Source organism: Paracoccus cavernae (assembly GCF_042430175.1).
Classification (GTDB): domain Bacteria; phylum Pseudomonadota; class Alphaproteobacteria; order Rhodobacterales; family Rhodobacteraceae; genus Paracoccus; species Paracoccus cavernae.
Window position 1 is genome coordinate 55,947 of sequence record NZ_JBHMDZ010000011.1, and the last position, 47,724, is coordinate 103,670.

Sequence of the window (47,724 nt, forward strand, 5' to 3'; positions counted from 1 at the left end):
CCACAATACTCAACCAAAACAGTCGGTCACTTTTATGGGTCAAGGGAAATGACCCATAATCGGCGATAATCTTCAAATTCCCCTATATTGTGCCGGGCTATGTCTGTGCTAAGGGTTGCGCATAATGCATGGCTGATAACTCAAGAAAGCAATTCGATGGATTGGGACAAGCTCCGAATTTTTCACGCCGTGGCGGATGCCGGCAGCTTGACCCATGCCGGCGAGACCCTGCATCTGTCGCAATCGGCAGTCAGCCGCCAGATCCGCGCCCTCGAGGAATCCTTGGGGACGACGCTGTTTCACCGCCATGCCCGCGGGCTGATCCTGACCGAACAGGGCGAGCTGCTGTTCGACGCGACCTCGGCCATGGTGCGCAAGCTCGACACGACCTCGGCGCGGATCCGCGACAGCGAGGAACATGTCTATGGCGAGCTGAAGCTGACCACGACCACAGGTTTCGGCACGCTTTGGCTGGTGCCGCGTCTGGCCAAGCTTTACGAGCGCTACCCCGATCTCAAGATCGACCTGATCCTCGAAGAGCGCGTGCTTGACCTGCCCATGCGCGAGGCCGATGTCGCCATCCGCATGAAAGAGCCGAACCAGCAAGACCTTATCCGGCGCCGGCTTCTCAATATCCGCATGCGGCTTTACGCGACGCAGGAATATCTGACCAAGAACGGCACACCCAAGCGGCTCGAGGATCTCGCGCGCCATCGCATCATCTGCCAGAATCCCTCGACCCCGCAGGTCAGCTCGGGCGCGATGCTGGCGAAAATGCTGCTCAGCCAGAACTCGCCTTCGACGCTGCTCGTCAACAGCTATTTCGGCGTGCTGCAGGCGGTGCAGAGCAATGTCGGTATCGGCGTGCTGCCCGATTACGTCTCGATCGACGTGCCCGACCTCGTTCGCGTGCTGCCCGACATCGAATCCAGCGAAGTGCCCGTTTTTCTGGCATTCCCCGAAGAGCTGCGCACCTCGCGCCGCGTTTCGGCCTTCCGCGACTTCGTTCTCGAAGAGATCCAGGCGATGAAACGGGGTCTGACAGAGGGCGAAACCGCCTGATATTCCCGAGATATTCGCTGGCTGCATATCGGACATGCCGCTTTGCGCGGACTTCGCCCTTGAACCGTGCACGCCCTGCCCATATCTCAGTCAGCGAAGACGATGATTTGAGGCAACTCTCGTCGGCTTCACCTCCCTGTTGGACTTAGGCCGGGCCTTGTGCCCGGCTTTTTTTTACCCCATCTCCAAGGCCTGAGGGAAATTCGCTTCATTCCGCCACCCGAGCACGTCTCGGGCCTTTCCTATTGGCCGACTGCCGCTTAAAAGGCCGTCAAACTCCGGGCTAGAGGGCATCACGATGACCGAACCACTGATCACCGAGGAACTGATCGCCGCGCACGGCCTCAAGCCCGATGAATATCAGCGTATCCTAGACATCATCGGCCGCGAGCCGAGCTTTACCGAACTGGGTATCTTCTCGGCGATGTGGAACGAGCATTGCTCGTACAAATCCTCGAAGAAATGGCTGCGCACCCTGCCGACCAAGGGCCCGCAAGTGATCTGCGGCCCGGGCGAGAATGCGGGCGTCGTCGATATCGGCGACGGTCAGGCCGTGGTCTTCAAGATGGAAAGCCACAACCACCCGAGCTATATCGAGCCCCATCAGGGTGCCGCGACCGGCGTCGGCGGTATTCTGCGCGACGTCTTCACGATGGGCGCGCGCCCGATTGCCGCGATGGACGCATTGTCCTTCGGCCGCCCCGACCATCCCAAGACCGCCCATCTCGTGAAGGGTGTCGTCGAGGGGATCGGCGCTTACGGCAATGCTTTCGGCGTTCCGAACGTCGGCGGCGAGGTGCGCTTTCACCAGAGCTATGACGGCAACTGCCTTGTGAACGCTTTCGCGGCCGGCCTCGCCGACAGCGACAAGATCTTCTATTCGGCGGCCTCGGGCGTCGGCATGCCGGTGGTCTACCTCGGTGCGAAAACCGGCCGTGACGGTGTCGGCGGCGCGACCATGGCTTCGGCCGAATTCGACGACACGATCGAGGAAAAGCGCCCGACCGTTCAAGTCGGCGACCCCTTCACCGAAAAGCGCCTGCTCGAAGCCTGCCTCGAGCTGATGAAAACCGACAGCGTCATCTCGATCCAGGACATGGGCGCCGCGGGCCTGACCTGTTCGGCGGTCGAAATGGGCGACAAGGGCGGTCTCGGCATCAAGCTGGTGCTCGACAACGTGCCCCAGCGCGAGACCAAGATGACGGCCTACGAGATGATGCTCTCGGAGAGCCAAGAGCGGATGCTCATGGTCCTCAAGCCCGAAAAAGAGGCCGAGGCACGCGCGATCTTCGAGAAATGGGACCTTGATTTCGCCATCGTCGGCGAAACCATTGCCGAGGACCGCTTCCTGATCCAGCACGGCAACCAGATCATGGCGGATCTTCCGCTGTCGAAGCTGTCGTCAAACGCGCCGGAATACGACCGCCCTTGGGTCGAGACGCCTGTCGCGGCGGCCATGCCCGCTTTGCCCGCAATCACGCCAATCGAGGCGCTGAAGGCGCTGATCGGCGCGCCCTCCTATGCGCATAAGGCATGGGTCTGGGAGCAATACGACACGCAGGTCGGTGCCGACACCGTGCGCCGTCCCGGCATCGGTGCGGGCGTCGTGCGCGTCCACGGTACCGAAAAAGCGCTGGCCTTCACCAGCGACGTGACGCCGCGCTACGTCAAAGCCAACCCGTTCGAGGGCGGCAAGCAAGCCGTGGCCGAAGCATGGCGCAATCTGGTGGCTGCAGGCGCAACGCCCTTGGCCGCGACCGACAACCTCAACTTCGGCAATCCCGAAAAGCCCGAGATCATGGGTCAGCTCGTCGGCGCGATCAAAGGCATCGGCGAGGCCTGCCTCGCGCTCGACTTCCCGATCGTCTCGGGCAACGTCTCTCTTTACAACGAGACCGACGGCAAGGGCATCATGCCGACCCCGACCATCGGCGGCGTCGGGCTGATCGCAACACTGGACCAGCTGATCGCGGGCCTGCCCTCGGATGGCGATGTCGCGATTGTTCTGGGCGAAACCAAGGGCCATCTCGGCCAATCCGCACTTGCGGCGGAAGCTTTCGGCATCGAAGCCGGTGACGCGCCCCATGTCGATCTCGCGGCCGAGCGCCGCAACGGCCAGTTCGTTCTGGACAACCGCAAACGCTTCAGCTCGGTGTCGGACCTCTCCGATGGCGGGATCGCGCTCGCGGCATTCGAGATGGGCGAAGGTGCGGGCCTGGGCGTCACGCTGAATGACGACACGATCGCCACGCTCTTTGGCGAGGATCAGGCACGCTATCTGGTCGCCTGCTCCGCCGGCGAGGCCGAGGGGATTCTGGCGGCTGCACAGGCAGCCGGCGTGCCCGCCGCGCGCATCGGTCAATTCGGTGGCGCGGATGTGGTCTTCGGCGCCGACCGCGCCCCGCTCAAGGCCTTGTCCGAGCTGTACCGCTGCGCCTTTGCCGATCGCATCGGCCTGAACCTGAACTGATCCGGCCTTTCGGAAACGACAAACGGCGCCGCAGATTTGCGGCGCCGTTTTTCTTTGCTCACGCGCGCGGGACCCGCCCGTTCACGCGAAGGAGACGACGGCGGGCTGACCGGCCAGCGTGAGGAAGGCCTCGCCCACCGGCATGATCCGCGCACCAAGGCTGCGCGCCCGCTCAAGAAGCTGGGCCAGCACCTGCGGCGTGACGCCATAGGGGCTGGGCTCATGCGCGACATCATGGGTGAACAGAACGACCCAGCCGCCATGACGCGCCGCCTGCGCCATCGCCGCTTCGGCACGGCTGCAGGTTGCCGGATCGGGGCTCAGCTCATAGGCGCCAAGCTGAAGCCGGTCCTGCCCTTCGCCATTGCTTTGCGCACGAATGCCGCGCGCCGAGGCGACCTCTCCGCGCAAAGCGCGTTTCAGCGCGACCGAGGTTTCGCCATAGGGATAGGCGAAATGCTTGCTCGGGGACCGTCCAAGAATATCGGATAGCTCATTGATATTGCGCCGAATATCGAAAACGGCATCGGTGGTGCTTTGCAAGGCGAGATTGGCGTGGCTATGTCCGTGCAGGGCGATCTCGTGTCCACCTGCCGCCAATTCTCGGATGCGCGCCGCATCGAGAATACGCCCGCTCGGGCTGTCCTTGCGCAAAAGCCCGCTCGCGACATACCAGCTGGCGCTGACCCCTTGGGCGGCCAGAACTGCCGCCCCCAAGGTCGCAGCCGAATCCGGCACATCGTCGAAGCTCACCGAGAGCAGGAATTCGTTTGTGCCGCGCCGCAAAGGCGCAACCGTGCGCGCCGCCGTCCAGCGCCGTCTGAGCCGCGCGCCGAAATCCAGCGCCGGAACATAAACCGATTCAGTGTTTTTGAGCATGGAGAGCCTGGGCATAAATGGCGGCGCGGAAGACCTTCAGCGCAAAAAGACGCAGCGAGACCGGCAGGATCGAACGTCCCGAAACCACGGTCTGGCGGCACGACCAGATCAGCGCACGCCGCAGCGGCAAGTGCGAAAGTTGGCGCGCAATGCGGTAGACCGGCATGCGCGCGACACTATCGGGATGGGCCTGCAGCATCAGAAGGAAATTCAGCTCCGAGTGCTCGTATTTGACCAGAAGCGCCTTGTCCTCGTCCAAACCCAGATGGGTCGCGGCATTGTCGATATGGATCACCGGAAAGCGGCTGACGATATTGAGCCCCCATTCGACATCCTCCCACCCCCAGCCGCGAAACTGGTCGTTGAAGGGCATTTCCTTGCAGATCTGACGGTGAAGGAAGATGTTCGAGGTGAACACATAGCGCCCGGGATCGGCATTGCGGCGCGCCGCACCCAGACATTCCGATTTATGCGACTGCATCGCATGCAGTTTGGTCGCCGACGTCACCATCCGCAAATCGACGCCGAAGCCTCCGACAATGCAGCACGGCCCGTTCTGGCGCGCTGCGGCCTCGAGATAAGCATTGAGGAAGTTCCGCCCCTCGACCCGCATATCGGCATCGAGAAACAGGAGCCATTCCCCGTCCGACGCAGTGATCAGCCCGTTGCGCGCGGCCGCACGCCCGCGGTTTTCGGCGACGCACATCAAGGTGGTCGGTCCCGGGAAAGAGGCCAGCGCCTCGCGGATGCGCTGCGTCAGCACCGGATCGCCCGAGCCGTCGTCGTAGATGCGCAAAGCCACATCCCGCGCCCCGATCTGGCGCGACAAATCCGCGATCAGGTTGGACGGATCCTGTCGGAAAACGGGAATGCAAATCTCGAGCCGGCGACGGCTCTGCGCAGGCGCCGCGGCGCGCGCGAAATCGATATCGTTGTCCATAGGAACGACACTCCCCCCCTTTAACAACCTACAAACCTGGCTGAAAAAACCGCGCAGCCCTCGCTTGTTCATTTTGCCTAAGCAAAACTCCGCTCGGAAGCATTTTTTTTCTTGTAACGTGCGGTGGTTGCAGGAGAGAAAAAATTTAATTTGTACGTTTACAGCAATTTAACTAAATTATGCCGCGTTTCTGCGCCTGTTTCGTCCGATAAATTTTCGACATTTTTCCCGTCACGATTGATCTTCCCGCAAGTTTCATCGGAAATCCCTGCCGATTTTATAACCAGCGCGCATGATCACGCCCTTCCCGCCCATGATTGAAGATCCCGAGAGAATCACACGACAATCGCGGATTGAAAAAAATCCCCCGCTTCCTCCGGAAGGGGGGAGTTCCGCTGATCAGGCTCTTTCGTTGACTGCCCGGAGTTGTTTTTGCCTGGGCCATCTCAGCGCTGAGGGCAGGCTCGCCTGCCCCGCAACCTCGTTCATGCGGTGGGGCTTTCAGCTGCAGCCGCTGGTGCCGCCGCAGGTATTACATTTCATGCAGGTCCCGTTGCGCACCAAAGTATAATTGCCGCATTCGCCGCAAGGATCGCCCTCGTAGCCCTGCATCCTGGCCTTGGCGCGCGCATCGAGGCCCGCGCCGCTTTCGGGCGCGACCGCAAGCGGCCCCTCCTGCCTCGCCCCTGCGGGCATCGCACCCGCCATGCCCTGCGCCAGAAGGTCCTCGGGCAGGCGTTTGCGCAGATAGCCGGTCGAGCTGATCTGGCGCAGCATGTCGAGCGAGCGCGAGGACCCCTCGCTGACCGGCGCGACATTGGGGCGCGCCTCGGCCACCCCGCCGCCCATTTCGTCGAACCGCGTCCCCGCCGGCTGGACATGGGCCAGATCGGTGCGGTCGAGATAGCTCACCGCCAGTTCGCGGAAAACATAGTCGAGGATCGAGGTTGCATTCTTGATCGAGTCATTGCCCTGCACCATCCCCGCCGGATCAAAACGGGTGAAGGTGAAAGCATCGACGAATTCGTCCAGCGGCACGCCGTATTGCAGCCCGACCGAGACCGCGATGGCGAAATTGTTCATCATGGCACGGAAGCCCGCGCCCTCCTTGTGCATGTCGATGAAGATCTCGCCAAGCGTGCCGTCGTTATATTCGCCGGTGCGCAAATAGACCTTGTGGCCGCCGACAATCGCCTTTTGCGTATAGCCCTTGCGCCGCGTCGGCAGCTTCTCGCGGTTGCTGCGCACGATTTCCTTGACGATGATCCTCTCGACCACTTTCTCGGCAATAACCGCAGTCTTCTCGTGAAGGCTGCCGCTGGCGAGAACCTCCTCGGCCGCCTCGTCATCCTCGACCAAAGCCGAAGCCAGAGGCTGCGACAGTTTCGAGCCGTCGCGATACAGCGCATTGGCTTTGACGCCAAGCGACCAGCTCAACTCGTAGGCGGCCAAAGCCTCTGCGATGGTCGCGTCGTTGGGCATGTTGATCGTTTTGGATATCGCACCCGAAATGAAGCTCTGGGCTGCCGCCATCATCAGAATATGGCTCTCGACCGACAGATAGCGCGTTCCCGATTTGCCGCAGATATTGGCGCAGTCAAAGACGGCGTAATGTTCGGGCTTGAGGAAAGGCGCGCCCTCCAGTGTCATCGTGCCGCAAATATGGTCGTTGGCCGCATCGACCTGCGCCTTGGTAAAGCCCAGATGGCTCAACAGGTCGAATGCGGGATCGGTGAGCTTTTCGACCGGAATGCCGAGGGTCTTCTGGCAGAAGTCCTCTCCCAGCGTCCATTGGTTGAAGACGAAGCGGATATCGAAAGCCGAAGCCAAAGCCGCATCGATCTTTTCGAGCTCGGCCGGCCCGAAGCCGTGGCCGATCAGGCTTGCGCGGTTGATCGCGGGGCAATTGCCCAAGCTGGCATGGCCGACCGCATGGGCGGTGATCTCGGCGATCTCGGCCTCAGCATAGCCCAAAGCCGCCAAGGCCGCGGGAACCGAGCGGTTGATGATCTTGAAATAGCCGCCACCCGCGAGCTTCTTGAATTTGACCAGGGCGAAATCGGGCTCGATGCCGGTGGTGTCGCAATCCATCACCAGCCCGATGGTGCCTGTCGGCGCGATCACCGTTGCTTGCGCATTGCGGAACCCATGCGCCTCGCCAAGCGCGAGCGCCCGATCCCATACCGAGCGCGCCAAAGCCACAAGGCCCTGATCGGGGCAATTGCGCGCATCCAGCAGCACCGGCGCGACATTGACCCCCTCGAAACCAGCCTCGCCATAGGCGGCGCGGCGATGGTTGCGGATCACGCGCAACATCTCCCCCGCATTGGCACCGTAGCGCGGAAACGGCCCCAGCTCGCCCGCCATCTCGGCAGAAGCGGCATAGCTCGCCCCCGTCATCAGCGCGCTCAAGGCCCCGCAAAGCGCACGCCCCTCGACGGAATCATAGCCGAGCCCCATGGTCATCAAGAGCCCGCCGATATTGGCATAGCCAAGCCCCAAGGTCCGGTAATCATAGGATCTTTGCGCGATTTCCTTTGATGGGAACTGCGCCATCAGCACCGAAATCTCGAGCGTCAGGGTCCAGAGCCGCACCGCATGGCTATAGGCCTCGGCGTCGAAACGCCCCTCGCGCCAGAAGGTCAGCAGATTGAGCGAGGCGAGATTGCAGGCGGTATCGTCGAGGAACATGTATTCCGAACACGGGTTCGAGGCACGGATCGCCCCGTCGGCCGGACAGGTGTGCCAGGCATTGATCGTGTCGTGAAACTGGATACCGGGATCGGCACAGGCCCAGGCGGCATGGCCGATCTGGTCCCAGAGGTCGCGCGCGCTCACGGTCCTGGCGACCGAGCCGTCTGTGCGCCGCAGCAATTCCCACGGACGATCCTCGCGCACGGCCGCCAGAAACGCGTCGGTCACCCTCACCGAATTGTTGGAGTTCTGCCCCGAAACCGAGACATAGGCCTCGGAATCCCAATCGGTGTCATAGGTCGGGAATTCGATCGCATCAAAGCCCTGACGCGCATATTGCAGCACGCGGTTGATATAAGTCTCGGGGATCGCCGCTTTCTTGGCCGAGCGGATCGCGACCCGCAAGCCGGCATTCACCGCCGGATCGGTGGCCTCGAGCCCCTCGCCCGCGAAATCGCGGATCGCCGCAAAAATGCCGTTCAGCTTCTGCTCGTGCATCTTCGAGCCGGCAACGAGGCTCGCGACCTTCTGCTCCTCGATCACCTTCCAATTGATGAAAGCCTCGATATCGGGGTGATCCATGTCGCAGATCACCATCTTGGCCGCACGCCGCGTCGTCCCGCCCGATTTGATCGCCCCCGCCGCACGATCGCCGATCCGCAGGAATCCCATCAACCCCGAGGAACTGCCGCCGCCCGAAAGCTTCTCGCCCTCGCCGCGCAAGGACGAGAAATTCGTCCCCGTTCCCGAGCCGTATTTGAACAGCCGCGCCTCGCGGACCCAAAGATCCATGATCCCGCCCTCGGTCACCAGATCATCCGAAACCGACTGGATGAAACAGGCATGCGGCTGGGGATGCTCATAGGCGCTTTGCGACTGGACCAGCGCGCCGCTTTGATAATCCACATAAAAATGCCCCTGCGAGGGCCCGTCGATCCCGTAGGCCCAATGCAGGCCGGTGTTGAACCATTGCGGGGAATTCGGCGCCGCCATCTGGCGGGCGAGCATCAGGCGCATCTCGTCGAAATAGCTGCGCGCGCTTTCTTCATCAGAAAAATACCCGCCCTTCCAGCCCCAATAGGCCCAGGTCCCGGCCAGCCGGTCGAAGACCTGTTTCGCCGAGGTCTCGCCGCCGAAACGCTCGCTTTCGGGCAATTTCGTCAAAGCGGCCGTATCGGGAACCGAGCGCCAGAGAAACTCGGGCACGCCCGCTTCCTTGACGCGTTTGAGGCGCGCGGGCACGCCGGCCTTGCGGAAGTATTTCTGTGCGATCACATCCGAGGCGACCTGGCTCCAGCTGTCGGGAACTTCGACCTGCGCATTGCGGAAGACGATCCTTCCGTCGGGATTGCGGATCTCGCTGACGGTGGTTTCAAAGACAATTCCGCCATAGGCCCCGCCCTCGGAGCTCGTGAAATGTCGCGCGATCCGCATCCTCATCCCTCGTCGTGATGTCGCGCAATGACCCGCCCGCAAGCGCATCGGCCTGCGGTTGCCCGGAAGGGTTTTCGGGGCGATCTGCCCTTGCGGGGGATCATCTTGCGAACTGATTACTGTCCAAAGCCGTCGCGGCCTTACCCGTTTGCGCTGGACCCCGAGCCGGTTTGAAAGCCGGTTTGGACAGGGCGCGACCGCAAGATGTGGTAGCCGTCTTCACTCGATCCACAAGGTGACGGGGGCGACCCAGTCTTGCAACAAGATTTATCATTTGACATTCACGCGGATGTTACCCCCTAGAAAGGCCGGAAGGCCCGCGTAAACCTAGGTTAACATAATGTTAACGTGGAGCCTTTGCGCCATTTCCCCAGTGTTCCATGCGGCTTCGGTGCCTTGCCTCACCCTTTTTCAACCGGCACGGACGGTCGCACGGAGATTCGCGCGTATCCCCTTCGTTCCGTTTTTCAGCGGTGAAAAAAATCAGCTTCGGGGCTGAAAAATTCCCGAATCCGTCACAATCAGATCCAGAGGCTGATCGGTCGGCTCGGTCGGGATGAAGGGCAGCTCCTGAGCAGCAAAGGCACAGGCAATCGCCGTCACCGGCCCGGAAGATCGAAGGATTTCAAGGGTTCGATCGTAGAACCCGCCACCATAGCCCAGCCGGTTGCCGTAACGGTCAAAGCCCGCAAGCGGTACGATGACAACGCGGGGTGTCAGCTCGGGTTGCGAATCATCGGGATGGCGCGTCGCGAAATCGCCGCGCTCGAGATGGGCCTCGGTCCCGTCCCAAGCGCGAAAAACCAGCGGCAGTGCGGGGCCGAGAACGACCGGCAGACACAAAGGCCCCTGATGGGCCAAAAGCGCGGGCCGCGGATCGGCCTCGGTCTTGATCGGCCAATAGCCGGCAAGGGTCGCGCCGGCAAAGGGTGCAAGCGCCGCGCCGAGATTACGCGTCAGCGCTGCGCCATCCCCTCCCCGCGCCCGCGCCGAAAGGGCCTCTTTGCGCAAGGCCTGCTTGCGCTCCGCCTGCCCTTGAGGCGTCAAATCAGGATCCATGAGGCAAGGCCGAGGAAAGCGAAGAAGCCCATGACATCGGTCATTGTGGTCACGAAAGTCCCCGAGGCCAAAGCCGGATCAAGGCCGAATTTGCTGAGCGTGAGCGGAACCAACACCCCGCCCATGGCGGCGACGATCTGGTTTGCGATCATTGCCGTGCCCAAAACGATCCCGATCGCAGGACTGCCGAGAATGACGCTCGCCGCGACACACAAAATGACAGCCAGTCCAAGCCCGTTCAAAAGCCCCGCCATCAACTCGCGCAGCACGACGCGGCGCGCGTTCGAACTCGTGAGTTCGCGCGTGGCCAAGGCCCTGACCGCGACGGCCAGCGATTGCGTCCCCGCGATCCCGCCGGTCGAGGCCACGATCGGCATCAATGCGGCAAGGATCACGAATGTGCTCAGCGTGGCCTCGAACTGCGAGATCACCAGAGCCGAGATCGAGGCGGTAAAGAGGTTGATGATCAACCACGGCAAACGCTGTCTGGCGGTCTGGAACGGCCCGTCCGAGACGTGGCTGTCATCTGCAACGCGCGCCATGCGCAGGAAGTCTTCCTCGTGTTCCTCGTCGAGAACCGACATGGCGTCGTCGATGGTGATCATGCCGACAAGCCGGTCGGCCTCGTCGACGACCGGCGCGGAGATCAGGTGGTATTTGTTGAAGGCATAGGCGACATCGCCTTCGTCCTGCAGCGCCGAAATCGTGCGGAAACTGTCTTCGGTGATGTCGCGCAGCATGATTTGCGGGCGCGAGGACAGGATCTTGCCAAGCGTGACATAGCCGGTCGGACGACGGCGCGGATCGACCAGAACGACGTGATAGAATTGGTCGGGCAGCCAGTCTTCGGTCCGCAGAAAGGCGATCGCATCGCCCACGGTCCAATGTTCGGGCGCGGTCACCACCTCGGATTGCATCAGACGACCGGCCGAATGCTCGGGGTAATTCAGCGACTGCTCGACTGCCGCACGGTCGGATTCGTCGAGCTCGGCCAGAAGCGCTTGCTGTTCGGGCACTTCGAGGTCTTCGAGCAGGTCGACGACGTCGTCGCTGTCCATTTCCCGCACGGCTTCGGCAAGCACGGCATGCGGCAGGGCCTCGACCACCTCGTCGCGGATGGATTCGTCGATTTCCGAGAGGATCTCGCCGTCGATCTCGCCGGAATAGAGGTCGAGAAAGACCTTCCGTCGCGCGGGCGTCAGCTGTTCGATGAGATCCGCGATATCGGCGGCATGCATCGGCTCGAGCAGGTCGTCGAGCCGCAGGGCATCGCCGTCGTCGATCGCCTGGATCACGCTGTCGATAACCTCCTGCCGCGGCCGGAAGTCATCGTCCTGACTTGTGATCTCGGCCTCGCGGTTTTGGCTCATCTTGGCATTCCTGTCGCTTGGAAGTGGTCCTTGCAGCCGCAACATACCCCTAGAGGAGCATGGCGACAATCAAGGCAGAGCGGGCTTTTGCTGTCAGTTTTGCAAAAGCGCAAGAGCCTGGGCGTGAAGTTCCGGCGAGCCGGCCGCAATAATTCGGCCCCCCTCATGCGCGGGGCCGCCCTGCCAGTCGGTGACCACACCACCGGCAGCCTCGATCACGGCAATCGGCGCGCAGACATCGTAGGATTGCAGCCCCGCCTCGATCACCAGATCGATCTGGCCCGCGGCCAGCAGCGCATAGGCATAGCAATCGAGCCCGTAGCGCGTAAGCTGCACCTTGTCTGCCACTTTGCGGAAACGGGCATATTCCTCGGCCGTGCCGACTTCGGGATAGGTCGACATCAAGGTCGCGCCATCCAGCGTGACGCCGCGCCTCGTCGCAAGCCCCGCCTCGCCGCGCGGACCGCTCATCCGGCTTTGGCCGAAGCCGCCCTCGAAGCGCTCCCCGATATAGGGTTGATCGATCAGCCCGTATATCGGGCCGTTCTCGTCGGTGACTGAAATGAGCACACCCCAGCTGGTCGCGCCGGAGATGAAGGCCCGCGTGCCGTCGATCGGATCGAGGACCCAGGTCAGGCCCGAACGGCCTGCGCTGCTGCCGTATTCCTCGCCGAGAATGGCATCATCGGGTCGATGCTGCGCCAAGAGCGCGCGCATGGCCCGCTCCGAGGCGCGGTCCGCCTCGGTCACGGGGTCGAAGCCGCTTGCGGCCTTGTTGTCTGGATGCAGCGAAGGCGTCCGAAACAGCCGAAGCGTCTCGTGCCTCGCCGCATCCGCCAAAAGATGGGCTGTCGCGATGATCTGTGCGGCGTCGGTCATGTCTGCCCCCGTGTTGATCCGGGACCAGACATAGCCTTTTGTCGCCGCGGGTAAAAGTCAGGCCGCGTCGGAAAGAACGCGGGCAAGCTCGAAAATCTGGCGGCGTTGTGCCTCGGGCATGGCGTAATAAGAACGCACCAGCTGCAGCGCTTCTTTATCGGCCAGAATATCGCCCTCGATCTCGGCACGCGCTCGATCGTCACCCAGTCCTTCGAAGAAGAAGCTCACGGGGACATCGACCGATTGGGCAATATCCCAAAGACGCGATGCAGAGACACGGTTCATGCCGGTCTCGTATTTCTGGATTTGCTGAAACTTGATTCCAACTTTCTCGGCCAATTGCTGCTGGGTCATCCCGATCATCCAGCGGCGATGGCGAATACGTTTCCCCACATGCAGGTCCACGTTATGCTTCATCTCAACATCCTCACTCACACAAAACAGACCACGACCGTCGCGAACCGATGCCGACATCAAAAAAATGTGGCCTCTTTGCACCGCTGACCGTTTTCTTCCTAAGCAGATACAATATCATTTTGTACAAGTGTTTTTGGGGATGCCAAGCCATTAACGCATTTTGTCTGCTAAATTTCGGAGCAAGAATGACGCAAACAGCGACCGCCATGATGGTTCAGGTCAGGGGCGAGCGCCCCTCGCCCATTGAAATCACGACGAGAATACCCGCTGAAGGCGAGATTTTGGTCCGCATGAGGGCAGCCGCATTAAATTTCGCGGATCTGCTGATGGTCAAGGGAACATATCAGGAAACCCCGCCCTTGCCCTTCGTCCCCGGCCTTGAAGGCGCGGGAGAAGTCGTTGCCGTCGGGCCGAACACCCCCTTTTCGGCGGGGGACAGAGTCGCGGTCTGGGCGCAGGGAACGATGGCCGAATTCGGCACCTTTCCTGCCGGTCGCTGCATCCGCATCCCCGACAGCATGTCCTATGCCGATGCCGCGGGATTCCAGATCGCCTACGGCACGAGCCATCTCGCCCTGACCGCCCGCGCGGATCTGCGCGCCGGAGAGGTTCTGGTGGTTCTGGGCGCGGCAGGCGGCGTCGGGCTGACCGCGGTCGAGATCGGCGCGGCACTCGGGGCGCGCGTCATCGCGGTTGCTCGCGGCGCCGACAAGCTTGCAGCGGCAAAGGCCGCAGGGGCGAGCGATTTGATCGACAGCGACACCACACCCGATCTCAAGGCCGCTTTGCGCGCATTGGGCGGGGCCGATGTCGTCTATGATCCGGTGGGCGATGCGCCGGGCCTTGCGGCCTTCGGCGCGCTGCGTACCGGCGGGCGCTATCTTGTGATCGGATTTGCCGGTGGCAAGCCGCCCGAACTGCCCCTCAACCATGCTTTGGTCAAGAACATCGCGATCCACGGATTCTATTGGGGCGGCTATGGCAAACTGGCGCCGGAACTGCTCCGCGACAGTATGACGCAGCTTTTCGCGATGGTCGCCGAGGGCCGTCTGACGCCCCGCCAAGGCCCGCTCACGCCGCTTTCCGATCTGGCTCAAGCCTATGAATTGCTGGAAAGCAGGCGCTCGATCGGAAAAGTCGTCGTCTCGATCTGAAGGGCTGCACCCCTTGCCACCGCGCCGCCGATTTATCGCGCATTTATCGCAGCTTTCGCGCATCCAGCATTGAAATGAAGCCATAGTTTCCCGATATTTGTCGGGAACGGTGAGCCGATCGGGCGCACCGCGAATTCTGACCGGGGAGACATTTATGTCCGACTACAATTCGATCCGTACGGCCGGGACCGCGACGCGCTCGGCCGCTCTGGACGCGGGCCTTCGCGCCTATATGAACAAAGTTTACGGTCTGATGTCCGTGGGCCTGCTGGTGACTGCCGGTGCGGCCTGGGCGATCTCGGGTCTTGCCGTCAATGCCGACGGCACGCTGACCGGCCTTGGCGCCGCGATCTACACCTCGCCGCTGCGTTGGGTGATCATGTTCGCGCCGCTCCTGATGGTCTTCGGCTTCGGCGCCGCGCTGAACCGCCTGTCGGTTCAGGCAGCAACCTTCGTCTTCTATCTCTTCGCGGCCGTCATGGGCCTGTCGATCAGCTCGATCTTCCTGTTCTACACGAGCTATTCGATCGTCCAGACCTTCCTTGTGACCGCGATCGCCTTTGCCGGCCTCTCGCTCTACGGCTATACCACCAAGCGCAACCTCGCGCCGATGGGCACCTTCCTGATGATGGGCCTGATCGGCCTGATCGTCGCCTCGCTGGTGAACATCTTCCTGCAATCGAGCGCGGTGCAATTCGCCATCTCGGCAATCGGCGTGCTGATCTTCGCGGGCCTGACCGCCTTTGACACGCAGAACATCAAGAACACCTATCTGCAGATGGCAGGTTCGGATGACGACTTCCTTGGCAAGTCGGCAATCATGGGTGCGCTGTCGCTCTACCTGAACTTCCTGAACATGTTCATGTTCCTCCTGCAGTTTATGGGCAACCGCGAGTAATCGCGCAAAAAGCGAAACCATTGGGCAGGCCGGGAGCGATCCCGGCCTGTCTTTTTGTATAGTTTACAAATCCTGTGTTGCTTTTCAGCAATCGGCACTTGTGGTTAACCACGGATAAGTGTCTGTATTGATTGATGTTATCCCCCGCGTCCGGAATGCGCCGCCTGCAGCGCCGTTCTGACAACAAACAATAATCTTGAACGATTTACCTCAATAAGTAAGACTAACGAAGCGGCGCCACGTTGGGCCGTCGCCGAGTGATGTTAACGAGTAAATCGCCGTCTGTGTTTTTGACGGCAGCGCCCCCTTTTTTGGGCGTTCCCAACGATTTCTCGTTCCCATTCCCCGGCATCGTAATCGCTCCCTGTCGGAGCTGTGTATGAATGTGGGTAACGAGATGAACGACATCCCGACGGTACCGTCAGATGATTGCGGCTGCGGCACGACCGAACGCATGATCTATCTGGGCAAATTGCCCAATATGGACCTCGACAAGACCACCCAAGGCCCTGACGGCGCTTATGCCACGACCGCGGGGATGACCTTCGGCTCCGCGACGGATCCGCTTTACCGCCAGATGACGCAGGTGACGCTCAACGACACCAATGGCGACGGCATCATCCCGATCGACGGTGCCACACCCTCCTCCGAGACAATTACGCATTCTCTGGGCGGCAGCGAGGCGGATTATACCGTCAACACCGCGTTCAACGTTCATGTCAGCACCATCCGCGTCCAGCTGCCCGACGGTTCGGTGCAGGAATACACGTCGACGCTGCGGGTCATGCAGGATTCGGACGGCAACACCTTCCTGATGCCGCCGCCGAACAATGCGCCCGATTACGAACTGGCCGAGATGCTCACCCATCCGATCCTTTCGGTGACCTTCTCGAGCGATCCCGCCCATTACGGCCGCAACGAGCCGGGCGTCACCCCGCACGAGCATTGCTTCCCCTGCTTCGTGCGCGGCACGCTGATTGAAACCGAATTCGGCGCGATCCAGGTCGAAGAGCTCACCGAAGGCATGCGCGTCTGGACCCGCGATAACGGCCTCCAGCCCATCCGCTGGATCGGCTCGCGCGTGCTGGGGCCCGAGATCCTCGGCCAGAACGACAAGCTCAAGCCGATCCGCATCCGCGCCGGTGCGCTGGGGGTGAACATGCCGAGCGAGGACCTTCTGGTCTCGCCGCAGCACCGCATCCTCGTGCGCTCGAATATTGCGCAGAAGATGTTCGGCACCGACGAGGTTCTCGTTGCAGCCAAGCAGCTTCTGCAGATCCAGGGCATCGATACCGTCGAGGGCGATGTGGCGGTGGAGTATTTCCACTTCCTCTTCGACCAGCACGAGATCGTCCTGTCGAACGGCGCCGAGACGGAATCGCTCTATACCGGCCCCGAGGCTTTGCGCGCGCTTGGCCCCGAGGCCAGCGAAGAGATCTTCACCCTCTTCCCGGAACTGCGCAACGGCACCGCGACCGAGCTTCCGGTGGCGGCACGCCACCTCGCGACCGGCCGCATGGGCCGCAAACTGGCGGTGCGCCATGTCCAGAACGGGCGCGCTCTGGTCCAGTAAGACCTTCAAGTCCGCATGCGAAAGGGCCGGCATAAGCCGGCCCTTTCCTTTTGTCGCCGCCGGTTTCGACGCTCGGCCTGAGCCGATAAAGATCAGGTCGCCAGCACCCAAAGGATCAGCCCGAGGCTGATCACGCCGAAAACCGCCAGCCCGTACCAGAATGCCGGATGGTTATAGATCGGCGCGGTTTCCTTGCAGGCCGCGCAGGCCTTCGCCCGCCAAACCAGCGCCTCGCCGCAGGCGGGGCATTTGAAACGGCTGTTGTTGTCGAGATTGTCGCTCATTCATCTTCTCTGAACATGCGCGCGGTCGCATGCACAGCGGACCGCGCATGGTAAATCCGCCGGTCCTGAGGACCGGATCCGCAAAGGTTTCAGAGTTGGAGCGGAGGCGCACGGGCGTGGTGGCTGGCCTCGCGCCAAAGCATGACCCCAAGCCGCGGCACCGGCACGAGCGCCATGCGGCGGGCGGTTGTCGTGTCGGGAGCAATGCGCAAGCCCTCGACCGGCAAGGGCGGCGTGATCAGAACCGGATCGGGCCGCTGGAGATCCGAAAGCGTGCCATGCAGGACCTTGAGATCCGCTCCAGCAGAAATCCCTTCGACAGAACGGTCCTGCGACAGCGGAATGACCAGCAAAAGCATAATCGCCAACAGGCGCAGCAAAGCGGCGCCGATCGGAGGGAGGGATGCTTTCTCTTCGGTCATCTCGTTTTCGCGGCCATCGCGGCCAGCCTTGGGGATCGGTTCACGCAGCGCACCGCATCGGGGCGATTGTCTAGCACCACCCTGCCCGATGCCGCAACCCGTCCCCGACTTGCTCGCCGCGCTCCCTCGGGCGTCTGCCGTCGCGCGGTGAAAACGCTTCATTTGGTGGCCAACCGCGCTATCCTCGCTTGATCCGGCACAGCCATGAAAGTTCGCCATGCCCACGAGAAACGTCCCTCTTCTTGCCGCGCTCGCGCTCGCGCTCTTTCCGGTTGCCGCCAAGGCCGAAAGCCTCGCGCTGATGCCGGTCAAGTTCTTCGACACCTCGCACGAGGCCAAGGACCAGCGCGAGGACCATCAGCGCCGCGTCGATCTGATGAGCGCAGAGCTGGCCCGCGTGCTCGCGCCCGAGGTCTCGCGCGTGAGCAGCCTGACGCCGCGGGATGTCGCCACCGCCTGCACGCCCGAGACGGTGCCCTGCCTGATCACCCTCGCGAAAGGAACGGGGTCGGATCTGGCGCTTTTCGTGGTCGTCCACAAATCCAGCACGCTCATCATGCAGATTTTCGTGCAGCTGGTCGATCTCGACGCCGAAACCACGCGCTTCGACCGCAATCTCAGCTTTCGCGGCGATACCGATGAAAGCTGGATCAAGGCCGCGGGCTTTCTCGGCCGCTCGCTCGAGGACGAGCTCGAACCCTGAGCGCGCCTCCAAAGAAAAAGGGCGCCGCGCGGCGCCCTTTTCCGTTTCGCGATTGCGGCCCCTCGGGCCGCCGCGATCAGTCGTTCTCGCCGACGGCTTTCCAGATCACCGCACCGATGACCGCACCGACGATCGGCGCAACCCAGAAGAGCCAGAGCTGCGACATCGCCTCGCCGCCTGCGAACAGCGCCTGGCTGGTCGAGCGGGCCGGGTTGACCGAGGTATTGGTCACCGGAATAGAGATCAGGTGGATCAGCGTCAGCGCCAAACCGATTGCCAGCGGCGCGAAACCTGCAGACGCGCGGCCGTGGGTCGTGCCGAGGATGACGATCAGGAAGAAAGCGGTCAGGATGACCTCGATCACCAGCGCCGACATCATCGAATATTTGCCCGGCGACAGATCGCCGTAACCGTTCGAGGCGAAGCCGCCCATGACATAGCCGGTCTGGCCGGTTGCGATGACGTACAGCGCCGCTGCCGCCAAAGTCGCGCCGATCAGCTGCGCGATGATATAGGGCAGCAGCTTCGAGGCGGGAAAACGTCCCGCTACCGTCAAACCGACCGAAACGGCAGGGTTGAAATGTCCGCCCGAAATGCCGCCGACCGCATAGGCCATGGTCAGAACCGTCAGACCGAAAGCGATCGAGACGCCGACAAAGCCAATCCCCAGACCCGGAAACCCTGCCGCGAGGATCGCGCTGCCGCAGCCCCCGAATACCAGCCAGAATGTCCCGAGAAGTTCTGCACCCAATTGTTTCTGCATGGTCCCTACCCACAATGTTATCATTGTTGCAGCGCCACCCGAAGGCGAAGCTCGCGAAAATGATATGCTTTTTAGGCACAAGAGGCCACGCGGTAACGTTTGGTTCAGCAATTATATCCCGTCAATTATGGCAGCGGGAACACAGGCTTAGCGCCAAGCGGCACCGCCCTGCCTCTGCGCCGTTGCGTCACTCCCGCGGGGCGGTTTCGGCGGGGCCGGAAAGACCCGACAGGTCGGCGACATCCCCCGCCGCGCCGTCATGGTCCAGACCGATGCGCTTTTGCGCCCGCGCGCCGAGTTCGCGCAAAAGCTCGGCTTGACGGATCACGTTGCCCGAGCCGCGGCTGAGCCGGTCCATCGCGGTCGAATGGCTCTTTTGCGCGCGGTCGAGCTGAAGGCCGACATCCTCCATCGACGAAACAAAGCCGTGCAACTTGTCGTAAAGCTGGCCCGCGCGCGCCGCGATCTGGGCGGCATTGCTCTCGCGGCGCTCGACGGTCCAGATGTGGTCGACGGTGCGCAGGGTCAGCATCAGGGTCGTCGGAGTGGTCAGGCCGACGCGCCGCTCCATCGCGAAATGTGCGAGATCGGGATCGGCGCGCAGGGCCTCGGAAAAAGCGCCCTCGATCGGGATGAACATCAGGACGTAATCCACCGAACCCTGATCGAGCACCTGATAGCCCTTGCCGGAAAGGCCGGTGATATGGGCACGCAAAGCCGCGACATGGCGCTTGATCGCCGCATCATAGGTCAACGGATCGTCGCTGTTCACCGCCTCCTCATAGGCCGAAAGCGAGACCTTGCTGTCGATCACCAGCACTTTCTTTTGCGGTAATTTCACCACGACATCGGGCCGCCACCGCCGCCCTTCCTCATCGGTCGTGCTCGCCTGTGTTTCGTAGTGTATTCCTTTATTTAGACCGGATTCCTCAAGCAATCTCTCAAGAATCATCTCGCCCCATGCCCCCTGCTTCTGGCGGTCGCCCTTGAGCGCGCGCGTCAGCGCCACCGCCTCGCGCGAGATATCCTCTGAGCGCTTGTGCAGGCCTTCGATCTGCTCGCGCAGCCGCGCGCGCTCCTCGTCGGTCTGTTTGGAGCGGTTCTGCAATTCGGTCTGGAAACGGTGGACCTGATCGCGGAAGGGCGTCAAAAGCGCCGTCATGCTTTCGCTCTGGCGCTTGTGCATATCCTCGCCCTGAACGCGCAAAGTCTCGTCGGCCATGACCTTGAAATGACGCGTCATCTCTTCGCGCAGCTCGCGCAATGTGGCTATGTCGCGCGCCGCCGTCTCGCGGTCCTTGTCGGCGGCAAGAACGGTTTCGGCCAATTGGCGTTGAAGCACCCCCTCGGACTGGCGTGCGGCATGGAGCGCATCGCGCAGATCGTCGCGCTCTTCGATCACCTCGCGCAGACGCCCCGCCTGACCGTCATAAGCGCTCTCGATCCGGCCCAGACGCAGAGAGACCTCGCGCTCATGGGCACCGACTTCCGCAAGGCGCTGCTCCAGTGCCTTGGCCCCTTCCGCGGCGCTGATTGCAGCGGTCTCGTGCTGCCGGATCTGCGCGCCCAAGGCCTCGAGTCTGTGCCCCGCAGCACGTCGATCCGCCGCGGCGCGACGCCACATGACGGCGAAAGCCAGCATCAGAACAAGTGCCGTCGCCAGCAAAAAGCGCAGCTGTCCGGCATCCGAAAAGAGAAAGGACAAAGCCGCCGAGAGCTTCTCGGAAAACGGCATGGAAGAGGTCGGGGTCATGTGTTATCGCCTGTCAGGTCGGCTGCACTGTTCACTTTTTGTGCCAGCCATTCAACCCTGCGCCCCCGCAAAATCCGGAGAAGACACCGGATCGGCCGGGTGCCGCTTCGCCAAGTCCGAAGAAAGGACCTCCCATGACCAATTCCGTCGCGGTAATCGTCGGCTCCTTGCGCAAGGATTCGCTGAACCTCAAGCTTGCACAGGCGCTCGAAAAGCTTGCCGCCGGCAAGCTGGTCTTCGACTATGTCGATATCGGCGACCTGCCTGCCTACAACGACGATCTCTGGGTCAATCCGCCCGCCTCTGTGCTGCGCATGAAAGAGCAGGTCGCGAAAGCCGACGGCCTTCTGATGCTGACGCCGGAGTACAACCGCAGCTATGCCGGCATCCTGAAAAACGCTATGGATTGGGGCTCGCGTCCCTATGGTCAAGGCGTCTGGCAGGGCAAAGCGACCGCCGTCGCCGGCACCTCGCCGGGCTCGATCGGTGCGGCTGTGGGCCAGGCACGCTTGCGCGCGGATCTCGCCAGCCTCTCGACCGTTCTGGCCCCCCTCCCCGAGGTGAACCTGCAGTGGAAGCCCGCCGCCTATGACGAGAGCGGCGATGTGATCGACGCGGGCACCCGCGCTTTCCTGCAAGGCTATATCGACCAGTTCGCGGCTTTCATCGCGAAAAACGCCTGATCAGGACCTTTCGGCGCGCGGCGGGACGACCCGCAGCGCACCGTCGGACAAAAGAAAAACGCCGGTGATTTTCATCACCGGCGTTTTTTGATGGCTTGCGGACGCTTACTGGTCGAGGAAGCTGCGCAGCTTGCGCGACCGGCTTGGGTGCTTGAGCTTGCGCAGAGCCTTCGCCTCGATCTGGCGGATGCGCTCGCGGGTGACCGAAAACTGCTGGCCGACCTCTTCGAGCGTATGGTCGGTGTTCATGCCGATGCCGAAACGCATCCGCAAAACCCGTTCCTCGCGCGGGGTGAGGCTGGCCAGAACGCGGGTCGTGGTTTCCTTCAGGTTTTCCTGAATGGCGGATTCCAGCGGCAGGACCGCGTTCTTGTCCTCGATGAAATCACCGAGCTGGCTGTCTTCCTCGTCCCCGATCGGGGTTTCGAGAGAGATCGGCTCCTTGGCGATTTTCATCACCTTGCGGACCTTTTCCAGCGGCATCTGCAGCTTTTCGGCCAATTCTTCCGGGGTCGGCTCGCGGCCGATTTCGTGAAGCATCTGGCGGCCGGTCCGCACGAGCTTGTTGATCGTCTCGATCATATGGACCGGAATACGGATCGTACGGGCCTGATCCGCGATCGAGCGCGTGATCGCCTGACGGATCCACCAGGTCGCATAGGTCGAGAACTTGTAGCCGCGACGGTATTCGAATTTATCGACGGCCTTCATGAGGCCGATATTGCCTTCCTGAATGAGATCAAGGAATTGCAAGCCGCGGTTGGTGTATTTCTTGGCGATCGAGATCACCAGACGCAGGTTGGCCTCGACCATTTCCTTCTTGGCCTGACGCGCTTCTTTTTCGCCGCGCTGAACCTGGTTCACGATGCGGCGGAATTCCTCGATATCGACGCCGACGTGTTGGCCGACCATCGCCATCTCGCCGCGCAGATTCTCGACCTGAGTGCGGGATTTGTCGAACAGCGCCTGCCAGCCGCGCGCCGGATTGGCCGCCATGCGGTCAACCCACGTCGGGTCCAGCTCCGAACCGCGATAGGCCTTGATGAATTCCTGACGGTTGATGCGGGCGGCATCGGCCAGCTTCACGACGCCCGAGTCGATGGTCAGAATGCGGCGGTTGATGCCGTAGATCTGGTCGACCAGCGCTTCGATACGGTTGTTGTGCAGATGCAGTTCGGTCACGAGACCGACGATTTCGCTGCGTTTGCGCTGATAGGCGAGCTCGTCCGCCGCCGAGAACGAGCCGTCCTCGTTCAGGGTGGCCGACATCCGGCTGTCCTGCATATGGGCAAGCTCTTCATAGCCCATGGCGATCATCTCGAGGGTCTCGAGAACCTTGGGCTTGAGGCTGGCTTCCATCGCGGCGAGCGAGAGGTTCTGGCCGTCGTCCTCGTCCTCGTCGTCGTCGCGGCGCATGGGGTTGCCGTCGGCGTCGAATTCCTCGCCGTCGTTGCGGCCGGTCGCGGCAGGGGCCACGGTCTCGCCGCCGACAGCAAGCTCCTGCTCGTCGGCTTCTTCGTCCATCGTGCGCCCGAAGGTCGCCTCGAGGTCAATGACGTCACGCAGCAGAATGTCTTCGTCGAGCAGTTCCTCGCGCCACATCGTGATCGCGCGGAAGGTCAGCGGGCTTTCGCAAAGGCCCGCGATCATGGTGTTGCGACCGGCCTCGATGCGCTTGGCAATGGCGATCTCGCCCTCGCGCGAAAGCAGTTCGACCGAGCCCATCTCGCGCAGATACATGCGCACCGGATCATCGGTCCGGTCGAGTTTTTCGGTTTCCGAGGACGCCAGCGCCACTTCGCGCGTGCCGGTGTTGGTCGTGACCAATTCGCCGCCGGTGGCCTCGGTTTCCTCGCTGTCCTCGTCATTCTCGACGACGCGGATATCCATCTCCGAGAGCATCGACATGACGTCCTCGATCTGGTCCGAAGAGACCTGATCGGGCGGCAGAACCGTGTTCAGCTGGTCGTAGGTGATGTAACCCCGCTCACGGCCTTCCGCGATCATGCGCTTGACGGCCGCCTGGCTCATATCAAGCGAATGATCATCATCCTTGGTATCGGGCTTTTGGTCTTCGTCGTCTTTGGCGGCCATGCTCGCTCCTTGAAGGCGGTGATTCGCGGCGTTGGCGAATCGGGTCGGCAACTGCTCGGTTTTACCGAATAGCGGCGAAGAATCAAAGGCCCGCACGGGATTTCCGGCACGATGATTCGGAAGGTGATTCGCCAAGTGATTCGGTAGCGGTCGCGTGATTCGTTTCTTCTGCGGGTTTCGGGTTAACGCTTTGGCTTTCGCCAGATTTCATTTTCGAGGGCGGATTTCAGAAAGGCGCGCTGCGCATCGCTGTTTTCGCCGAGATCGCCAAGATCGGCCAAAGCGGGGTGGTCGGCTTTCTGGCGCAGACGCGCCGATTGGGTCACGCGCCATGTCAGCCCCTCATCCGCCAGACCTTCGATTTCGGCCTCTGCCCGCGCGATTTCCAGACGCGCGGCCCGTCGGGCTTCGATCCGGTCGAGAGCATTGGCGAGAATATCCGAAGCCGCATCGCTGTCCTGTGGTTTGGAAATCACGGGTGCCGCTTTGACATGGGCCTCGCTCAGGATGCTTTCAAGGGCCATGCGCCCCTGCACCGACCGCGTTCCGGCCAGAAGATCATGGATCAGCGCAGCCCGGCCCTGATCCTCGGGCATGAGGCGTTCGAGCCGCGACTCGACCGCCGCGACCAAAGCCGGATGGGTGGCGCAGATCGCCAGAACCATCGCCTCGATCATCTGCTCGGTCGCTTTTTCGGACAGCTGAGGCGCCGAGAGCATCGAAGCGCGGGTCGGCGCGGCGGCAGGCGCCTCGAAAACGGGCTTGCCGCGCTGCCGTCCGCCGCCTGCATTGCCCGCTCCGCGCCGCGGCTCGCGCGCCCCGCCGCCCGCGCCACCCCCTGCGCCCCCGTCGCGACGGCCCGAAAAGAGCTGCCACTTCATCTGTTTGAAGATCGAGGTGTAATAGTCGCGCGTCGTGGGATCGGCGATCCGCGCCACCGCATCGGACAGGGACTTGTCCAAGGCCGCGCGGCGCTCGGGGCTGTCGAAGACTTTGCCCTCGGTCTCGCGCTGCCACAAAAGATCGACCAGAGGCCGCGCCCCGTCCAGCGCCGAGGCCATTGCGGGCGCGCCCTGTTTGCGGATGAGATCGTCGGGGTCCTGACCCTCGGGCAGGATGACGAAACGCAACGCCTGCCCCGGTCCGGTCATGGGCAGAGACAGATCGATCAGCCGCAAAGCCGCGCGCATCCCCGCGGTATCGCCGTCGAGCGCGATCACCGGTTCGGGCGAGACACGCCACATCAATTGCAGCTGGCTTTCGGTGATCGCGGTGCCGAGCGGCGCGACCGCGCCCTCGAAACCGGCCTTCACCAGCGCGATCACATCCATATAGCCCTCGGCCACGATCAGCGGCTGGCCTTTGCTGACCGCGGTGCGCGCAGGCCCGAGATTGTAGAGATTGCGCCCCTTGTCGAACAGGGCCGTCTCGGGGCTGTTGAGGTATTTCGCCCGTGCATTCGGGTCCATCGCGCGCCCGCCAAAGGCGATGCAGCGGCCCCGCGCGTCGCGGATCGGAAAGATGATGCGGCCGCGGAACCGGTCGAAGGGCGCGCCGCCGTCATCGGGTTTCGCGGCCAATCCGGCCTCGACGATCAGAGCCTCGTCGATCCCCTTGCCGCGCAGGGCGTGATAAAGCGCCTGCCGCTGGTCGGGCGCGAAGCCGATGCCGAAACGCTCGCGGTCGGCTTCGGTCAGGCCGCGCCGGTCGAGATAGGCGCGTGCCTCATGGGCCATGCCGGTCTGGAGCTGGAGACGGAACCAGCGCACGGCCTCTTCCATGACCTCGACCAGCTTGGTGCGCCGGTCTGTGCGCTGCGCCTGAACCGGATCGCGCGCGGGCATCTGGAGCCCTGCCTCGGCGGCCAGAACCTCGACCGCCTCGATAAAGCCCATGCCGTCGGCCTCCTGCATGAAGCGCAGGATGTCGCCCTTCGCATGGCAGCCGAAGCAGTAATAAAACCCCTTCTGGTCATCGACGTGGAAGGAGGCAGATTTTTCCTGATGGAAAGGGCAAGGTGCCCACCAGTCGCCTTTGGCCTGGTTGGAGCGCCGCAAATCCCATTGCACCTTGCGCCCGATGATACGGGACAAAGGCACACGGGCGCGGATCTCGTCGAGAAATTGCGGGGACAGGCTCATGATGGCAATATTGGTGCGAAACGATCGGTTTGGAAGGGCCGCGTCAGAGGCCGCTCGAGAGGGCGGAAACGGTCAGGATCACGCCCCGACCGCACCCCGTGCCAGATCACAGTAGATCTGCACCAGATGCCCGCGGTCAAGCCGTCCACCATCGCGATACCAGTTGGTTATACCCGTCAGCATAGCGATCAGCGCCAAAGTTGCCAGACGTGTGTCGGAAATCCGCATGACCCCCGCCGCCTGACCGTCGCGCAGGATCGCTTCGAGCGCATCCTCGTACTGCCGCCGCAGACGCGCGATCATCGCGAAATTCTCGGGCGAGAGGTTGCGCAGCTCCATATAGGCAAGGAAAACCCCTTCGACATTGGCGAGGCTCGAGCCGATATGGACGGCCACGAAGCGGTCGAGACGCGCGAGCGGATCCTCGGCGCCGTTGCCGGAGCCGTCGCCAAGGCTGTCGCGCCAGGCGGCGATGACGCCCTCCATATGCTCGCGCATCAGATCGGCCAGCAGTGCCTGTTTGTCGGGCGTATAGCCGTAAAGCGTGCCGACCTGCACGCCGACCGCCGCCGCGATCTGGCGCATCGAGACCGCCGCATAGCCGTCGCGCGCGAAAAGCCGCAGCGCCGCCTGCCGCACGAGCGGGCCGGTGATATCAGCGCGGGATCCTTGGGTTCTGGCCATGATCTCTCTTAGGCTTTCCACGGCAGCGGAGAAAGGGCCAAGAGCCGCGCATCGGCCGCGGGCAGGCCCTGCGCGGCCTTGCCGAGCAACCCCGTGCCGCTTTATGCTCGCGCCAAGCCTAAAGAGAGACAGAATGGCGCGACACATCCCCTTGCGGCCGGAGCAGATGCGCGGCCTTTCCCCGTCCCGCCCTTCGACATGGCGAATCGGCGCGGCCCTGCTGATGGTGGCCGGTTTGCAGGCCTGCGGCGATTACACCACCGATTATCCCGAACTCGCCCCGACCGAGCAATTGCTGCGCGATCCCGTCCTTCCCGGCCATGCCTCGGGCGCAGCGCGGAGCGGTGATACCGTCAAAGGCGAGCTCGAGGCGCGTCGCGGCAGTCTGCAGTCGGCCGGCGCAGGCCGTGCCCCCGCTCCCGATACCGGCGATCTGGCGCAGCGCGCCAAGGATCTGCGCGCCCGCGCCGATGCGCTACGCAACAGCGATCCCGCAGCCGATCCTGTTGCAGATCCCGTAGCCGCCCCCGCAAGCGGAGCCGCCGCCGCGCCCGAAAGCGCCACGCAATCCGCGACCAGTTCGGAAAGTCAGACTTCCGAATGCCCTGATAACAAAGGCGATTGCACCCCGGCTTCAAACCAGTGACAAAGCCGCGTCGCATTTCGGAAAGGAACCAGAATGCCGGTCATTACCTGCATTGACGACCTCAAAGCGCTCCATCGTCGCCGCGCCCCGCGCATGTTCTATGATTACGCCGAAAGCGGCAGCTATACCGAGCAGACTTTCCGCGAGAACACCACGGATTTCGCCAAGATCCGCCTGCGCCAGAAAGTGGCCGTCGACTTGTCCGGCCGCAATACCGCCAGCACCATGTTGGGTGAAAAGGTCACGATGCCGGTGGGTCTGGCTCCGGTCGGCTCGACGGGCATGCAATGCGCCGACGGCGAGATCAAAGCCGCCCGCGCCGCCCAGAAGTTCGGCGTGCCCTTCACGCTCTCGACCATGTCGATCTGCTCGATCGAGGATGTCGCGGCCAATACCGACAAGCCCTTCTGGTTCCAGCTTTACGTGATGAGGGACGAGGATTTCGTCGACGGCATGATCGAGCGCGCCAAAAAGGCCAATTGCTCGGCTTTGGTGCTGACGCTCGACCTCCAGATCCTCGGCCAGCGCCACAAGGATCTGAAAAACGGCCTGTCCGCGCCGCCGAAATTCACCCTGCCGGTGATCATGGATCTGGCACGGCGCTGGCAGTGGTGCATGGGCATGGCCGGCACCAAACGCCGCACCTTCGGCAATATCGTCGGCCACGCCAAAGGCGTCGGCGATCTCTCGAGCCTCTCGAGCTGGACCGCCGAACAGTTCGACCCCAAACTCGACTGGTCGAAAATCGCCCGCATCCGCGAGCAATGGGGCGGCAAACTGATCCTCAAGGGCATTCTGGACGAAGAGGACGCCCGTATCGCCGCCGATTTCGGCGCGGATGCGATTGTCGTCTCGAACCACGGCGGGCGTCAGCTTGACGGCGCGCTCAGCTCGATCCGCATGTTGCCCCATATCGCGAAAGCGGTGGGCGACAAGATCGAGATCCATATGGACAGCGGTATCCGCTCGGGTCAGGACGTGCTCAAGGCTTTGGCGCTGGGTGCGCATTCGACCTATATCGGCCGCGCCTTCATCTACGGGCTGGGCGCGATGGGCGAAGAGGGCGTGACCAAGGCGCTCGAGATCATCCACAAGGAGCTCGACACCACGATGGCGCTCTGCGGCGAACGCGACGTGCGCGAGTTCGGACCGCACAACCTTCTGTTGCCCAAGGATTTTCTGGACGAATTTACCAGAGTTTAACCTGCAAGTCCTGCGGGGCCGTCCTTGATGGCCCCGCAGGTCGGCCCCCGCCCCGGACCTGTCCGCAAGGGGCCGCCCTTCCCTCCCCCCGCTCCCCGCCGATACCCGCACCGATCGCGGAAAACTTGGCAAAAACGGGGAAAATCGCGGCAAAAGCCCCTTTTATTTTCCCGATCCTTCGGCTATAGGCCAGCATCCGTCATGCACCCTTGGAGGATGACGGTTCATCTTAACTCGAAGGAATATGACTATGGCCAAAGAGATCCCGAATCTGGTGGCCGAGGCACGCACGGGGACAGGCAAGGGGGCCGCCCGTCAAGCTCGCCGCGAAGGCAAGGTGCCCGGTATCGTTTATGGCGACGGCAAAGATCCGCAGCCGATCGCGCTCGACTTCAACCCGCTGCTGACCAAACTGCGCGCAGGTCGCTTCATGTCGACCCTGTGGAACCTGCAGGTTGAAGGTCAGGACGACGTTCGCGTCATCTGCCGCGGCGTCCAGCGCGATGTGGTCAAAGACCTGCCGACCCACATCGACTTCATGCGCCTGCACCGCAACACGCGCGTCAACCTGTTCATCCACGTGAACTTCGAAAACCACGACGCAGCTCCGGGCATCAAGCGCGGCGGCACGCTGACCGTGGTCCGTTCGGAAGTCGAACTGGTTGTGACCGCCTCGGACATTCCCGACCACATCACGGTCGACCTGACCGGCAAGCAAATCGGTGATGTCATCCACATCAACGACATCGAGCTGCCCAAAGGCGTCAAACCGACGATCGACCGCAACTTCGTCATCGCGAACATCACCGCGCCGTCGGGCCTCGCAGCCTCGACCGACGAAGAAGAAGCAGCTGCCGAATAATCTTCGGTAGATTGTTGCAAGACCGGGGCGGCACCTGCAAAGGTTGCCGCCCTTTTCAATGGGTTTATTGCCTAAGGTAGCCACGGACCGCGCCCGCCTTCAGGCCCCGCGCCCGAAAGCATAGACCTCCTCGGTGCGCCGCGCGCCGAGATTGCGGAAGCCCTGCCCCTCGAGATTGGCGATCAGCGCATCGCGCACCGGCTCGCCGTAAAGGCCCGGATGCATCTCGATCAGCACCAGCCGTATCTGCGACGGAAGCGGTTTTGCCAGCAAATCGGCCTCGGTGCCCTCGATATCCATGCTGAGTACCGTGGCATCACGCGCCGCGATCAGCCGCGAGAGCTTCTTGGCCGGCACCTCGACCAGACGCGGGTTCTTGCCCGGCGGCCCTCCGACCGAGGCCGACCAAAAGGCCGAGCGCAGGTTGAGCGTCACGGTCTTTTCCGCATAGCCGTCGCCCACAACCGCACCTTTGATCAGACGCAGTTCCGTTCCTGCATTCTGGCGAAGATTGCGGCGCAATGCCTGATGCATTTCGGGATTGGGCTCGACCGTGGTCACATTTTCCGGCCCGACGATCCGCGCCGCGACAATCGCGACCAACCCCGCCCCCGAGCCGAGATCGAGCACGCGGTCGCCCGGTCGCAAATAGGCGCGGATATGGTCGCACTCGTAGTGCTCGTAGCCGCCATCACGCAGACGCCCGCGCAGCCGGTCGTTGAGCGAGGCGGCAGGGATGCGCAATTCGGCATCGTCGATGTGAAAGGTCTCGAATTCCTGATCCGGCATCTGCGCCCCGCCCCTTGCTGCATAGCTTCAAGGTTGCTACCTACTCGGCCCACCCCCGCCAAGGGAAGAAAGCAAAAGGAACGGTCGATGCAACCCATTCATATCATCGGCGCCGGCCTTGCCGGTTCGGAAGCCGCCTGGCAGATCGCCGAGGCGGGCGTCCCCGTCATCCTTCACGAGATGCGCCCCACCGTCGAAACCTTCGCCCACCGCACCGGCGATTGCGCCGAGATGGTGTGCTCGAACTCCTTCCGCTCGGATGACGACCAGATGAATGCCGTGGGCCAGCTCCATTGGGAAATGCGCGCGGCCGGCGGCCTGATCATGGAGATGGCCGACCGCCACCGCCTGCCCGCAGGCGGTGCGCTGGCTGTGGACCGCGACGCCTTTTCGGCTGCCGTCACCGAGGCCCTGCGCAACCACCCGCTGATTTCCTTCGAGCCGGGCGAGATCACCGAAGTTCCCGCCGAAGGAAGCTGGATCATCGCGACCGGCCCGCTGACCTCGACCGCGCTCGGCCAGTCGATCCAGTCGCTGACCGGCGCGGATTCGCTGGCCTTCTTTGACGCGATCGCGCCAATCGTCCATGCCGACAGCATCGACATGTCGATTTGCTGGCTGCAAAGTCGCTACGACAAGGGCGAGACCGAGGAAGAGCGCACCGCCTATATCAACTGCCCGATGACCCGCGCCGATTACGAAGCCTTCATCGACGCGCTGGTCGAGGCCGAGAAGACCGAGTTCCACGAGGGCGAGACCGCCGGCTATTTCGACGGCTGCCTGCCGATCGAGGTCATGGCGGACCGCGGCCGCGAGACGCTGCGCCACGGGCCGATGAAGCCGGTCGGGCTCACCAATGCCCACAAGCCCGAAGAAAAGCCCTATGCCGTGGTCCAGCTGCGCCGCGACAATGCCTTGGGCACGCTCTATAATATTGTGGGCTTCCAAACCAAGATGAAATATGGCGCGCAAACCGAGGTTTTCAAACGGATTCCCGGTTTGCAAAACGCCAGCTTCGCGCGCCTTGGCGGCATTCACCGCAACACGTTCCTGAACTCTCCGACGCTGATCGACGACCGTTTGCGGCTGCGGCTGCGCCCCAATCTGCGCTTTGCGGGCCAGATCACCGGTGTCGAAGGTTATGTCGAAAGCGCCGCCATGGGGCTTCTGGCGGGCCGCATCGCTGCCGCCGAAGCCTTGGGCCGCGATCTCGCGCCGCCGGCGCTGACGACCTCGATGGGGGCTTTGGTCAACCACATCACCGGCGGGGCCGAGGCCAAGACCTTCCAGCCGATGAACATCAACTTCGGGCTTTACCCGCCGCTCGACGACGTGAAATCGGGCCGTCGCGGCCGCAAGGACCGCTATCCGGCCTATACCGACCGCGCCAAGGCCGATTTCAACGCTTGGCTTGTGTCCCAGAGCGCATGAACCGGACCCGCTTCGCCCCCTCGCCGACCGGCCCGCTGCATCTCGGCCATGCTTTCGCGGCGCTGACGGCGGCGGGGCTGGCGGATCGGGGCGAGTTTCTGCTTCGGATCGAAGACATCGACCAAAGCCGCAGCCGTCCCGCCTATGAGGCCGCGATTTTCGAGGATCTCGCCTGGCTCGGCCTCGATTGGGCGAAACCCGTCATGCGCCAATCCGAGCGGATGGCGGCCTATCAGGCCGCGCTCGACCGGCTCGCGGGACTGGGGCTGGTCTATCCCTGCTCGTGCACCCGCGCAGATATCAAGGCCGCGCTCGATGCGCCGCAGGAAGGCCATGCAGCGATCATTGGCCCCGATGGTCCGGTCTATCCCGGCACCTGCCGACACCGCAGCATGGCCGAGGCCGGTCCCGAGGATGCGATCCGCCTGAACGCGGCGCGCGCCTTTGCGCATCTCGCCCTCGATGCCGTGGCTTTCCGCGATGAAAACATTGCCCCCGACGTGCCGCATGTGCTCGGCGCTGCCGATTTCGTCTCGGGCGTGGGCGATGTTGTTCTGGCGCGGCGGGGAATGGGGACGTCCTATCACCTTGCCGTTGTGGTCGACGATGCGGCGCAAGGGGTGACTTTGATCACGCGCGGCAAGGATCTTCTGGATTCGACATGGATCCAGATCCTGCTGCAACACCTGCTCGATCTGCCGACGCCGCGCTATCACCACCACCGGCTGATCCGCGACGAGGCGGGCAAGCGGCTGGCCAAACGCGACGACGCCCGCGCGATCAGCCTCTACCGTGCCGAAGGCTCAACCCCCGCCGATATCCGCCGCATGATCGGGCTTTGAGCTGCGATCACGCAAGGCGCGCCAGTTAGCGGCCTTACCCCGCCATCGGGGCCATCAGCTCGACCGGCTCGCCGTCGCGGACAGCCGTGTAAAAGCACGAACGGCGGTTGGTATGGCAGGCGGGGCCGGTCTGTTCGACCAGAACCAAAAGCGTGTCGGCATCGCAATCGACGCGGAAATCCACCAGCTTCTGGACATGGCCCGAGCTTTCGCCCTTGACCCAGAAAGATTGGCGCGAGCGTGACCAATAGGTGACCTTGCCGGTCGCGAGCGTGCGCGCCACGGCCTCGGCATTCATCCATGCCATCATCAGAACCTCGCCGCTCTGGTGGTCCTGCGCGATCGCGGGGATCAGCCCCTGCGCGTCGTATTTCAGGCTGGCGGGGTCGAACATGGTCTTTCCTTTCCTTGGGCTGCCTCCTATCTACGCATCGTAGCCTTGCGGGAAAAGCCATGTCCGACACCGAATTGATGCAGCTTTACTCGCGCCGCATTCTCGCGCTTGCCGGCGACATCCCGCATCTCGGCCGTCTGGACGCGCCGGCGGGATCGGCGCACAAACGCTCGCCACAATGCGGATCCTCGGTGACGGTGGATGTGCGGCTTGCCGACGGGCTGATTGCCGATTTCGCGCAAGAGGTCCGCGCCTGCGCGCTCGGACAAGCCTCGGCTGCTGTTCTGGGCCGCGCCGTCATCGGACGCAGCCCTTCGGAAATCGCCGAGGCCCGCGCCGCTCTCGCCGCGATGCTGCAAGCCCAGGGTCCGGTCCCCCAAGGCGTTTTCGCCGAGCTCGAAACCCTGCTGCCGGCCCGCGATTTTCTCAATCGCCACGCATCGATCCTGCTGGCCTGGGACGCGCTTCTTGCCGCTATCGACGCGGCCTGACCTCTTCGTCCTTCTGCTGATCCGCCAATAAAAAATGCCGGCCCCCCGCATCGCGTGGGCCGGCAAGTTGCGCGCAAACGAAGCCTGGGGCAGGCCGCAATACCAGGCGAAAGGTATCGCAATTACGCGGGGCAGAGAAATCAACCAGCCAGCAATGCCGGCAGCCAGAGCATGGTAATCGTCGTGGCCGACAGCGCCACGACACCGATCACGTCAGAGATGAATTCACGAGTCATTCCAGCCTCCGTTAAAAATCCAGTCACTCGATCCGCTTTGTTGCTCATTTGTTCTCACGAACAACGGAACAAGGCAAGAACTTTTTAAGAACAATTAACAGAACATGTCTTAATTGGGGTTAAACAGAGACTTAACCGGCGCCGATCAGACGGATCGCCTTGTCCTGTTCCATCAGCCAGAGCAGGAAACGCACCGCAACGCCGCGCGGTGATTCCATCGCCGGATCGCGTTCGAGATAGGCCTGCGCATCCTGCCGCGCGAGCGCCATTAGCGGCGCCTGCCGTTCGAGATCGGCAATGCGGAAACGCGGCAGCCCCGACTGCGCGGTACCGATGACATCGCCCGCCCCGCGCATGACCAGATCCTCTTCTGCGATGCGGAAACCGTCCTCGGTCTCGCGCAGGATCTGCAGACGCCGCCGGCCGCTTTCCGAGAGCGGCTCGTGATAGACCAACAGGCAGCTCGAGGCCCCCGTACCGCGCCCGACCCTGCCCCGCAGCTGGTGGAGTTGCGCCAGACCGAACGTCTCGGCCCGCTCGATCACCATGATCGTGGCTTCGGGCACATCGACCCCCACTTCGATCACCGTCGTCGCAACCAGAAGCTTTGCGCGCCCCGAAGAGAAATCGGCCATTGCGGCATCGCGCTCGTCCGCCGGCATCTGGCCGTGGATCAGCCGCACGTCCTCGCCGAAACGCGCACGCAGATATTGAAAGCGCGCCTCGGCTGCGGTCAGGTCCGACAGCTCGCTTTCCTCGACCAGCGGGCAGACCCAATAGGCGCGCGCGCCCTGCTTCATCGCGACATCGAGCCGCCCGACGATCTGGTCGAGCCGCTGGTCCGAGATCACGATCGTCGTGATCGGCTGCCGTCCGGCGGGCTTCTCGTCGAGAACCGACAACTCCATATCGCCATATTGCGCCAAAGCCAGCGAGCGCGGGATCGGCGTCGCGGTCATCACCAGCATGTCGACAGGCAGCCCGTCGCCCTTGCCCGCAAGCTCGAGCCTCTGGGTCACGCCGAAACGGTGCTGCTCGTCGATAATGGCGAGGCGGAGGTCGTGGAAGTTCACGGTTTTCTGGATCACGGCATGGGTACCGACCAGAATGTCGATCCGCCCTTCGGCCAGATCGGTCAGGATGTTTTCGCGCGCATCGCCCTTGTCGCGCCCCGTCAGAACCTCGAGCCTGACGCCTGCAAGCTTGGCCAGAGGTTCGAGCGCACGGAAGTGCTGGCGGGCAAGGATTTCGGTCGGCGCCATCATCACGCCCTGCCCGCCCGCCTCGACCGCGACCAGCAGAGACAGGAAGGCCACAAGCGTCTTGCCCGCACCGACATCGCCCTGAAGCAGGCGGTTCATCCGGTGGGGCTCGGCCATATCCGCGGCAATCTCGGCCACCGCGCGGCTCTGCGCGCCGGTCGGCGGCCAGGGCAGTCCCTCGAGAACGCGGGCGCGCAAACGGCCGTCGCCGCGATTGCTTTGCCCCGCGCGCTTGCGCCGGTCGCGCCGCACCAAAGCGAGAGTCAACTGATGCGCGAAAAGCTCGTCATAGGCCAGTCGCGCACGGGCGGGATCCGAGGGAGAGAGCCCCTCGGGCCCGCGCGGCGCATGGGCATGTGTCAGGGACGTGCCCCAATCGGGCCAGCCTTCGCGCTGCACAAGCGCGGCATCGCCCCATTCGGCAACCTCGGGCACGCGGGTCAGCGCGGCATGGACGGCCTTTTGCATGACCTTTTGCGTCAGCGTGCCGGACAGCGGGTAAACCGGCTCGAAATCCTCGGGCAACGGGTCTTCGGCCCGCCCGATATGGTCGGGATGGACCATCTGCGCCTGCCCGTCGAAAAGCTCGAGCTTGCCCGAGACGATGCGTTCGGCCCCCAAAGGCAGCTGCGCCTCGAGCCAGTCGCGGCGCGGGTGAAAGAAGACCAGAACCAGATCGGCCTTGCCGTCCGAGCAAACCACCCGCCACGGGCGGCCTTTGCTTGCGGCGGGAACATGGCGCTCGACAGTGACGGCAATGGTGACGATTTCGGGCGGCAAAGCCTCGGTAATCGCCGCGATCCGGCGCCGCCTGATCCCCGAATGCGGCAGGGTCATGACCAGATCGCGCGGCCGCGTCACCCCCATTTGCGCAAGGTTTTCGGCCGCTTTCGGGCCGATCCCCGGCAGGGTCTCGATACCGGCAAACAGCGGAAACAGCGCCGGAGGGCGACCCTTGGTCTGGCTCATTGCGTCGCCATCGCGATCCACTGGTCCTCGTCGATCACCTTGACACCCAGATCGGCCGCCTTCTTGGCCTTCGAGCCCGCCCCCGGCCCCGCGACCAGAATATCGGTCTTGGCCGAGACCGAGCCCGCAACCTTCGCCCCCAAAGCCTCGGCCCGCGCCTTGGCTTCGGCCCGCGTCATCCGCTCGAGCGTGCCGGTGAAAACGATGGTCAGTCCGGCAATCGCACCATCCGTCGCGCGGGCCTCTGGCGCAAGGATGGTCAGGAATGCGGCCACCCGATCGATCGCCGCCCGTTCGCGCGGATTAGCGAAAGCATCCGAGAGCGACATGGCGACAACCGGACCGATGCCGTCGGCGGCAATCAGATCCTCCCATGCGGCCTGCGCCTGGGCCGGAACCTCGTGCTCCGCCCGCGCCGTGGCCCGCGCCTCGGTCAGTCTGGCGCGCCGCCCCGCGGCAAGGGCAAACCGGCGTTCCTCTTCGGCGGCAGCATCGGCGCTGCGATGGGCGAGAACGGCGGGACGCGCGGCATCAAGCGCCTGCTCCATCGCATCCCAGCTTTGATAGTGGCGCGCCAGATCCTGCGCCGCGACTTCGCCGAGATGGCGGATGCCGAGGCCGAACAGCAGGCGTGAAAAGGCGATCTCGCGCCGCCGCTCGATTGCCGCAAAGAGGTTCTCGGCGCTTTTTTCGCCCCAACCCTCGCGGTTTTTGAGCTGCTGGAGCTGGCCCGGGCCGAAGCGTTCGGCGAGGGTGAAAATATCGGCAGGCTCTTTGATCCAACCGTCGGCAAAGAGCTCTTCGACGACTTTCGCGCCGAGCCCCTCGATGTCGAAGGCGGCACGCGAGACAAAGTGCTTCAGTTTTTCGACAGCTTGTGCGGGACAAATGAGACCGCCGGTGCAGCGGCGAACCGAATCGCCCTCCTCGCGCTCGGCGGGCGAGCCGCAGGCGGGGCAGCTGTCGGGGAAGACATAGGGCGCGGCATCGGGGCTGCGCTTGGCCAGATCGACATCGGCAATCTTGGGAATGACATCGCCCGCGCGATAGATCTGGACCCAATCGCCCTCGCGGATATCGCGCCCCCCGCGGATCGCCTCGCCCGAGGAATCGCGGCCGGCAATATAATCTTCGTTATGAAGCGTCGCATTCGAGACCACGACTCCGCCGACCGTCACCGGCTCGAGGCGGGCAACCGGCGACAAAGCGCCAGTGCGGCCGACCTGAATCTCGATCCGCTCGAGCCGTGTCCAGGCGAGTTCGGCGGGAAATTTATGCGCAAGCGCCCAACGCGGCGTGGTTGCCCTCATCCCGAGGCGGCTTTGCAGCGCGAGGTCGTTAACCTTGTAGACCACGCCGTCGATATCGTAGCCGAGCGAGGCGCGTTGCTGTTCGATTTCGCGCCAGGTCGCGATCATCTCGTCGGTCGTGCGGCAAAGGCGCATGAGCGGATTGGTCTGGAATCCAAGCGCCCCCATGCGGGCAACCGCCTCGAACTGGGTTTCGGCCAAGGGCGAGGAGGTCTCGCCCCAAGCATAGGCAAAGAAGCGCAAAGGCCGCGCCGCCGTGATCACGGCATCAAGCTGGCGCAAGGACCCTGCGGCGGCATTCCTCGGATTGGCAAAACTGCGCGATCCTTCGTCGGCATTGAGCGCCGCAAAGTCGGCATGGCTCATATAGACCTCCCCGCGGATCTCGAGGATGTCGGGGATATCCGGACCCTGAAGGCGCGCGGGAATATCGCGGATGGTGCGGGCATTGGCGGTGACATTCTCGCCAACCTCGCCATCGCCTCGCGTCGCGGCCTGAACCAGCTCACCCTTTTCGTAGCGCAGGGACAGAGACAGGCCGTCGATCTTGGGCTCCGCCGTGAAGGCCAAAGGGGCATTGGCGGAAAGATTCAGGAAAGAGCGGATGCGCTGGACAAAATCGCCCACATCCTCGCCCGAGAAGGCGTTTTCGAGCGACAGCATGCGCTGGCTGTGACGGATTTTGCCGAAACGGCCATCCGGCGTCGCACCGACCTGAAGGCTCGGGCTATCGGGGCGGGCAAGGTCTGGAAAACGGGCCTCTATCGCGGCGAGGCGCTGCTTGAGCCGGTCATAATCGGCGTCGCTGATTTTGGGCGCATCATCGCGGTGATAGTCGAGATTGGCCTCGGCGAGGGCCGCGCTCAGGGCGGCGACTTCCTGCGACGCGCCGGCCGCATCCAGATCCTCGACGGCAAGCTCGCGCAATGCGTTATTGTTCTCGCTCATGGAAATGCCCTGCCCTTGCCGTTGTCATCCCTTGTGCCGCGGAGCACGAGGCCCCGTCAGGCACGTTAGGGTGATAACCGGCAGCAAACGGCCTTGTCCAGCGAGGCGCGCGCCTCTTTAGGCGCCGACCACCATGCGCGACTGGTCCACGACCGGTTCGCGCAGGACATAGCCGCGTCCCCAGACCGTCTCGATGTAATTCTCGCCCTCGAGAGCGGCCGAAAGCTTCTTACGCAACTTGCAGATGAACACATCGATGATCTTCAGCTCGGGCTCGTCCATGCCGCCATAGAGATGGTTCAGGAACAGCTGAAACTCTTTACCAAACAATAGCTTGAACTGTTCCCACAGAAGAGACAAAGCACGAACGTAGAAAGAACGTTGTTCCAGATCCAGCCGACGAAACCATCAACGCCATCACCGCTCGATCAGTTCTGGAACGATTCAGGGCACCCTCCGTGCCCAGGCGCGCAACCAATAAGAGCAACCACTGCGACCAGATTTCGTCTTGAATCGTGTAACTTCCTTGAGCGCGCCTATCCAAGCGGCCAGTTGTGCAGCCGCCTCGGGAAAATGACTTATGCCGAGATCGATGAAACTCGTCTCGCCATGCCGAGCAGGACGCACTATCAAGCGCAAGGTCAACTCTGCTCGCAGCGAAAACTAGTTTGAGCTCAATCCTTAGCGCTCATCAGCGTGCATGATGTAGTACGCACAACACAATCTATGGTAGCAGATCCTAGCCAACCATTTCCACCTAAGGTAGAATGTGGGCGCGAGACCAACAAGTTAACGGTAGATAAATGGCCCACCCAACAGACATCCTCATCGCCAACGCAATACGTTGCAGGCGTCGCGAGCTAGGACTGACGCTCAAGGAAGTTGCTGACCGACTGGATGTGTCATACCAGCAAATTCAAAAGTACGAAAGTTGTCAAAATCGGATTGCAGCATCGACACTCGCCGATATCGCCATAATCTTAGACATAAACATTGAATACTTTTATAAAATGCAGTATCCAGTCTAACTTTGGGAAAGATGGCCAATTAATGCCAAACCTCAGCGAAAGCGAGCCGCGTTACTGGAGTGTTTTCGTTCGACCTTATGCCCTTCGCCACGTCATCGCGTCCGAGGGTTCTAACGACACTCGACATTCTTAAAGCTGCGCGGAGCGAAGTGCCTTTATGCAGGCACAGCATCCTATTAGAAAAATGAATAGATCTAGACATGAAACATGGTCGGATAATGTATCGCAGGCCAAGTTAAGTGCAGATTGCGTGAGGATCGGGCCCTTTTGGATGACCCGATCCCCAGTAAAGCTTATTTACATCACAAGGTCGCGATTGTTCTGAACGTGCCGAACAGCTAGGCGACGAGCTTGGCGGCCTGAAAGCAACATTCGAGCTCCCTGAGCTACATCCTCAGCCCCCATCAGCTCTGGGAAGATTGCAAAAATTTCTTCGCGTGCGGCCGCTCCCAGTGACTTCAACGCCTGCTTACCCGTGTAAAGGGATTCCGTCTCCGCTCCGTTAGAAAGAACAATCTCATGCTGATCGAAGAGCATGTGAAAGTATTCGACCTCGGATAGACCCTCGACTATGTCGATCCCCTCGATCTGCAAAAGCTGCTTTGCAGCAACCAGAACTTCGTCAGTGCCGAACATTCTTTGAGCAAGCTTGGAGCGCACAAGAATACGGTGCTGGGGTGAAACCATAAGGTCAGCACTAGGCACCTTGGGTGCCAAAGCGCCGGCCTTGATCCGGATAGGTCGAAGATTTGCCTTTGCAGCCAATGCTGCACCGGTGAGCTTGCTTGCACCGATCCAGCTTATCGGCTTAAGGCCGTTGTCGCGCGTGTATACGCGATCTCCTGCTTTGAGATCCTCAATTGCGCGTAGACCATACTCGGTTTCAATCAGCGTCCCACGGGTGAAGCAGACAATCATCGTTCCCGCGGGGTCATAATCCATCGAGACGACAACCGTATCCAAAACCAGCTGAGTCAGGTTGGTTACTCCGGCCAACAGATCCCCAGCGACAGGGAAAGTACGCAACCAAGCGTCAAGATCCCCCAATGGCAGAGAAATTGTTGTCGGAACGCCAAGAACGGTGAGAGTTGCGGTAACCGAGATCCGGGCATCATTCACCGGCTCTTCGGAGATCATATAAAGCTCTCCCGTGTCGCTCTGATATAGCTCACCCTCGATCGGATTAATTTTAACAGCAAGGCTAGCCACGAGCGGAACGTTCAAAATTGTAGTATTAAGAGTGCTTAAGGTCACATCCCCAAGGTAAGTCCCAGATAGAGATGTACCTTCTACGGTGCTTACGCCAAGTTCTTCGCCACTCTGCAAACTTTTATCACCGGCGCCGGTGTCATAGGAAGAAACTGTCTCGGCGGAGCCGAACGCATTTAGAAGGTCAAGGTTACCGGTGTTTACCAACTCGAGGTTGACATCGAGGGAAATGCCGGGATCAAGCGCGGTGATCAGTGCCATAGCTCAAAAGCTCCACTATTTCTGCCGATGTAGAGGTTTAAAAACCTACGAAGCAGGCAGACGTTAAATTTGAGATGAAATCAGGGGCACGATGAAACGCTATGCCACACTCTACTTTACGCCAGTGGTAACTAGCATCATCAAGTATTCAGGTGACAGAGAAAGCTACTTTTACCAACTGGCGTCACACAAAAGACGTATCACAAGTCACGGATAACCCGCATAATGTCACAAACCAAATGCACACAATAAATAGCTTAACCGGCGCATTCCTATTACGCCGACACGGAAGAAAGCAGGGCCGAACGACATCGCACTGCAAGCCATCGATTTAACCGACGAGTAAGAAACCACTAACCCGTATAGGCACGTATTGCGGTGCTTACGGCCCCGCGACCGCACAACGGACAGTCAGAAGCAAGAAAAAACCCTGAGTGGTAGCAAAATGCACGAATCAACCTTAGCGGTATCACGCTCACTTGTTCAACCAGATTTTTCTAACGCACTTGCCATCCTTGGCTTGTTCCTGCGACACTGCGTAATCCGATGAAGCGACGCCGCATTTGGGGAACTGAAGTGAACTCCGTTGCCAGCAAGATCGCAGAGCACCTCCATTAATGCCGCTCTGCGCCCGCCGCGGTCGAGGGGCTAGTTTCGCGAGCAGGAATCCGGTACGCCGATCATGTCCGGCTCACTCCCCCCCCCTTCGGCAGGGATCCGAACGTCCATAATCCCATCCGACACGATCGATAGCCAATTCGGACTGCAGCGCGACACGTTTGCACTGCCATTATGGCTCTGTAATCTGAACCGATAGGGCAGAAAATGCATGGGCCAGCGAGGGTGCACTTGCAGTTGATAATCTGCGCGGAGGTGGCGAGCAACCTGCCGCGGCCGCATGGGTAAGCGGCATGAAGACGGCGCCGTGGTATAGCAAATCAGTCCTCGCTAGGGCGGCGGGCTAGGCGTGACCTTGAACCAGGACGAAATCGCCTAACCGCTGTCAGCGCATCTCGCGACAGCGCCTAAACCATGATCGCGATGGACCAAAGATTGATCATGTTCTAGCTTTGAGCGCGAACCACTCAAGTGGGGAGGATTATGCAATAGCGAGCAAACCTGTGCTGCAGGAAATTTTCAACGCCGACTACTATCGCCAACAAATAGAACGCGACATGATCGCGCAGGATCCGGGGAATCATGGTGCTTGGCGCCATTTTCGAGACCAAGGCGACGCATTAGGACTGGATCCCTCGCCCTATTTCTCAACCCTTTTCTACAAATGCCGCTACCCTAACTGGAACAGGCTTGCCTCAACGGCGTTCGAGGACTTTGTGCTGCGTCTTGGAAAGGGTCAGGACCGGCAACCCCATCCACTAATTGACCCAGAGCACTATCGCAGATCCTCGCCAGACTTGGCCTCTCTCGGGGCGCAAGCACCATTGCATTTCATGCGCCACGGCGATGGCGAGGGGCGCACACCATCGGCCGGGTTCGATGCCGGGTATTATCGGCGCTGCTATTTGCCGCTAGGGCAGAGCTTTTCGTTCCGGCACTATGTTACCTGTGGCTCGTGGAAAGGGTTTCTGCCACGGCCAGAGCCTCGCAGTCGGGAGCATTCAGCAGCAGCTATGTCGGCTGCGACGGCAGGCGTGAGTCACCCGTTTTTACTGGTCTCACACGATGCTCAGCTTGCCGGCGTCCCGATCTTAACAATCGACCTTGCGCGTAGCTTGCGCGCACGAGGATGGCATCCAATCTTTCTACTCGGGAATGGCGGGCCATTGTTGGACGACTTCAAAGAACTCGGCCCTGTATTTATCCTATCAGAGGGTTGGGATGTAGCTGGGCTGGCCTCTGGCCTGCCATTTCTTAGCCCGGCGCTGATTAATACCAGTGCCGCCGCAGCCTACGCAGTGCCGCTGGCACAATCTGGGATGAACTGCCTTCTCCTGATCCATGAAATGCCGAAATATATCCGCGATCATGGGCTTATGAAGCATTTAAGGGGAGCAAGGGCGTCAGGGGTAAAATTGATTGCCTCAATGCCGCGTATGGCTGCAGAGCTAGCTCAGGATCCGGGGGGGATCGCACAGGTACTGCCCGGAATCTGCCTTGCACAAACCTCATTTTCCGCATTCCGCCATAGGCGCAGATGGCGTGGGTCCGCGACCTCGCGGCAGAAGATGCCAGTCTTTATTGGGGCGGGACATGGTGATATGCGCAAAGGATTCGATTTGTTCATTGCGGCCGCCCAGTCCATCTCCGCCGCGCTGCCTGGGGCGCGGTTCGTTTGGCTTGGAGCGTTAGACAGCTGGGCACGGTCCCTCGCGGATCGGGCGTTAGAAGAGGGGTTGGATCTGACGCTGCCCGGCTTTGTCACAGACAGCCTTGCTTGGTATCGCGCGGCGGATGTCTATCTGCTGACCTCGCGGCAGGATCCCGGGCCTGCCACAGCCATTCATGCGGCCGCGGTTGGCACGCCCTTTATCGGCTATGCCGCGGATATCGGGCTATTCGGCCTTACAGATGGTATCGGACACTTTGTGCTCCCCGATGACGAGGCTGGTTTTACCGCCGCCGCTATGGCGACGGCCGCTGCGATCAGCCCTACTTCACGTCGAATTTTGCGAAAGCTTGTCCGCCAGGAGTCTGGATTTGAGACCTACGTGAGCGCGCTTCTCGCCAAACTTAATGTGCATCAAGCAAGCGACTAAATTTCTTCCAACGCTCCACAGTCATTGCCGGATTTCCAACCATTTTTGCTCCGCTCTCGACATCGCGAACAACAACCGCGCCGACCCCAATCACCGCGCCGTCACCGATCATCAACGGCCGTTCGCGCGTACCATTGCCGATCACCGCATTGGGAGCAATATTGACCCCCTCTCCGATGATGACATGACCCAGCACCGAGACTGTAGCGTTCAAAGTGCTATAAGCACCAATGACCACGTCGTGTGCCACCAGGTCACAAAGAACCTGTGCACCGGCACCGACGACAATATTGGCGCCAAGCCGAGCCGTTGGCGCGACGACACAACCCGGCCCATAGGTCACGGCAGGATCGACATGAGGCATCCCGTAGCAGTGGGCGGTTGCCAGTATCGCGCCCTCTTCAGCAAGGCGCAGCGCAGTATCACGGCGCAGCGCAGCGCTTGCCGGGGTTAGCATGACCGGAATATCTGCGTAGTCGTGCAACCTCGCGCATGAAGAGATGACAGGAATGTCCAAACTGGGATGGATAAAGCCGTTCTCGACATCATCAACCAGCGCACGAATACTGACGCGGCCCTGCCAATGCTCCTGCATCGCTCGCAAGATGAGAAGGCTGTGGCCGCGTGCTCCGAAAACGGTGATTTCGTCAAATTCGGAAGTCGATCTCATTCCCATGTATCCTTTGATGCGGCCACGCAAAAGGCAGCGATTGTCGTGGTAATCCTGTTGGCAGCCTCAGCCGTAACCCGGCCATGCAGCGGCAGGCAAAGAACCTCAGGCGCAAGACTGGGCGCAATGGGGGGCCTGCCCTCGACAGTGACGATCGCGGAGTCCTCCCAAGCAGTGCCAGGACCACATAAAAGGGGGAACTGGTCGCGGGCAAAAATGCCCTCTTCGGCAAGGGCAAGGTGCAAACGGGCCCGTAGGGATGGGGCAAGGCGCAGACTGTAATAGCTAGTGCCTCCTCCAACGCTCTCCCCGCCCGTGTGAAGCCGTAGCCCAGGCAATTTCGCCAGAGAGCGATCGTAGACCTGTCTGAGGGCCTTCCGCGCGACGACCTCGGAAAAAAGCGATGGCAGCAGCGCAAGACCCATTGCTGCATGAAGCTCGGACATCTTTCCGTTCAGGCCGACCCCTGTAACGCGGCCCTGCTCCAGTCCGAAATTACGCATCCGCCTTAAGCTATCTGCCTTCCCCGCGCGGGTAACGACGAAGCCGCCCTCAGCGGTATGTAAGAGCTTGGTGGCATGCAATGAGAAGGCAGAAGCGTCGCCGAAATTGCCGATAGGAACGCCACCTATACTCGAGCCAAATGCATGGGCAGAGTCGTAGACCAGCCAGAGGTTGTGTCGACTCGCCAGTACCTCTAGGGCCGCGACGTCGCAAGGTACTCCCAAGAAGTGCACCGGCAGAATCGCTGCCGTGCGCGGTGTGATCGCGGCCTCAACTGCACCGGGGCATAGTGTCAGCGTCTCGGGGTCGACATCGGCAAAGACCGGCACCAGCCCTAGCCCCGCAATAGCCTGCGTCGTCGCAGCAAAGCTGATAGGAGAGGTGATCACTTCTGCGCCCCGCGGCAGATCGCCAAGCATCAGTGCAAGCGTCAGCGCCATTGTTCCCGAGGAGGTCAGCGACGCGACATCACCGAGCGCTTGATTTTCTGTAATTGCCCGCTCGAAGCGCATATGCAGTGTGCCGCCATTCGTCAGCCAGCCTGCGGCCAGTGCCTCAGCCATCAGCGCTGCCAAATGGTCGGGGTCGGGCAACATCGGGGCGCCGAAGAAAACGGGGCTTATGTCAGGCATCCAAGTCTCCTTTATCAAGCGCCTCACGTAGTTCCCGAGTCGAATGAAACACGACCTGATGCTTCCGATGCAGGTTCGACTGAGCACCCGAAACCGGCAGAATATGATAACCGAGCGATTGGCAAGTGACGCCCAGCATCCGCTCAATGGCATGAGCCAGAGTGCCATCGACTTGTCCAGCCTCAGGAGGAAAGGCGGCTTGCGGCAGGTTCAGATCAAGAAGCGGTTGCAGCGCCGCAGTCCTTGCCCAGAACATTGAGCCGACCGGAAAGCGCAGCGAGTTATTGTCGGGCAGAGCACCGGGCAAGGCCATGCGCCTTGCCAGTTCCCGGGCAATATCGCGATTGGAACCCCAATGCGCTGCTCCGAGGACAGCTTTGAAGGTGACCGGAGCTACCATACCCAGGCGCGGGATCAATTGGAAGAAAGACAGGATCCGCCTTATTTCACCAGGCGAGCCGAGCAGGCAATCAAGGATATGCGCCAGCCATTCGTCCAACTGGTCGGAATGCACAGAACGCTTACCATGCAGGTGCAAAACGAGGTCATGCCGCAACTTCGCATCGGCGAAGCCATACAGTTTGGGCCAAATATCGCGACCGCGATTTGGTATCACTCTGATTTCTGCATCGGGCAAACTTTCCCTTATACGCTCCGCTTTTTCGTCGGCATCGGTGGAGACGTAGAGCTGAAATGGCACCGGGATATTGCCCAGCCTTTCGGCGAAAACCGGGGCAAGTCCATCATAATAAAGGTGAAGGAATACACCAATTGGACGCTTGAGTTCAGGGACAACTTTGCGGGGTCGCAAAGGCAGGCTGACCTTTCCGCGTTCCCGTCCGAAGCCAGCGGGGCTGTGGTCCCAAAGCGGCTCGTTTTCAATGATACGAGGAAGAAGTCGATCATGATCAGCTTTCCTGGCTCGAAAACGCAGCGGCGAGGTATTGTCTTCCAGTGCTTCTACAAGTCTGCGCGACCTTCTGGCGAGAACCTCTATGCTCGTGAGATGGTCCTCAATTCTCGCCCCTGCTTTAATGATCCGAACAAGTTCTGTTGCCTCGTGCAGATCCGCAGAAAGTGCGTGAATAATCCCATGTTGCGGCGTGGGCAGTGTGTCTGTCGCGGGGTCCTTTTTGAGGCAGCTCAGCATCGCGAGAATCTCGCGCCCGGCGCTCAGGAGTGATGAATTCACTGTCTCGTCCCTATCGATCAGGGAGAGCGCAGGCGGAGCTGTGTTCACCTCCGCGCGACCGTGGCACCAGAGGCTAGGCGCCACCTGCGAGGAGGCCAGAAGTGCCCGCGCCTGGGCAAGAACGACCGCCGCGCGCACGCCGAAACCGTGTTGTCTCGCAAGTCGTTCGTGCAGTGCTGTTCTTGTAGTTATATCCACCGCCGGACCATCTAGCATCCGCTTCAGCTCACGCGTCTGAACTTCTCGATCGAAGAGCTGATGGAGTTCTGGAAAATCTACGTCGTTGAAGCCCACCACTCGATCCGAAGCGACTAACGCTCCACATGCGAGTGCATCATAGCTACGATTGCTCATGAAACCCAACATCGACATGAACGGCATATGGCTGTTGAGAACGATACGCGCGCTTGCATAGGTTTCAGCCAGCTCGTCATGGTCAAGTCTCTCGCCTCGCCATAGCCTTGCAGGGACTACGCCCTTCCAACCAGGTCCCCAGATTTGCGGCTCGAACCCCGCCTGCACCGCGTGGAAAACATTTCGGCGGGTAGCGCGAGGAGCGTAAGCTCCAACAAAAACTAACGGTATTTCTTCGGTGCATCGCTGTCGCCGCAAGGGGTGAAAATGGGTCGTATCGGTAGCCTGAGGCAGGTAACTGGCGGAAAGCCCCGAGTTCCTTAGCAGCACGGCAAGCCTCTCCGACGCGACGAAGATCGCCTGATAGCGGGCCAGCATGGCAATCGGGGCTACATTTGGTGGACTGATTATCCAAAGTAAATTGGGCAGACCAGCTACCGGCTCCTCTAGATGTGGACCGACAATCTGAAGCACGACAGCTGGTACATCGGTCGGGTCCGGACGCTCCCCGCGAAAGAGCAGCCTGCACTCGCAGCCCGGATTCGACTGCATTGCTTTGGCAAGCCCCATTGCATAGGCTGTATCGCCCCAAGCAGCTTGCTTTTCGCGCGTTGCATTGATTCTTATATGAATGACTATATCTGGTGCTGCCAAGAAATATCTGCCTCAGCGTCTGTGCTTCACAGAGCGCCCGCTAATGGTTTTTTTGAACCTGAACATTTCCCTGAAGGACGTCAATCGTTCACACTACAACAGCCCGACCTTGAGAGCTTCAGCATCACTGCCAAATTGAATTCTGCGCCAGTGTCGGCGACGACTTGCCACGAGCTTACGGAATTGCTGTTCACTATCACCAGAGGACTTACTCCCCGTGCTAGCTGCGAGCAAGCGGAGTGTGTCGGAGGTCGCATGAAAAGGGAGCTGCATCTGCAAATGCCTCTGTCGACGGCAAAGCGTGTGTAATTAACCACTGGCCACTCGATCCCTGAAAAACGAAGCAAGTTTTCCACAAGGCCTCCCGCCGAGCGGCAAACCAAACAGCGCTTTCATAGACAGGTATAGTTGAACCACCGTCACCTAAAGGCAATTGCGGATGAGCAACCTTACCGATCAGGGCTGCGAACTAATCCGCTGTAAGAGAAAGAAAATATTTCGGGTGCAGACATAGCGCAACAAAGCCATAATGCTGCGTATCATACAGAGGAACATGCGCTCACTCAGATTCAACTTTAAGTTGCAATACTCCAGTACTTACGCTTATAACTCACAGCCATGAGTTTAAGTCCAGCTACTGAGGTTCGCATGTCCAACGATCCATTCTCCGCAATTAAGGCACAGGTAAAGCTCGTGGTCTGGGACCTGGACGAAACCTTCTGGGGCGGCACCCTGTCGGAAGAAGGCATCCAGCCGATCGCGGA

37 protein-coding genes and 1 pseudogene are annotated in these 47,724 nt (G+C 61.5%); 15 read left to right on the forward strand and 23 right to left on the reverse strand.

Features of this window, described 5'->3' with window-relative positions; translation table 11 throughout:
- Positions 1 to 156: 156 nt before the first annotated feature.
- Together ACFFUC_RS09480 and purL are read left to right on the forward strand one after the other, a co-directional pair.
- On the forward strand, positions 157 to 1,062 hold the full coding sequence (locus ACFFUC_RS09480) for a LysR family transcriptional regulator (RefSeq protein ID WP_377685677.1): 906 nt from the start codon (positions 157 to 159) through the stop codon (positions 1,060 to 1,062).
- 298 nt (positions 1,063 to 1,360) lie between these two features.
- Positions 1,361 to 3,532, forward strand: coding sequence for a phosphoribosylformylglycinamidine synthase subunit PurL (gene purL, locus ACFFUC_RS09485; RefSeq protein ID WP_377685679.1), 2,172 nt, complete (start codon positions 1,361 to 1,363; stop codon positions 3,530 to 3,532).
- A gap of 81 nt (positions 3,533 to 3,613) precedes the next feature.
- On the opposite strand, the gene ACFFUC_RS09490 is transcribed toward purL, so the two are convergent.
- From ACFFUC_RS09490 to ACFFUC_RS09520, 7 genes are all read right to left on the reverse strand, one after another.
- Complete coding sequence (locus ACFFUC_RS09490) at positions 3,614 to 4,411, reverse strand: polysaccharide deacetylase family protein (protein ID WP_377685681.1); 798 nt, start codon at positions 4,409 to 4,411, stop codon at positions 3,614 to 3,616.
- Positions 4,395 to 5,351 (reverse strand): glycosyltransferase family 2 protein, encoded by a 957-nt coding sequence (locus tag ACFFUC_RS09495; protein WP_377685682.1) that lies wholly within the window; start codon positions 5,349 to 5,351, stop codon positions 4,395 to 4,397. Before ACFFUC_RS09495 ends, ACFFUC_RS09490 begins: the two co-directional genes overlap by 17 nt.
- Positions 5,352 to 5,852: 501 nt before the next feature.
- Entirely contained in the window at positions 5,853 to 9,479 is a 3,627-nt protein-coding gene (locus ACFFUC_RS09500) for a vitamin B12-dependent ribonucleotide reductase (protein WP_377685684.1), read from the reverse strand.
- Positions 9,480 to 9,962: 483 nt separating this feature from the next.
- Positions 9,963 to 10,526, reverse strand: a complete 564-nt coding sequence (locus tag ACFFUC_RS09505) for a 5-formyltetrahydrofolate cyclo-ligase (protein ID WP_377685686.1) — start codon at positions 10,524 to 10,526, stop codon at positions 9,963 to 9,965.
- A complete protein-coding gene (gene mgtE / locus ACFFUC_RS09510) occupies positions 10,523 to 11,908 on the reverse strand; it encodes a magnesium transporter (protein WP_377685688.1) in 1,386 nt (461 codons plus the stop codon). The genes ACFFUC_RS09505 and mgtE overlap by 4 nt, the downstream gene beginning before the upstream one ends.
- Before the next feature lie 93 nt (positions 11,909 to 12,001).
- Positions 12,002 to 12,787 carry an inositol monophosphatase family protein gene (locus tag ACFFUC_RS09515; RefSeq protein WP_377685690.1) on the reverse strand — a complete coding sequence of 262 codons (786 nt, stop codon included), beginning with the start codon at positions 12,785 to 12,787 and terminating at the stop codon, positions 12,002 to 12,004.
- Between the two features lie 57 nt (positions 12,788 to 12,844).
- Positions 12,845 to 13,204, reverse strand: coding sequence for a helix-turn-helix domain-containing protein (locus ACFFUC_RS09520; RefSeq protein WP_377685745.1), 360 nt, complete (start codon positions 13,202 to 13,204; stop codon positions 12,845 to 12,847).
- A 185-nt stretch (positions 13,205 to 13,389) separates the two neighbouring features.
- Between ACFFUC_RS09520 and ACFFUC_RS09525 the strand changes: the two genes are divergently transcribed.
- From ACFFUC_RS09525 to ACFFUC_RS09535, 3 genes are all read left to right on the forward strand, one after another.
- Positions 13,390 to 14,358, forward strand: coding sequence for an NADPH:quinone oxidoreductase family protein (locus ACFFUC_RS09525; protein WP_377685692.1), 969 nt, complete (start codon positions 13,390 to 13,392; stop codon positions 14,356 to 14,358).
- 154 nt (positions 14,359 to 14,512) lie between these two features.
- On the forward strand, positions 14,513 to 15,256 hold the full coding sequence (locus ACFFUC_RS09530) for a Bax inhibitor-1/YccA family protein (protein WP_377685694.1): 744 nt from the start codon (positions 14,513 to 14,515) through the stop codon (positions 15,254 to 15,256).
- 379 nt (positions 15,257 to 15,635) lie between these two features.
- Positions 15,636 to 16,829, forward strand: a complete 1,194-nt coding sequence (locus ACFFUC_RS09535; protein WP_377685696.1) for a Hint domain-containing protein — start codon at positions 15,636 to 15,638, stop codon at positions 16,827 to 16,829.
- Positions 16,830 to 16,921: 92 nt separating this feature from the next.
- On the opposite strand, the gene ACFFUC_RS09540 is transcribed toward ACFFUC_RS09535, so the two are convergent.
- Complete coding sequence (locus tag ACFFUC_RS09540) at positions 16,922 to 17,113, reverse strand: hypothetical protein (RefSeq protein WP_377685698.1); 192 nt, start codon at positions 17,111 to 17,113, stop codon at positions 16,922 to 16,924.
- An 89-nt stretch (positions 17,114 to 17,202) separates the two neighbouring features.
- Complete coding sequence (locus tag ACFFUC_RS09545) at positions 17,203 to 17,535, reverse strand: hypothetical protein (RefSeq protein WP_377685700.1); 333 nt, start codon at positions 17,533 to 17,535, stop codon at positions 17,203 to 17,205.
- 217 nt (positions 17,536 to 17,752) lie between these two features.
- Between ACFFUC_RS09545 and ACFFUC_RS09550 the strand changes: the two genes are divergently transcribed.
- On the forward strand, positions 17,753 to 18,238 hold the full coding sequence (locus ACFFUC_RS09550; RefSeq protein ID WP_377685702.1) for a DUF2380 domain-containing protein: 486 nt from the start codon (positions 17,753 to 17,755) through the stop codon (positions 18,236 to 18,238).
- A 76-nt stretch (positions 18,239 to 18,314) separates the two neighbouring features.
- Here the strand turns inward: ACFFUC_RS09550 and aqpZ are convergent, their stop codons facing one another.
- Positions 18,315 to 19,001 carry an aquaporin Z gene (gene aqpZ, locus ACFFUC_RS09555; RefSeq protein ID WP_377685703.1) on the reverse strand — a complete coding sequence of 229 codons (687 nt, stop codon included), beginning with the start codon at positions 18,999 to 19,001 and terminating at the stop codon, positions 18,315 to 18,317.
- A gap of 187 nt (positions 19,002 to 19,188) precedes the next feature.
- Positions 19,189 to 20,754, reverse strand: a complete 1,566-nt coding sequence (locus tag ACFFUC_RS09560; RefSeq protein ID WP_377685705.1) for a DNA recombination protein RmuC — start codon at positions 20,752 to 20,754, stop codon at positions 19,189 to 19,191.
- Positions 20,755 to 20,888: 134 nt separating this feature from the next.
- On the opposite strand from ACFFUC_RS09560, the gene ACFFUC_RS09565 reads away from it, so the two are divergent.
- Entirely contained in the window at positions 20,889 to 21,437 is a 549-nt protein-coding gene (locus ACFFUC_RS09565; RefSeq protein ID WP_377685707.1) for an NADPH-dependent FMN reductase, read from the forward strand.
- Between the two features lie 105 nt (positions 21,438 to 21,542).
- On the opposite strand, the gene rpoD is transcribed toward ACFFUC_RS09565, so the two are convergent.
- The 3 genes from rpoD to ACFFUC_RS09580 form a co-directional block, all read right to left on the reverse strand.
- Positions 21,543 to 23,531, reverse strand: coding sequence for an RNA polymerase sigma factor RpoD (rpoD, locus tag ACFFUC_RS09570; protein WP_377685709.1), 1,989 nt, complete (start codon positions 23,529 to 23,531; stop codon positions 21,543 to 21,545).
- Between the two features lie 182 nt (positions 23,532 to 23,713).
- The gene (dnaG, locus tag ACFFUC_RS09575; protein WP_377685711.1) at positions 23,714 to 25,672 is read right to left on the reverse strand and encodes a DNA primase; all 1,959 of its coding nucleotides are present in this window, start codon (positions 25,670 to 25,672) and stop codon (positions 23,714 to 23,716) included.
- A gap of 78 nt (positions 25,673 to 25,750) precedes the next feature.
- Positions 25,751 to 26,356 carry a TetR/AcrR family transcriptional regulator gene (locus ACFFUC_RS09580; protein WP_377685713.1) on the reverse strand — a complete coding sequence of 202 codons (606 nt, stop codon included), beginning with the start codon at positions 26,354 to 26,356 and terminating at the stop codon, positions 25,751 to 25,753.
- A 133-nt stretch (positions 26,357 to 26,489) separates the two neighbouring features.
- On the opposite strand from ACFFUC_RS09580, the gene ACFFUC_RS09585 reads away from it, so the two are divergent.
- The 3 genes from ACFFUC_RS09585 to ACFFUC_RS09595 all read left to right on the forward strand — a co-directional run bounded on the left by ACFFUC_RS09585 (position 26,490) and on the right by ACFFUC_RS09595 (position 29,067).
- Complete coding sequence (locus ACFFUC_RS09585) at positions 26,490 to 27,002, forward strand: hypothetical protein (protein WP_377685715.1); 513 nt, start codon at positions 26,490 to 26,492, stop codon at positions 27,000 to 27,002.
- Between the two features lie 33 nt (positions 27,003 to 27,035).
- Complete coding sequence (locus tag ACFFUC_RS09590; protein WP_377685717.1) at positions 27,036 to 28,205, forward strand: alpha-hydroxy acid oxidase; 1,170 nt, start codon at positions 27,036 to 27,038, stop codon at positions 28,203 to 28,205.
- A 250-nt stretch (positions 28,206 to 28,455) separates the two neighbouring features.
- Positions 28,456 to 29,067, forward strand: coding sequence for a 50S ribosomal protein L25/general stress protein Ctc (locus ACFFUC_RS09595; RefSeq protein WP_377685719.1), 612 nt, complete (start codon positions 28,456 to 28,458; stop codon positions 29,065 to 29,067).
- Between the two features lie 99 nt (positions 29,068 to 29,166).
- Here the strand turns inward: ACFFUC_RS09595 and ACFFUC_RS09600 are convergent, their stop codons facing one another.
- The gene (locus ACFFUC_RS09600) at positions 29,167 to 29,856 is read right to left on the reverse strand and encodes an FkbM family methyltransferase (protein ID WP_377685721.1); all 690 of its coding nucleotides are present in this window, start codon (positions 29,854 to 29,856) and stop codon (positions 29,167 to 29,169) included.
- An 87-nt stretch (positions 29,857 to 29,943) separates the two neighbouring features.
- On the opposite strand from ACFFUC_RS09600, the gene trmFO reads away from it, so the two are divergent.
- Together trmFO and gluQRS are read left to right on the forward strand one after the other, a co-directional pair.
- Complete coding sequence (gene trmFO / locus ACFFUC_RS09605; RefSeq protein WP_377685722.1) at positions 29,944 to 31,287, forward strand: methylenetetrahydrofolate--tRNA-(uracil(54)-C(5))-methyltransferase (FADH(2)-oxidizing) TrmFO; 1,344 nt, start codon at positions 29,944 to 29,946, stop codon at positions 31,285 to 31,287.
- Positions 31,284 to 32,129 (forward strand): tRNA glutamyl-Q(34) synthetase GluQRS, encoded by an 846-nt coding sequence (gene gluQRS, locus ACFFUC_RS09610; RefSeq protein ID WP_377685724.1) that lies wholly within the window; start codon positions 31,284 to 31,286, stop codon positions 32,127 to 32,129. Before trmFO ends, gluQRS begins: the two co-directional genes overlap by 4 nt.
- 34 nt (positions 32,130 to 32,163) lie before the next feature.
- Here gluQRS and hisI read toward each other — a convergent pair whose 3' ends face one another.
- A complete protein-coding gene (gene hisI / locus ACFFUC_RS09615) occupies positions 32,164 to 32,523 on the reverse strand; it encodes a phosphoribosyl-AMP cyclohydrolase (protein ID WP_377685726.1) in 360 nt (119 codons plus the stop codon).
- Between the two features lie 59 nt (positions 32,524 to 32,582).
- On the opposite strand from hisI, the gene ACFFUC_RS09620 reads away from it, so the two are divergent.
- On the forward strand, positions 32,583 to 33,014 hold the full coding sequence (locus tag ACFFUC_RS09620) for an iron-sulfur cluster assembly scaffold protein (RefSeq protein ID WP_377685728.1): 432 nt from the start codon (positions 32,583 to 32,585) through the stop codon (positions 33,012 to 33,014).
- 367 nt (positions 33,015 to 33,381) lie between these two features.
- Here ACFFUC_RS09620 and recG read toward each other — a convergent pair whose 3' ends face one another.
- From recG to ACFFUC_RS09635, 3 genes and pseudogenes are all read right to left on the reverse strand, one after another.
- On the reverse strand, positions 33,382 to 35,481 hold the full coding sequence (recG, locus tag ACFFUC_RS09625; RefSeq protein WP_377685730.1) for an ATP-dependent DNA helicase RecG: 2,100 nt from the start codon (positions 35,479 to 35,481) through the stop codon (positions 33,382 to 33,384).
- Positions 35,478 to 37,739 carry an NAD-dependent DNA ligase LigA gene (gene ligA / locus ACFFUC_RS09630; protein WP_377685732.1) on the reverse strand — a complete coding sequence of 754 codons (2,262 nt, stop codon included), beginning with the start codon at positions 37,737 to 37,739 and terminating at the stop codon, positions 35,478 to 35,480. The genes recG and ligA overlap by 4 nt, the downstream gene beginning before the upstream one ends.
- 117 nt (positions 37,740 to 37,856) lie before the next feature.
- Positions 37,857 to 38,051 (reverse strand): annotated as a pseudogene (locus ACFFUC_RS09635) (winged helix-turn-helix domain-containing protein); the annotation flags it as partial.
- 491 nt (positions 38,052 to 38,542) lie between these two features.
- On the opposite strand from ACFFUC_RS09635, the gene ACFFUC_RS09640 reads away from it, so the two are divergent.
- Positions 38,543 to 38,767 carry a helix-turn-helix domain-containing protein gene (locus tag ACFFUC_RS09640; RefSeq protein ID WP_377685733.1) on the forward strand — a complete coding sequence of 75 codons (225 nt, stop codon included), beginning with the start codon at positions 38,543 to 38,545 and terminating at the stop codon, positions 38,765 to 38,767.
- Between the two features lie 297 nt (positions 38,768 to 39,064).
- Here ACFFUC_RS09640 and ACFFUC_RS09645 read toward each other — a convergent pair whose 3' ends face one another.
- Positions 39,065 to 40,237, reverse strand: coding sequence for a Hint domain-containing protein (locus tag ACFFUC_RS09645; RefSeq protein ID WP_377685735.1), 1,173 nt, complete (start codon positions 40,235 to 40,237; stop codon positions 39,065 to 39,067).
- A gap of 1,121 nt (positions 40,238 to 41,358) precedes the next feature.
- Between ACFFUC_RS09645 and ACFFUC_RS09650 the strand changes: the two genes are divergently transcribed.
- The gene (locus ACFFUC_RS09650; RefSeq protein ID WP_377685737.1) at positions 41,359 to 42,954 is read left to right on the forward strand and encodes a glycosyltransferase; all 1,596 of its coding nucleotides are present in this window, start codon (positions 41,359 to 41,361) and stop codon (positions 42,952 to 42,954) included.
- Here the strand turns inward: ACFFUC_RS09650 and ACFFUC_RS09655 are convergent.
- The 3 genes from ACFFUC_RS09655 to ACFFUC_RS09665 are packed head-to-tail and all read right to left on the reverse strand — an operon-like array spanning position 42,929 to position 46,960.
- Entirely contained in the window at positions 42,929 to 43,624 is a 696-nt protein-coding gene (locus ACFFUC_RS09655; protein WP_377685739.1) for an LbetaH domain-containing protein, read from the reverse strand. The genes ACFFUC_RS09650 and ACFFUC_RS09655 overlap by 26 nt on opposite strands.
- Positions 43,621 to 44,760: a DegT/DnrJ/EryC1/StrS family aminotransferase gene (locus tag ACFFUC_RS09660; RefSeq protein WP_377685740.1), complete on the reverse strand. Its 1,140-nt coding sequence runs from the start codon at positions 44,758 to 44,760 to the stop codon at positions 43,621 to 43,623. The genes ACFFUC_RS09655 and ACFFUC_RS09660 overlap by 4 nt, the downstream gene beginning before the upstream one ends.
- Entirely contained in the window at positions 44,753 to 46,960 is a 2,208-nt protein-coding gene (locus ACFFUC_RS09665) for a rhamnan synthesis F family protein (protein WP_377685742.1), read from the reverse strand. The genes ACFFUC_RS09660 and ACFFUC_RS09665 overlap by 8 nt, the downstream gene beginning before the upstream one ends.
- Positions 46,961 to 47,724 lie beyond the last annotated feature (764 nt).

What these genes read in the sequence shown, in the direction of transcription:
- ACFFUC_RS09480 (WP_377685677.1), top strand. Translation starts at nt 157, where the DNA reads ATGGATTGGGACAAGCTCCGAATTTTTCACGCCGTGGCGGATGCCGGC.
- purL (WP_377685679.1), top strand. Translation starts at nt 1,361, where the DNA reads ATGACCGAACCACTGATCACCGAGGAACTGATCGCCGCGCACGGCCTC.
- ACFFUC_RS09490 (WP_377685681.1), bottom strand. Translation starts at nt 4,411, where the DNA reads ATGCTCAAAAACACTGAATCGGTTTATGTTCCGGCGCTGGATTTCGGC.
- ACFFUC_RS09495 (WP_377685682.1), bottom strand. Translation starts at nt 5,351, where the DNA reads ATGGACAACGATATCGATTTCGCGCGCGCCGCGGCGCCTGCGCAGAGC.
- ACFFUC_RS09500 (WP_377685684.1), bottom strand. Translation starts at nt 9,479, where the DNA reads ATGCGGATCGCGCGACATTTCACGAGCTCCGAGGGCGGGGCCTATGGC.
- mgtE (WP_377685688.1), bottom strand. Translation starts at nt 11,908, where the DNA reads ATGAGCCAAAACCGCGAGGCCGAGATCACAAGTCAGGACGATGACTTC.
- ACFFUC_RS09515 (WP_377685690.1), bottom strand. Translation starts at nt 12,787, where the DNA reads ATGACCGACGCCGCACAGATCATCGCGACAGCCCATCTTTTGGCGGAT.
- ACFFUC_RS09520 (WP_377685745.1), bottom strand. Translation starts at nt 13,204, where the DNA reads ATGAAGCATAACGTGGACCTGCATGTGGGGAAACGTATTCGCCATCGC.
- ACFFUC_RS09525 (WP_377685692.1), top strand. Translation starts at nt 13,390, where the DNA reads ATGACGCAAACAGCGACCGCCATGATGGTTCAGGTCAGGGGCGAGCGC.
- ACFFUC_RS09530 (WP_377685694.1), top strand. Translation starts at nt 14,513, where the DNA reads ATGTCCGACTACAATTCGATCCGTACGGCCGGGACCGCGACGCGCTCG.
- ACFFUC_RS09535 (WP_377685696.1), top strand. Translation starts at nt 15,636, where the DNA reads ATGAATGTGGGTAACGAGATGAACGACATCCCGACGGTACCGTCAGAT.
- ACFFUC_RS09540 (WP_377685698.1), bottom strand. Translation starts at nt 17,113, where the DNA reads ATGAGCGACAATCTCGACAACAACAGCCGTTTCAAATGCCCCGCCTGC.
- ACFFUC_RS09545 (WP_377685700.1), bottom strand. Translation starts at nt 17,535, where the DNA reads ATGACCGAAGAGAAAGCATCCCTCCCTCCGATCGGCGCCGCTTTGCTG.
- ACFFUC_RS09550 (WP_377685702.1), top strand. Translation starts at nt 17,753, where the DNA reads ATGCCCACGAGAAACGTCCCTCTTCTTGCCGCGCTCGCGCTCGCGCTC.
- aqpZ (WP_377685703.1), bottom strand. Translation starts at nt 19,001, where the DNA reads ATGCAGAAACAATTGGGTGCAGAACTTCTCGGGACATTCTGGCTGGTA.
- ACFFUC_RS09560 (WP_377685705.1), bottom strand. Translation starts at nt 20,754, where the DNA reads ATGACCCCGACCTCTTCCATGCCGTTTTCCGAGAAGCTCTCGGCGGCT.
- ACFFUC_RS09565 (WP_377685707.1), top strand. Translation starts at nt 20,889, where the DNA reads ATGACCAATTCCGTCGCGGTAATCGTCGGCTCCTTGCGCAAGGATTCG.
- rpoD (WP_377685709.1), bottom strand. Translation starts at nt 23,531, where the DNA reads ATGGCCGCCAAAGACGACGAAGACCAAAAGCCCGATACCAAGGATGAT.
- dnaG (WP_377685711.1), bottom strand. Translation starts at nt 25,672, where the DNA reads ATGAGCCTGTCCCCGCAATTTCTCGACGAGATCCGCGCCCGTGTGCCT.
- ACFFUC_RS09580 (WP_377685713.1), bottom strand. Translation starts at nt 26,356, where the DNA reads ATGGCCAGAACCCAAGGATCCCGCGCTGATATCACCGGCCCGCTCGTG.
- ACFFUC_RS09585 (WP_377685715.1), top strand. Translation starts at nt 26,490, where the DNA reads ATGGCGCGACACATCCCCTTGCGGCCGGAGCAGATGCGCGGCCTTTCC.
- ACFFUC_RS09590 (WP_377685717.1), top strand. Translation starts at nt 27,036, where the DNA reads ATGCCGGTCATTACCTGCATTGACGACCTCAAAGCGCTCCATCGTCGC.
- ACFFUC_RS09595 (WP_377685719.1), top strand. Translation starts at nt 28,456, where the DNA reads ATGGCCAAAGAGATCCCGAATCTGGTGGCCGAGGCACGCACGGGGACA.
- ACFFUC_RS09600 (WP_377685721.1), bottom strand. Translation starts at nt 29,856, where the DNA reads ATGCCGGATCAGGAATTCGAGACCTTTCACATCGACGATGCCGAATTG.
- trmFO (WP_377685722.1), top strand. Translation starts at nt 29,944, where the DNA reads ATGCAACCCATTCATATCATCGGCGCCGGCCTTGCCGGTTCGGAAGCC.
- gluQRS (WP_377685724.1), top strand. Translation starts at nt 31,284, where the DNA reads ATGAACCGGACCCGCTTCGCCCCCTCGCCGACCGGCCCGCTGCATCTC.
- hisI (WP_377685726.1), bottom strand. Translation starts at nt 32,523, where the DNA reads ATGTTCGACCCCGCCAGCCTGAAATACGACGCGCAGGGGCTGATCCCC.
- ACFFUC_RS09620 (WP_377685728.1), top strand. Translation starts at nt 32,583, where the DNA reads ATGTCCGACACCGAATTGATGCAGCTTTACTCGCGCCGCATTCTCGCG.
- recG (WP_377685730.1), bottom strand. Translation starts at nt 35,481, where the DNA reads ATGAGCCAGACCAAGGGTCGCCCTCCGGCGCTGTTTCCGCTGTTTGCC.
- ligA (WP_377685732.1), bottom strand. Translation starts at nt 37,739, where the DNA reads ATGAGCGAGAACAATAACGCATTGCGCGAGCTTGCCGTCGAGGATCTG.
- ACFFUC_RS09640 (WP_377685733.1), top strand. Translation starts at nt 38,543, where the DNA reads ATGGCCCACCCAACAGACATCCTCATCGCCAACGCAATACGTTGCAGG.
- ACFFUC_RS09645 (WP_377685735.1), bottom strand. Translation starts at nt 40,237, where the DNA reads ATGGCACTGATCACCGCGCTTGATCCCGGCATTTCCCTCGATGTCAAC.
- ACFFUC_RS09655 (WP_377685739.1), bottom strand. Translation starts at nt 43,624, where the DNA reads ATGAGATCGACTTCCGAATTTGACGAAATCACCGTTTTCGGAGCACGC.
- ACFFUC_RS09660 (WP_377685740.1), bottom strand. Translation starts at nt 44,760, where the DNA reads ATGCCTGACATAAGCCCCGTTTTCTTCGGCGCCCCGATGTTGCCCGAC.